The sequence below is a fragment of the Rhizobium ruizarguesonis genome (assembly GCF_012349115.1).
GTDB lineage: Bacteria > Pseudomonadota > Alphaproteobacteria > Rhizobiales > Rhizobiaceae > Rhizobium > Rhizobium ruizarguesonis.
Genome location: NZ_PQIG01000105.1, coordinates 1 through 46,833, shown reverse-complemented (window position 1 = coordinate 46,833; position 46,833 = coordinate 1). Strand labels below are relative to the sequence as shown.

At 61.0% G+C, this 46,833-nt stretch carries 43 protein-coding genes and 1 riboswitch; of the genes, 14 read left to right on the top strand and 29 right to left on the bottom strand.

What is annotated here, in order from left to right; genetic code table 11:
- A partial coding sequence (locus C3Y91_RS37680) for a hypothetical protein (RefSeq protein ID WP_210267753.1) occupies positions 1 to 198 on the top strand: 198 nt, incomplete at its 5' end.
- Between the two features lie 60 nt (positions 199 to 258).
- On the opposite strand, the gene C3Y91_RS28585 is transcribed toward C3Y91_RS37680, so the two are convergent.
- The 6 genes from C3Y91_RS28585 to metA form a co-directional block, all read right to left on the bottom strand.
- Positions 259 to 987: an SIS domain-containing protein gene (locus C3Y91_RS28585; protein WP_003543744.1), complete on the bottom strand. Its 729-nt coding sequence runs from the start codon at positions 985 to 987 to the stop codon at positions 259 to 261.
- A gap of 17 nt (positions 988 to 1,004) precedes the next feature.
- Positions 1,005 to 2,156: an N-acetylglucosamine-6-phosphate deacetylase gene (gene nagA / locus C3Y91_RS28580; protein WP_024320473.1), complete on the bottom strand. Its 1,152-nt coding sequence runs from the start codon at positions 2,154 to 2,156 to the stop codon at positions 1,005 to 1,007.
- Entirely contained in the window at positions 2,156 to 3,187 is a 1,032-nt protein-coding gene (locus C3Y91_RS28575; protein WP_017989786.1) for an SIS domain-containing protein, read from the bottom strand. The genes nagA and C3Y91_RS28575 overlap by 1 nt, the downstream gene beginning before the upstream one ends.
- Complete coding sequence (locus C3Y91_RS28570) at positions 3,184 to 3,957, bottom strand: GntR family transcriptional regulator (protein WP_024320474.1); 774 nt, start codon at positions 3,955 to 3,957, stop codon at positions 3,184 to 3,186. The genes C3Y91_RS28575 and C3Y91_RS28570 overlap by 4 nt, the downstream gene beginning before the upstream one ends.
- A 131-nt stretch (positions 3,958 to 4,088) precedes the next feature.
- On the bottom strand, positions 4,089 to 5,111 hold the full coding sequence (locus C3Y91_RS28565; protein WP_024320475.1) for an aldose epimerase family protein: 1,023 nt from the start codon (positions 5,109 to 5,111) through the stop codon (positions 4,089 to 4,091).
- Positions 5,112 to 5,337: 226 nt separating this feature from the next.
- Positions 5,338 to 6,261, bottom strand: a complete 924-nt coding sequence (gene metA / locus C3Y91_RS28560) for a homoserine O-acetyltransferase MetA (RefSeq protein WP_024320476.1) — start codon at positions 6,259 to 6,261, stop codon at positions 5,338 to 5,340.
- A gap of 47 nt (positions 6,262 to 6,308) precedes the next feature.
- Positions 6,309 to 6,386: riboswitch (SAM riboswitch) on the bottom strand.
- Positions 6,387 to 6,498: 112 nt separating this feature from the next.
- Between metA and C3Y91_RS28555 the strand changes: the two genes are divergently transcribed.
- Positions 6,499 to 8,388, top strand: a complete 1,890-nt coding sequence (locus C3Y91_RS28555; protein WP_172643700.1) for an ABC transporter ATP-binding protein/permease — start codon at positions 6,499 to 6,501, stop codon at positions 8,386 to 8,388.
- A 72-nt stretch (positions 8,389 to 8,460) separates the two neighbouring features.
- On the opposite strand, the gene C3Y91_RS28550 is transcribed toward C3Y91_RS28555, so the two are convergent.
- From C3Y91_RS28550 to C3Y91_RS28535, 4 genes are all read right to left on the bottom strand, one after another.
- On the bottom strand, positions 8,461 to 9,090 hold the full coding sequence (locus tag C3Y91_RS28550) for a hypothetical protein (RefSeq protein ID WP_029767609.1): 630 nt from the start codon (positions 9,088 to 9,090) through the stop codon (positions 8,461 to 8,463).
- Positions 9,091 to 9,210: 120 nt separating this feature from the next.
- Positions 9,211 to 11,028: an ABC-F family ATP-binding cassette domain-containing protein gene (locus C3Y91_RS28545; protein WP_168576097.1), complete on the bottom strand. Its 1,818-nt coding sequence runs from the start codon at positions 11,026 to 11,028 to the stop codon at positions 9,211 to 9,213.
- Between the two features lie 3 nt (positions 11,029 to 11,031).
- A complete protein-coding gene (locus C3Y91_RS28540) occupies positions 11,032 to 11,688 on the bottom strand; it encodes a thiamine diphosphokinase (protein WP_174827153.1) in 657 nt (218 codons plus the stop codon).
- Positions 11,689 to 11,745: 57 nt separating this feature from the next.
- Positions 11,746 to 12,273, bottom strand: coding sequence for a MarR family winged helix-turn-helix transcriptional regulator (locus C3Y91_RS28535; protein WP_027668531.1), 528 nt, complete (start codon positions 12,271 to 12,273; stop codon positions 11,746 to 11,748).
- Positions 12,274 to 12,389: 116 nt separating this feature from the next.
- On the opposite strand from C3Y91_RS28535, the gene C3Y91_RS28530 reads away from it, so the two are divergent.
- Positions 12,390 to 13,928 (top strand): MDR family MFS transporter, encoded by a 1,539-nt coding sequence (locus C3Y91_RS28530; RefSeq protein ID WP_168576096.1) that lies wholly within the window; start codon positions 12,390 to 12,392, stop codon positions 13,926 to 13,928.
- A gap of 391 nt (positions 13,929 to 14,319) precedes the next feature.
- Entirely contained in the window at positions 14,320 to 15,864 is a 1,545-nt protein-coding gene (locus C3Y91_RS28525) for a M48 family metalloprotease (protein ID WP_130656636.1), read from the top strand.
- Positions 15,865 to 15,959: 95 nt separating this feature from the next.
- Here C3Y91_RS28525 and C3Y91_RS28520 read toward each other — a convergent pair whose 3' ends face one another.
- The 5 genes from C3Y91_RS28520 to C3Y91_RS28500 all read right to left on the bottom strand — a co-directional run bounded on the left by C3Y91_RS28520 (position 15,960) and on the right by C3Y91_RS28500 (position 22,364).
- Positions 15,960 to 16,823, bottom strand: a complete 864-nt coding sequence (locus C3Y91_RS28520) for an RNA polymerase factor sigma-32 (protein ID WP_012759432.1) — start codon at positions 16,821 to 16,823, stop codon at positions 15,960 to 15,962.
- Positions 16,824 to 17,200: 377 nt separating this feature from the next.
- Positions 17,201 to 17,773 carry a CarD family transcriptional regulator gene (locus C3Y91_RS28515; protein WP_003543775.1) on the bottom strand — a complete coding sequence of 191 codons (573 nt, stop codon included), beginning with the start codon at positions 17,771 to 17,773 and terminating at the stop codon, positions 17,201 to 17,203.
- A 393-nt stretch (positions 17,774 to 18,166) separates the two neighbouring features.
- Entirely contained in the window at positions 18,167 to 18,505 is a 339-nt protein-coding gene (fdxA, locus tag C3Y91_RS28510; protein ID WP_024320484.1) for a ferredoxin FdxA, read from the bottom strand.
- Positions 18,506 to 18,699: 194 nt separating this feature from the next.
- Positions 18,700 to 19,104, bottom strand: coding sequence for an RNA-binding S4 domain-containing protein (locus C3Y91_RS28505; protein ID WP_130688556.1), 405 nt, complete (start codon positions 19,102 to 19,104; stop codon positions 18,700 to 18,702).
- 2 nt (positions 19,105 to 19,106) lie between these two features.
- Positions 19,107 to 22,364 (bottom strand): helicase-related protein, encoded by a 3,258-nt coding sequence (locus C3Y91_RS28500; RefSeq protein WP_024320485.1) that lies wholly within the window; start codon positions 22,362 to 22,364, stop codon positions 19,107 to 19,109.
- 807 nt (positions 22,365 to 23,171) lie between these two features.
- Between C3Y91_RS28500 and C3Y91_RS28495 the strand changes: the two genes are divergently transcribed.
- The 3 genes from C3Y91_RS28495 (at position 23,172) to C3Y91_RS28485 (ending at position 23,959) form a co-directional block, all read left to right on the top strand.
- A complete protein-coding gene (locus tag C3Y91_RS28495; protein ID WP_007632343.1) occupies positions 23,172 to 23,327 on the top strand; it encodes a DUF3309 family protein in 156 nt (51 codons plus the stop codon).
- A 27-nt stretch (positions 23,328 to 23,354) separates the two neighbouring features.
- Positions 23,355 to 23,609 carry a YMGG-like glycine zipper-containing protein gene (locus C3Y91_RS28490; RefSeq protein WP_018071981.1) on the top strand — a complete coding sequence of 85 codons (255 nt, stop codon included), beginning with the start codon at positions 23,355 to 23,357 and terminating at the stop codon, positions 23,607 to 23,609.
- 191 nt (positions 23,610 to 23,800) lie between these two features.
- Positions 23,801 to 23,959, top strand: coding sequence for a hypothetical protein (locus C3Y91_RS28485; RefSeq protein WP_165411152.1), 159 nt, complete (start codon positions 23,801 to 23,803; stop codon positions 23,957 to 23,959).
- Between the two features lie 143 nt (positions 23,960 to 24,102).
- Here the strand turns inward: C3Y91_RS28485 and C3Y91_RS28480 are convergent, their stop codons facing one another.
- Together C3Y91_RS28480 and C3Y91_RS28475 are read right to left on the bottom strand one after the other, a co-directional pair.
- Entirely contained in the window at positions 24,103 to 24,828 is a 726-nt protein-coding gene (locus tag C3Y91_RS28480) for a beta-ketoacyl-ACP reductase (protein WP_024320486.1), read from the bottom strand.
- Positions 24,829 to 24,899: 71 nt separating this feature from the next.
- Entirely contained in the window at positions 24,900 to 26,081 is a 1,182-nt protein-coding gene (locus C3Y91_RS28475; protein ID WP_024320487.1) for an acetyl-CoA C-acetyltransferase, read from the bottom strand.
- A gap of 222 nt (positions 26,082 to 26,303) precedes the next feature.
- Here C3Y91_RS28475 and phaR point away from each other — a divergent pair, with 222 nt between their 5' ends.
- Positions 26,304 to 26,876 carry a polyhydroxyalkanoate synthesis repressor PhaR gene (gene phaR, locus C3Y91_RS28470; protein WP_003543798.1) on the top strand — a complete coding sequence of 191 codons (573 nt, stop codon included), beginning with the start codon at positions 26,304 to 26,306 and terminating at the stop codon, positions 26,874 to 26,876.
- On the opposite strand, the gene C3Y91_RS28465 is transcribed toward phaR, so the two are convergent.
- From C3Y91_RS28465 to mtgA, 5 genes are all read right to left on the bottom strand, one after another.
- Entirely contained in the window at positions 26,871 to 27,278 is a 408-nt protein-coding gene (locus C3Y91_RS28465; RefSeq protein WP_003543801.1) for a hypothetical protein, read from the bottom strand. The two genes, phaR and C3Y91_RS28465, sit on opposite strands and share 6 nt — an antisense overlap.
- A gap of 145 nt (positions 27,279 to 27,423) precedes the next feature.
- On the bottom strand, positions 27,424 to 27,609 hold the full coding sequence (gene rpmF, locus C3Y91_RS28460; protein ID WP_003543812.1) for a 50S ribosomal protein L32: 186 nt from the start codon (positions 27,607 to 27,609) through the stop codon (positions 27,424 to 27,426).
- Between the two features lie 155 nt (positions 27,610 to 27,764).
- Positions 27,765 to 28,412 carry a glutathione S-transferase family protein gene (locus C3Y91_RS28455; protein ID WP_024320489.1) on the bottom strand — a complete coding sequence of 216 codons (648 nt, stop codon included), beginning with the start codon at positions 28,410 to 28,412 and terminating at the stop codon, positions 27,765 to 27,767.
- Positions 28,413 to 28,425: 13 nt separating this feature from the next.
- On the bottom strand, positions 28,426 to 29,148 hold the full coding sequence (locus C3Y91_RS28450) for a DUF1868 domain-containing protein (RefSeq protein WP_024320490.1): 723 nt from the start codon (positions 29,146 to 29,148) through the stop codon (positions 28,426 to 28,428).
- A 155-nt stretch (positions 29,149 to 29,303) separates the two neighbouring features.
- Positions 29,304 to 30,041 carry a monofunctional biosynthetic peptidoglycan transglycosylase gene (mtgA, locus tag C3Y91_RS28445; RefSeq protein ID WP_024320491.1) on the bottom strand — a complete coding sequence of 246 codons (738 nt, stop codon included), beginning with the start codon at positions 30,039 to 30,041 and terminating at the stop codon, positions 29,304 to 29,306.
- A gap of 135 nt (positions 30,042 to 30,176) precedes the next feature.
- On the opposite strand from mtgA, the gene C3Y91_RS28440 reads away from it, so the two are divergent.
- Positions 30,177 to 31,091, top strand: a complete 915-nt coding sequence (locus C3Y91_RS28440; RefSeq protein ID WP_168576095.1) for a polyprenyl synthetase family protein — start codon at positions 30,177 to 30,179, stop codon at positions 31,089 to 31,091.
- Between the two features lie 12 nt (positions 31,092 to 31,103).
- Here the strand turns inward: C3Y91_RS28440 and hisC are convergent, their stop codons facing one another.
- The 4 genes from hisC to C3Y91_RS28420 form a co-directional block, all read right to left on the bottom strand.
- Positions 31,104 to 32,165, bottom strand: coding sequence for a histidinol-phosphate transaminase (gene hisC / locus C3Y91_RS28435; protein WP_024320493.1), 1,062 nt, complete (start codon positions 32,163 to 32,165; stop codon positions 31,104 to 31,106).
- 16 nt (positions 32,166 to 32,181) lie between these two features.
- The gene (gene ispG, locus C3Y91_RS28430; RefSeq protein ID WP_024320494.1) at positions 32,182 to 33,432 is read right to left on the bottom strand and encodes a flavodoxin-dependent (E)-4-hydroxy-3-methylbut-2-enyl-diphosphate synthase; all 1,251 of its coding nucleotides are present in this window, start codon (positions 33,430 to 33,432) and stop codon (positions 32,182 to 32,184) included.
- 199 nt (positions 33,433 to 33,631) lie between these two features.
- Positions 33,632 to 34,822 (bottom strand): MFS transporter, encoded by a 1,191-nt coding sequence (locus tag C3Y91_RS28425; protein WP_024320495.1) that lies wholly within the window; start codon positions 34,820 to 34,822, stop codon positions 33,632 to 33,634.
- 63 nt (positions 34,823 to 34,885) lie between these two features.
- Positions 34,886 to 35,662 (bottom strand): DeoR/GlpR family DNA-binding transcription regulator, encoded by a 777-nt coding sequence (locus C3Y91_RS28420; protein ID WP_024320496.1) that lies wholly within the window; start codon positions 35,660 to 35,662, stop codon positions 34,886 to 34,888.
- Positions 35,663 to 35,793: 131 nt separating this feature from the next.
- On the opposite strand from C3Y91_RS28420, the gene C3Y91_RS28415 reads away from it, so the two are divergent.
- The 4 genes from C3Y91_RS28415 to C3Y91_RS28400 all read left to right on the top strand — a co-directional run bounded on the left by C3Y91_RS28415 (position 35,794) and on the right by C3Y91_RS28400 (position 39,302).
- Entirely contained in the window at positions 35,794 to 36,744 is a 951-nt protein-coding gene (locus tag C3Y91_RS28415; RefSeq protein ID WP_024320497.1) for a DMT family transporter, read from the top strand.
- Positions 36,745 to 36,894: 150 nt separating this feature from the next.
- Entirely contained in the window at positions 36,895 to 37,668 is a 774-nt protein-coding gene (locus C3Y91_RS28410; protein ID WP_130675928.1) for an amino acid ABC transporter substrate-binding protein, read from the top strand.
- A 195-nt stretch (positions 37,669 to 37,863) separates the two neighbouring features.
- Complete coding sequence (locus C3Y91_RS28405) at positions 37,864 to 38,544, top strand: amino acid ABC transporter permease (protein WP_018071968.1); 681 nt, start codon at positions 37,864 to 37,866, stop codon at positions 38,542 to 38,544.
- Positions 38,541 to 39,302: an amino acid ABC transporter ATP-binding protein gene (locus C3Y91_RS28400; RefSeq protein ID WP_130675929.1), complete on the top strand. Its 762-nt coding sequence runs from the start codon at positions 38,541 to 38,543 to the stop codon at positions 39,300 to 39,302. The genes C3Y91_RS28405 and C3Y91_RS28400 overlap by 4 nt, the downstream gene beginning before the upstream one ends.
- A gap of 158 nt (positions 39,303 to 39,460) precedes the next feature.
- Here C3Y91_RS28400 and C3Y91_RS28395 read toward each other — a convergent pair whose 3' ends face one another.
- The 3 genes from C3Y91_RS28395 to C3Y91_RS28385 all read right to left on the bottom strand — a co-directional run bounded on the left by C3Y91_RS28395 (position 39,461) and on the right by C3Y91_RS28385 (position 44,656).
- Entirely contained in the window at positions 39,461 to 40,033 is a 573-nt protein-coding gene (locus C3Y91_RS28395; protein ID WP_130675930.1) for an NADPH-dependent FMN reductase, read from the bottom strand.
- Positions 40,034 to 40,218: 185 nt separating this feature from the next.
- Positions 40,219 to 43,683, bottom strand: coding sequence for a pyruvate carboxylase (gene pyc, locus C3Y91_RS28390; protein ID WP_130656641.1), 3,465 nt, complete (start codon positions 43,681 to 43,683; stop codon positions 40,219 to 40,221).
- 217 nt (positions 43,684 to 43,900) lie between these two features.
- Positions 43,901 to 44,656 carry a helix-turn-helix transcriptional regulator gene (locus C3Y91_RS28385; protein ID WP_168251843.1) on the bottom strand — a complete coding sequence of 252 codons (756 nt, stop codon included), beginning with the start codon at positions 44,654 to 44,656 and terminating at the stop codon, positions 43,901 to 43,903.
- A 310-nt stretch (positions 44,657 to 44,966) separates the two neighbouring features.
- On the opposite strand from C3Y91_RS28385, the gene C3Y91_RS28380 reads away from it, so the two are divergent.
- The gene (locus tag C3Y91_RS28380; RefSeq protein WP_024320501.1) at positions 44,967 to 46,730 is read left to right on the top strand and encodes a glucan ABC transporter ATP-binding protein/ permease; all 1,764 of its coding nucleotides are present in this window, start codon (positions 44,967 to 44,969) and stop codon (positions 46,728 to 46,730) included.
- Positions 46,731 to 46,833: the final 103 nt, after the last annotated feature.

Here is a 46,833-nt window from a genome sequence, read left to right as displayed (position 1 = left end):
TGTCCCAATGAATCACAAACCCCTGGACGGTGCCAGGGGTTTGTCAGCAGTCTGAAGGCCGGCTCACGCCGGCCTTTTTTGTATCCGCCGTCTCAATTAAATAATCAGAGCATGATGTCGTCCGAAAACCGCACGCACGTTTCGGCATCAAGCTTTAAAGCGCGTCGCGATCTTTCAGATTCGCTCCTCGCGCTTTAGGTCTTTGTTTTTACGCATGTCGTTATCGCAAAACCGCGGCACACTTTTGCGCGACATGCTTTAGAGATGCGGGTTGCGCGGCCGGTATTTCTTGACGAGCTTCTGGTTGATCTCGGCAGCACCCGGCATGTTGGCGCTGAGATAAATTGGCGCATCGCCGGATTTCGAAAGCTCCGAGGCGACTTCGGCGAAGATCGCATTGATGACCGTCACCCCGACCGCCGTCGAGACTGGCCCAACCCGGAGCCCCGTGCCTTCGAGATCGACAACGGCGTCACCCGGTGGCAGCCCGTTGTCGAGCACCACATCGGCCACATCGGCAAGCCGCCGACGGCCATTGGCGATCGCTGAGGAATAGGCGATCGACGTGATGGCAATCACCTTTGCGCCGATTTCGCGCGCATAGTCGGCGGCCTCGATCGGCGCGGCGTTCACGCCCGAATTGGAAGCGATGATGATGACATCGCCCGGCTGCATGCCATAACGCTCCAGCATCGGCCGCACCAAGCCCTGCGTGCGCTCATAGACCGAACTGATGACCGCGCCCTCATGCAGCATGGCCGAGCCGACGAGCACCGGCACAGTGAAGGCGAGCCCGCCGGCACGATAGTGCACCTCTTCCGCCAGCATATGCGAATGGCCGGTGCCGAAGACATAGACACGCTTGTCGCCGCGGGCAGCATCGAGGATGACGGCTGCTGCCTGCGCCATCGGCTCGGCAAGCGTCTGCTTCAATTCTTCCAGCCGACCGATGAGGTTGGAGAAATAGGCATCGGTAATGTCGGTCATCCGGCTTATCCTTGATTTCAGGCCGCTTCGCCGCTGAGCCAGGTGGCGGTGACGGCAAGCGCATCGGTGAGATGCACGAGATCGGCACGCGTACCCGGAGAAAGATGGCCGCGATCGGCAAGCCTGAGGAACCGCGCGGGATAAAGGGTCGCCATGCGCAAGGCCTCGGCAAGCGTCAGGTCGAGATAGGTGACACCGTAACGGATCGTCGAGATCATATCGACATCGGAACCGGCCAGCGTACCGTCGGACAGCACCAGCTTCGAGCAGAAGCCGCCCCTTTCGCGCCGGACCATGCGCCCGTTCAGCGTGAACGAATCCTTCTCCGATCCGACGAGCGACATCGCATCGGTGACGAAAAACAGCTTGCCTTCGCCGCGTTTGGCGCGCAGCGCCGTGCGCAGGGCCTTGGGATCGACATGATGGCCGTCGGCGATGATGCCGCACCAAGTCGAAGGATGATCGATCGCCGCGCCGACGAGACCAGGCGCCCGGTGTCCCAACTGGCTCATGGCGTTGAAGAGATGCGTGACGCCCCGCGCGCCAGCATCGAAACGTTCTTCCGCCGCCTCACTCGAACAATCGGAATGGCCGATGCTGACGGTGACGCCGGCTTCGGCAAGCTCCCGCACCTGGGCAACCGTCACTTGCTCGGCGGCCATGGTGACGAGCAGCGTGCCGATCGCCTCGCGCGCCCGGATGAAGGCCTTGACATCGCGGTCCTCCACCGGTCGCATCAGCTCGGCCAGATGCGCGCCCTTGCGCGCAGGCGCCAGATGCGGGCCTTCGAGATGCAAGCCCGCAACGCCGCGGTGCATTTTCACTGCCTCCTTGGCCGCCTCGATGGCGGCAATGGAGGCCTCTGATGTATCGGTGATCAGCGTCGGCAGCAGCGACGTCGTGCCATAGGGTCGGTGCCCGCCGGCGATGATGTCCATCGAGGCAGCGGAAGGCTCGTCGTTCAGCATCCGCCCGGCGCCGCCATTGACCTGCGCATCGATGAAGCCGGCCGACAAAACACCGCCGGCAAGCGTCACCACCTCGCCGCCCGGCAGATCATTTCTTGCGACGATAGCTTCGACGCGGCCGCCGGCAACGATGAGGGCTTTGTCGTCATGGAAGCGCTCGCCGTCGAAGATGCGGGCGCCGAGGAAGATCTTGCGGGCCATCAGACCGTCTCCGTCACCTTGAGCAGGTTTGCCGGCTTGTCGGGATCGAAGCCCTTGCGGCGCGTCACCGACTCGATCAGCCGGTAATAGACAAGCAGCGACACCAGCGGATCGACGAGGCCGTTGCCCGTCGTCGGCACGCGCAGATGGACACCGGAAAGCGGCTGCGTCGAGAAGCCGACGGTGGTGGCGCCGAGTTTCTGCAAGCGTTCCAACGCCTGCACATTGTTGGCGAAGGCCGCATCGTCGGGCGCAAAGGCGACGATCGGGAAGCCCGGCTGCACCAGGCGCATCGGACCATGCATCAGTTCCGCCAGCGAGAAGGCCTCGGCATGCAGGCCGGAGGTCTCCTTGGCCTTCAACGCCGCTTCGAGCGCGATCGCGAAAGCCGGGCCGCGGCCGGCGGTATAGAGCGAGGTCGCGTTGAAGAGCACCTCCTCGGCTGCCGCCGTGTCGATCCCGGCGGTCGCCGACAGTGCCTCCGGCAGCTTGCCGAGCGCCGCCTGCAAATCGGACGCACCGCCGATCGCAGCCGTCACCCCGGAAAGGGCGGCGACCGAGGCGATGAAGGATTTTGTCGCCGCGACACTCTTTTCCGCGCCGGCATTGAGACCGAGAACGATGTCGGCCTGCTTCGCAAGCGGGCTGTCGGTGACGTTGACGACGGCGATCGTCGTTGCTCCGCCCTTCTTCGCCGCATCCTGCAGCGCGACGATGTCGGGGCTCGCACCGGACTGCGACACGGTGAAGTGGACGCCGCCCTTCAGATGCAGCGCCGCACCATAGACGGAAGCGATCGACGGACCGACCGATGCGACAGGAACGCCGCAGGTGATCTCGAAGAGATATTTGAAGAAGGTGGCGGCATGGTCCGAGGAGCCGCGCGCCGCCGTCGTCACCACGCTCGGGCGGGCGGACGAAAACAGCCGGGCAATCTCGGCAAAGACCGGTTTTTCCTTTTCGAGCAGCGTGGCCACCACCTCCGGCGACTGGCCGGCTTCTTGCAGCATCAGTGACTGGTTATCATTCATAGGTCATCTCCGATTCTCAATTCGGCAACGAAATCATAGGCATCGCCGCGATAATGCGAGCGCGTGTATTCGACGACGCGCTGGTCTTCCAGGCGCGAGACACGTTCGATCAGAAGCGCCGGCGCGCCTGATTTGACGTTCAGGATTGCGGCGGAGGACGGGTCGAGCGTGACCGCCGTCAGCCGCTGCAGCGCGCGCACGGGCCTGTGGCCGCTGGCCGTCAGCGCATCGTAGAGCGATCCCTCGCCGCCGGCATCGTGCCCCAGGAACTTGATCGGCACCACGGCGCGTTCGATCGCCAGCGGCAGGCCGTCGGCAAGGCGCAAGCGGTCGAGTCTCAGCACCGGCTCGTCGCCGCCGAGGCCGAGCAGGAAGGATTCCTCCGGCGACGGCGTATTGACCGCCCGCGACAATATCCGTGCGGTCGGCAGACGCCCGCGCGAGCGCATGTCGGCGGAGAAGGAGGAAAGCCGCCACAGCGACTGTTCCATGCGCTCCACCCTGCTCGACACGAAAGTACCGCTTCCGTGGCGCGATTCCAGTGCGCCGGATGCCATCAGATCGCGATAGGCGGTACGCACGGTGACCCGGCCGAGCTTCAGAGCCTCGGCAAGGTCGCGCTCGCCCGGCAGTGCGGCGCCGGGCTTCAGCAACCCTTCTTGAATGAGACCGGTCAACGTCTGCGCCAGCCGCTTGTAGAGCGGCCCGGTCAATGCCTCGTCACGCAGGCCGCGGCTGTTCAGTTCCGCTATCAGACTGGTTCTATCCATGGGCACACAATAGAACCTATATAGAACCAATCGGCAAGGCGGAATCGAGCGCAGAAAGAAAAAACCCTCGCCGGCGGACCGGCAAGGGTTTCATAGCGATCAAATTTGACAGTCGTGCGTCCGCAGGGCGCTCAGTTCTTGGTGAAGATATAATCCGTCTCCTGACGCAGCACTTCGCCGGGGCGCAGAACCGCATTCGGAAAACCTTGGTGATTGATGGCATCCGGCCAGATCTGCGTCTCCAGGCAGAAGCCGGCGAATGGGCCGTATTTGCGACCGCCGATGCCGGGCGCCCCGGCATCGAGCTTGAAGCCGGCATAGAACTGCATGCCTGGCTCCGTACTGCGCACTTCCAGCGACACACCGGAATACAGGCTGCGGGCAAGCGCGACGCTCCGCTTGGCGGTGCGCTCGCCGGATAGGCAGAAATTATGGTCGTAAAACGCTTGTTCACTGCCGACGAAACGCTTCATCGGCGCCATCTCGCGGAAATCGAATTCGGTGCCCTCGATGGAACGGATCTCGCCGGTCGGCACCTGCTTCTCATCGGTCGGCAGATAGTGATCGGCGGCAATCATGATGTCATGGCCAAGTGCATCTTCGCGACCGTCGAGATTGAAATAGGCGTGCTGGCAGACATTGGCGAGCGTCGGCTGGTCGCTGGTCGATTCGTAGGTGATCGACAGTTCACCATTGCCGTGCACCCAGAAAGTCGCCTGGATGGTGCAATTGCCCGGATAGCCGGCGCGGCCGTCGGGATCGACGATCTTCAGCACCACGCGGTCGACGTCATGCTCGACGATCGTCCAATTGCGTTTGGCGATATTGTCGCTGCCGCCATGCAGATGCGTGACGCCGTTTTCATTCGGCTCGAGCTGATAGTCCTTGCCATCAAGCATGAACCTGCCGCCACCGACGCGGTTGGCGCAGCGCCCGGGCGTCGCGCCAAAATAGGACGAATAGAGGGGGTAGCTGTCGAAATCGTCAAAGCCGAGCTGCAGCGGCGCATCATGTCCCTCGAGACGCAGATCCTGGATGACCGCGCCCCAGCTGATGATCTTGGCCGTCAGCCCGCCGCCCTTGATCACGACGCGATAGACGGTCTCGCCCGCCTGCGTCTGCCCGAAAACGTCCCGCTCCAACTTATCCGACATGATCGACCGTCCATTCTGTCCCTGCTGAAAATTCCTCAATTCGGAATCGATTTGAGGAATTTGCAGCGATTCAAAGATGCATTGCACGTCCGACGAAGACGCGCGGTGTGGTAGGCTTCAGGACAGGAACCTGCCCGCATTTGCTTCGATCCGCAACCGGCGGATCGGAAAGAAAATGCCGCAGCGGTGATGCGGCGGCACCGGCTCCAGGCGTGATCGGCAACGGTCAGAGATCGCTGCCGATCTCTTCCACATCAAAGGGCGTCGTCTGGTAGATTTCGTTGATCCAGTTGCCGAACAAGAGATGCGCATGGCTGCGCCAGCGGTTCTGCGGCGCAAGCGCCGGATCGTTATGCGGGAAGTAATTGTGCGGCATCTTGATCGGCACCCCGGCATTGACGTCGCGGAAATACTCGTCGGAAAGCGAGGTGGAATCATATTCGACATGGTTGAACATGTAGAGCCGCCGGCCCCTCTTCTCATGCACGAGGCAGACGCCCATTTCGCTCGACTCCATCAGGATCTCCAGGCTTTCGGATTTCTCGATGTCAGTGCGGCGCACTTCGGTCCAGCGCGACACCGGCACCTCGAAATTGTCGGAAAAGCCGTTGAGATAGATCGAGGAAGGCTTCAGGTTCCGGTGGCGGTAGACGCCGAAGGCCTTCTCTTTCAGCTCGTATTTCGGAACGCCGTGAAAATGATAGACCGCCGCCATCGCGCCCCAGCAGACGTTCATCGTCGAATGGACATTCGTTTCCGTCCAGTCGAGAATCTCCTGCATCTCCGGCCAATAGGTGACGTCCTCATAGGGCAAAAGCTCGATCGGCGCCCCAGTGATGATGAAGCCGTCGAACTTGCGGTGTTTTACCTCCTCCCAGGTCTGGTAGAAGGCAAGCAGATGATCCTCGGACGTGTTTTTCGCCTTATGGCCGCCGATGCGGATGAGCGACAGTTCCACCTGCAGCGGCGAGGCGCCGACGAGACGCGCCATCTGCAGTTCGGTCTTGATCTTGTTCGGCATGAGGTTGAGCAGCCCGATCTGCAACGGTCGGATATCCTGACGGATCGCCAACGTCTCGGTCATCACCCGCACACCTTCCTGAACCAGGGTTTCGAAGGCGGGCAGCGTATCGGGGATCTTGATGGGCATTGCGGTCACTCGATCAAAAACAAAAACCGGCGGCGAAAAAAATCGCTACCGGTCCGCACGCGGCCCTTTAGCGACTTTTTTAACGTGGCTGCAAGCCGGCCGGCCAAATCACCACGGAGCGCTTTAATTAGACCCAGTCGGGTCGCGAATCAACTGTCGACTGCAGTCAAGTGACCTCTGCTGCATCATCACAGTTTAATGAATGATAGAATCTGTTGATAGACCCGTAACGCCACCATGTTATTTATAGGGGCATGGGCGATTTGGAAAAGCGTAATGGCAGATAAGATCGAGGGGAGGCCGGGCATCCGGAGGCAGGATAGGGTAGGGTATGATTTCAGCCTGACATATCGCCTCGGCGTCATGTTCTCAGCATTCTGGAATTCGGAAGTACGTGGCAGGGTGCTGTTTCTGGCGACCGTGCTGATCCTCGTTATCCTGGCGACGTCCTACGGCCAGGTCATCTTGAACGAGTGGAATGCGCCCTTCTATGACTCGCTGGAGCGCCGCGACCTCGGCGAATTCTTCCACCAACTCGAAATCTTTGCGATGATCGCCGGCACACTGCTGCTGCTCAACGTGCTGCAGGCCTGGCTGAACCAGATGACGGCGCTCTATATGCGCGAAGGCCTGTCACGCGATCTCGTCGACCAGTGGCTGAAGCGCAAGCGGGCGCTGCGGCTCGCTTCCAGCGGCCTGATCGGCGTCAATCCGGACCAGCGTCTGCACGAGGATTCCCGCAACCTTGCCGAAAGCACTACAGGGCTGGTTCTCGGCCTGCTGCAGTCGACCATTCTTCTGGTGAGCTTCATCGGCGTTCTCTGGGAGCTTTCGAGCGGCTTCATCTTCCGCATCAGCGGCCATAGCTTCTCCATTCCGGGCTACATGGTCTGGGCGGCGATTTTCTATGCCGCTTCTGCCTCGGTGCTGAGCCAGGTCGTCGGTCGCAAGCTGGTCAAGCTCAATGCCGACCGCTTTTCGAAGGAGGCCGAGCTTCGCTTCACGCTGATGCATGCCAATGAGAACATGCCGGCGATCACCGTTGCCCGCGGCGAGGAGAACGAGCGCCGGCGCATCAACACCGATATCAGCTCGGTGCTGACAGTCGTCAAGCGGCTCGCCATGGCCAATACCAATCTCACCTGGGTTTCGGCCGGCTACGGCTGGCTGGTGCTCGTCATCCCGATCATCGTGGCCGCCCCCGCCTATTTCTCCGGCGGCCTCACCCTCGGCCAGTTGATGATGTCCGTCGGTGCCTTCAACCAGGTCAACACGGCGCTGCGCTGGTATGTCTCCAATTTCGGCCCGATCGCCGAATGGCGCGCCACGCTGATGCGCGTCACCGATTTCCGCCAGGCGCTGGTCGACATGGAAGAGGACGTCGACCTCAAGGACAGCATCGCCTATGAAAACGCCGCGCCCGACACGCTGACGCTGAAGGACGTGGTGATCGTCGCCAAGGTCGGCGAAGACATCGAGGAATGTGGCGGTTTCCGTCTGCGTGAAACCAATGTCGTGATCAAGGCCGGCGAAAAAATCATGATCAACGGCGATCACAGCGTCAATCGCAAGCTGCTCTTCCAGGCGATGGCCGGCCTCTGGCCGTGCGGCAGCGGCACGATAGGCCTGCCGCCAATCGACGACATGCTCTTTGTTCCCCAGCTCGCCTATGTCCCCGGCGGCTCACTGCGCGAGGCGCTGGCCTTTCCCGAACGTCCCGAAGCCTACGAGAAAGCCGCCGTCGAGGCGGCCCTCGACAAGGTTGGTCTCCATTCGCTGATCGCAAGGCTCGAAACCCGCGCCCGCTGGGACAAGCTGCTCGACAGCGACCAGCAGAAAGCGATCGGATTTGCCCGCCTCCTGCTCGTGCGCCCGCGCTGGATCATCTTCGACGAAGTGCTGGAAGGCATGGAGCCGGAATTGCAGGAAACAATGGCCAAACTGCTCACCTTGATGCCCGAAAGCGGCATGATCTATATCGGCCGCTCCGAGGCCTTTCTCGAGGCGCTGAAGCCGCGCGTGCTGCATCTCCAGGCGCTGCCGTCAGCATCCGAGGAGTCGCCTGTCGTCCAGACCGGCGCCAGCGCCAGTGCGGGCGCTGCCGCCGTGCCCGCACCGGCGCTTTAATGCATGCCGCCCAAAAAGTGTGGAGCGGTTTTGGGATGACGGCATGCATAAGACAAGGATTTGAGCCGCTGGTCACATCGGCGGCGTGATGCCGTTGAGGCCGACGGCGATCTGGCTGGCCGAGATGCTGCCGTCCGCCGCCTTCTCGCCGGTGATGACGACGCCGGCGCCGGGCTTCAGATCATCCTTGGTCGCAGGCGCCAACGTCACGATCGGCGTGCCATCGGCAATCGCGATGGTCTTTTCCTTGCCCTGATAGGTCAGCGTGATCGTGTGGCCGTCCACGGATTTGACGGCATTGCTGACGGTCGCATTGGTCATCTGGCTGTTCGGCTGTGCATCCCAGGGACGGTTGCCCTCACCGGTTCCCTTCATCGACGCCGGAAAGATCAGCACCTCGATCGCCCCGTCCGGGCCTGTGCCCTTCGGAAGTGAAGCGACGCCGACGAAATCGCCGGGCTTGATATCCTCGACCGAGGCTTTCTTGATGCCGCCGACCTTCCAGCCAGATTTCAGCGTGATCGTCGCATCGCTGCCCTCGCGCGTCTTGACGACGAGCGTATCGCCGCTGAGGCTTTCGATTGCGCCGCGAACACGAATGCGCTGGGCATCCTGCGCCTGTGCGGCTTGCGACAGGGCAAGCGTCACGAGGCTGCCGGCGACAAACGCCGTGAAAATTCCGGAATAGGGCTTGCGAGACATATGACTTTTCCTTGTCGCCATTGCGATCGGCAATATCCCCGGTTGCCGGACGGCACCATATGCCGCAGGACGACACACTGACGAATCAAGGAAAAGTGAGCCTTCAGCCTCGAGAAAATCTCAGCCTTCCAGCTCTTCCCGCAGCATTTCGAGCTCCAGCCACTCCTCTTCCATGTCAGTCAGGCTGGCGCGCAGTTTTTCCATCTCGCTGGCAAGCCGGTTGAAGGCTGCCGGATCGCGCGTGAAAAGATTGGGATCTGCCATCACCTGTTCGCGCTTGGCGATTTCGGCTTCGGCCTTCGCCATTTCCTTCGGCAGGTTTTCCAGTGCGAATTTCTGCTTGAAGGAGAGCTTGACCTTCGAGCTGCCTGACGCTGGTGCCTCCTGCGTCTTCGGCTTCTCCGCCGCCTTCTCGGCCCTCTTACGCTCCTCGAGTGCGCCCTTGCGTTGCACAAGCATGTCCGAGTAGCCGCCGGCATATTCGATCCAGCGGCCATCAGGCGCATCCGGCACGGCGGGTGCGATCGTCGAGGTCACGGTGCGGTCGAGAAAATCGCGGTCATGGCTGACGAGAATGACGGTGCCGGGAAAGCCGGCGACAATCTCCTGCAGGAGATCGAGCGTTTCGATATCGAGATCGTTGGTCGGCTCGTCGAGGATCAACAGATTCGTCGGGCGCGAAAGGATGCGCGCCAGCATCAGCCGGGCGCGTTCGCCGCCGGAGAGGTTTCTGATCGGCGTACGCGCCTGTTCCGGCTGGAACAGAAATTCCTTCATGTAGCCGGTGACGTGGCGCTGCTCGCCGTTGACGAGCAGGTTTTCGCCGCGCCCGTCCGTCAGATAATTGGCAAGCGTATCCTCGGGGTCGAGATCCTCGCGTTTCTGGTCGAGCGTCGCGATCTCCAGATTGGTGCCGAGCTTCACCGTGCCGCTATCGGGCGAAAGCTGCCCGGTCAGCATCTTCAGCAGCGTCGTCTTGCCCGCGCCGTTCGGTCCGACGAGACCAATGCAGTCGCCGCGATGCACACGGATCGAAAACGGCGTGACGATTGCCCGCTCGCCGAAGCTCTTGGTGATCTTGTCGGCCTCGATCACCAGCTTGCCGGATTCCTGCGCGTCCGAAACCGTTGCCTGCACTGTGCCCTGCGGCCCCTTGTGGCCGCGATAGTTCGAGCGCATCGTCTGCAGCTCGCCGAGACGGCGCATGTTGCGCTTGCGCCGCGCCGTGACGCCATAGCGCAGCCAGTGCTCCTCGCGCTCGATCGACTTGCCGAGCTTGTGCTGCTCCAGTTCCTCGGCCTCCAGCACCTGGTCGCGCCAGGCTTCGAAATGCCCAAAGCCTCTGTCGAGCCGGCGTGAAGTACCACGGTCGAGCCAGACGGTTGCCGTCGAGACCTTTTCGAGGAAACACCGGTCGTGCGAGATCAGCACCAAGGCGCTGCGCGTCTTTTGCAGCTCGCCTTCCAGCCATTCGATGGTCGGCAGGTCGAGATGATTGGTCGGCTCGTCGAGCAGGAGGATGTCCGGCTCGGGTGCCATAACCCGGGCAAGGGCTGCGCGCCGCGATTCGCCACCGGACAGCATTTTGGGGTCTTCATCCCCGGTCAGCCCGAGATGCGACAGCAGATAGGTGACACGATAGGGGTCATCACCTGGCCCGAGGCCGGCCTCGGCATAGGCCTGCACCGTCTTGAAGCCGGCAAAATCCGGCGCCTGTTCGAGATAACGGACCGTCGAGGACGGATGGCGGAAGACCTCGCCGGACTGCGCCTCGACCAGGCCGGCGGCAATCTTCAGCAGCGTCGATTTTCCCGAGCCGTTGCGCCCGACGAGACAGATTTTGTCACCGGGCTCGATCTGCAAGCCAGCATCCGCCAGAAGCGGTGCACCGCCAAAGCTCAGGAAGATATCGTCGAGTTTCAGAATGGGAGGGGCCAAAAATCAGACTCCGGAAAGATCATAGGGCCGGGCGAGCACGATCGCCCGGCCGCTGCGGAGCGAAAAGCGAACCTTGCCTTCCGCAACATTGGAAATGGTGCGCGACGAGCCGAAAGGCAGATGGAAATCTGCCAGCGGATAACGCGCATTCTCGATGGAAAGCCCTCTCAGCTCGCTGAATCCGGGCACGGAAAACAGGCTGCCTTTGGGAAGGTCCAGTTCGATCGTACCGGCAATCAGCGGCACGGCCTCTTCCTTGCCCGAGGTCAGCAGCAGGTCGAAACCCTCTTCCGCCAGGCTGACGGCCGACAGCAGGTGTTGAAGCGCGTGGTCGGAGCGTTCACCGCCGAGCGCACCGGCGAGGATCAGCCGCCGCGCGCCGCGCGCGATTGCTTCCGCCACTGCGATTTCGCCGTCCGTCGCCGCCTTCGCGGCCGGATAAGGCTGTTTCGGCACATCGGGAAATGCACCCGCGAGATCATCAGGTGTCGAATCGAAATCACCGACCCAGAGCTCCGGCGTAATACCGAGTGCTGCCGCATGCCGCATGCCACCATCGGCCGCAATGAAGCGGCTGTCTTCGATGGCATCGCGCAGGCGCTCCGTCAGGCTGAGTTCGCCGCCAAGGAGAATGGTGAAGGTGGATTGGCTCATGGGCATTGCCCTTAGCGCAAACGAGGGGTCGAGGGGAAGGGCCGGTGAACGACGGCGCCTGCCTCAGCCCGGCGTATCCTTGTCGCGCGACAGGAAAACCGCCTCGTAGCCGCCGATGAAGCGCTCGAAAAGCGCTGCGAAGCGCTCGACATCCTCCTGTGGCCAGTCGGAAACAATCTCGGAAATGATCGCAAGCTTCTGCGCGACGATCTCGGCAAGCAGGTCCTGGCCGACCTCGGTCATGACGACGACGATCCGCCGCGCATCGGCCTGCGAGGCCTCGCGGCGCAATACGTTGCGCCCGACCATGTCGGCCACCACCCGGCTTGCCCGTGACGGATCGATGCGCAGCATCTCCGCGATCATGCCGACCGTGACCTCGCCGGCAGGCTGCGCCCTGCGCACTGCATCGAGTACGTCGAGATGCGAAAGCTCGAGGCCCGGTGCAGCACTCTGGATCGCCAGCCGGCCGATCAGTCGCCGCCCGGTCATGAGCCGCATGCGCGCCATACTGCGGCCGATACGCGGCACGTTTTCACGATCCGGCTCGGCCGGCTCCACAGAAGGGGTCTTGGTCAGAACGTCGCTCATCACAGGACCATAACAGAGCCGATTCAAAAATTGAATATGCCGATGTCATTAATATGCCATTGACAACTATATGCTGTTAGCACATAAAAACACATCAACCCGGAACGATGCCTCCCATGGACATGCAACTCGCGCCTGCGCCGCTCGTGACGGATCCTCGTCGCCGGCTTATCCTCTTCTTCTTCCTGATGACCGCCATGTTCATGGCGACGCTTGATAATCAGATCGTCTCCACGGCGCTGCCGACGATCGTCGGCGAATTCGGCCATCTCGAGCGCTTCGGCTGGATCGGCTCGGCCTATCTCCTGTCGCTGAGCGCCGTCATGCCGGTCTACGGCAAGCTCGGCGACCTGTTCGGCCGCAAATACGTGATGATGACGGCAATCATGATCTTCACCGTCGGATCGACAGTCTGCGGCCTGGCGGTCTCGATGGACACGCTGATCGCCGCCCGCGTGCTGCAGGGCCTTGGCGGCGGCGGCATCATGGTGTCGATCTTCGCCGTCAACGCCGACCTGTTCGAGCCGCGCGAGCGGGCGCGCTACCAAAGCTATTCCAGCCTGGTGTTGATGGCATCGGGCGCGATCGGCCCGGTGCTCGGCGGTACGATGAGCGATCTCTTCGGCTGGCGCTCGATCTTCCTCGTCAACGTGCCGATCGGCTTCATCGTGCTCACCGGCCTTGCCTTCATGCTGCCGTACCGCAAACCACATCGCCGCCCCAAGATCGATTATGCCGGAGCGCTTCTGCTTGCCATGACGACGACAAGCATCGTGCTTGCCACCGACAGCAGCGAACTGTTCGGTGCATTGATTTCGCCTGAGAGTATCGGCATCGTCGTCTTCGGCGTCGTCTGCGCCGTCACCTGGGTGTTCGTCGAGCGCCGCGCGCCCGAACCGATCGTTCCCCTGCAGCTGTTTCGCAATTCGACCTTCAGTCTGCTCCTGGTGATCTCGATCATGGGCGGCGCCATCGCCATCGGCATGGTCAATTATCTCGCCCTCTTTCTGCAGACCACGACCGGCCTTTCGCCGTCTGCCGCCGGCCTGCTCTTCATCCTTCTGACCGGCGGCCTCGTCTGCGGGTCGCTTTCCGCAGGCCGTATCATCTCGAAGACGGGGCGTTACAAACCCTTCGCCATCGCAAGCCTCACCTGCAGCGCCATCGCCTTTGCGCTGATGTCGCAGATCCACGCCGGAACGCCGATCGCCTTCATCGGCGCGGTCATGATGCTGCACGGCATCGGCATCGGCCTTGCCCAGCAGGTTCCCGTCATCGGCGTACAGAATGCAGCACCCGCCCGCGACGTCGGCGCTGCCACCGGCTCGGTGACGCTGTCGCGCATGGGCGGCGCCTCGATCGCCATTTCCATCTACGGCGCCATCATCGCCTCTCAGCTCGGCAAGGTCGGCGTCTCCATTCCCGGCGTCGCCGATATCAAGCAGCTGACGCCGAAAATGATGGCCGCACTTCCCGAAGCGAGCCGCCAGGCCGTCGCCGATACCTATGCCGCCGCTTTCTCGCCGCTGTTCATGACTTCCTGCGCCATTGCGCTGACCGGCCTTGCCGCCGCCATCATGCTGAAACCCGTGCAGCTGCCCCGCGCCGGCGAGACGACGAAGCCGCAACCGGCGACGGCGGAAGCTGCCGAATAGTCGAATCGTTACCTGCGAGAGAATGCTTCATCAGGAGGCGTTCCCTCTCGATGCCTATATCAAGGGTTGCAATTTTCTCGCATGACTGTCGCTATCGAGCCGGTTGCTTCAATCGGGCCGTTCTTTTTCCGCGCCGTCGACGAATCTCGGCTTTGTGACGGAACTTTCGCCATAATTTCATCCGAGCGAAAGGAAGCCTTAATGCCTGAGGCTTGCTAAAATGCAACGGCGCCACATTTAAACAGAGTCTCGCTATGCAACCGATGCGTAAATCAGCTACAGCAACGACTTGTATCGGCCGATTGTGCAGCGCGAGATCAGGGGTGCGCACCTGTTGAGTTCCCCTTGCCATGGTCGGTCCGAATCTGCGGCAAACCGGCAAAACAGCGACATGATGCGGAGAAACAGACTGGACAGCTTGACGACGTGGAAATCGCCCGCGCTTTCCAGTGATGGCATCTCCGCGCCGCAGCGTTTCGCCCGTCGCCTGATGCTGCTTTCGGCCGTCGCAATGGCGCTGAACGGCTGCCAAACGCTGATCGATCAATCCTATCAGCCGAGTGTTTCGCCTTCTTCCAATCCGCAGATCGTCGACGAGGTGCAGAAGAACGATCCGCGCGCGGCGATGGGCGCTCGTGAGCATCCGCGCATCGTGGCAAGCTACGGCGGCGAATACAAGGACGCCAAGACCGAGCGTCTCGTCGCCCGCATCGCCGGCGCGCTGACGGCGGTGTCGGAAAATCCGAGCCAGTCCTACCGCATCACCATCCTGAATTCGCCGGCGATCAACGCCTTCGCGCTGCCGGGCGGTTATCTCTACGTCACCCGCGGCCTGCTCGCCCTTGCCAACGACGCCTCGGAAGTCGCCGCCGTGCTGTCGCACGAAATGGGCCACGTGACCGCAAACCACGGCATCGAGCGGCAGAAGCGCGAAGAGGCTGAGGTCATCGCCAGCCGCGTCGTCGCCGAAGTCCTTTCCAGCGACATCGCCGGCAAGCAGGCGCTTGCCCGCGGCAAGCTGCGGCTCGCCGCCTTCTCCCGCCAGCAGGAATTGCAGGCCGATGTCATCGGTGTGCGCATGCTCGGCGAAGCCGGCTACGACCCCTATTCCGCCGCCCGTTTCCTCGATTCGATGGCCGCTTACAGTCGCTTCATGTCGGTTGATCCCGAAGCCGACCAGAGCCTCGACTTCCTGTCGAGCCATCCGAATTCGGCGCAACGCATAGAGCTTGCCCGCACCCACGCCCGCGCCTTCGGCCAGGAAGGCTCGGTCGGCGACAAGGGCCGTGATTATTATCTCGACGGCATAGACGGACTGCTCTACGGCGACAGCCCGGAAGAAGGCTATGTGCGCGGCCAGACCTTCCTGCATGGTGGCCTCGGCATCCGCTTCGACGTGCCGCCGGATTTCCACATCGACAACAAGGTCGAGGCCGTGATGGCCACCGGCCCGAACGACATCGCCGTCCGCTTCGACGGCGTCGCCGACAATCAGAACCAGAGCCTCACCAACTATATCTCCAGCGGCTGGGTGACCGGCCTCGACCCGTCGACCATCCAGCCGATCACCATCAACGGCATGGAAGCAGCCACCGCGCGCGCCAGCGCCGACCGCTGGGATTTCGATGTCACCGTGATCCGCAACAATTCGCAGATCTTCCGTTTCCTGACCGCCGTGCCGAAAGGCAGCGACGCCCTTGAGCCAACGGCCAATGTCTTGCGCGCGAGTTTCCGCCGCATGACTCCGGCAGAGGCAGCCTCACTGAAGCCGCTGCGCATCCGCGTGGTCACCGTCCGGCCGGGTGAGAACATCTCGACGCTCGCCGCCCGCATGATGGGCACAGACCGCAAGCTCGATCTCTTCAAGCTCATCAACGCCCTGCCCACGGGTGCAGCCGTTTCCACAGGCGATCGCGTCAAGATCATCGCAGAATAAAAAAGGCCCGGCTTGCGCCGGGCCAGTCTGTGCTGCTGGAGGGGATATGTCGCGCAAAACAGTGCAGCGGTTTTGCGATAACGACGCGCTTTAGGTCAGGCGTAGGCCGCCATATGCGGATCGGCGCTGACGAGCGCGCTGCGAAGCTTCTCCATCGCCCGGCTTTCGATCTGACGCACACGTTCCTTGGAAATACCGAGATCGGCACCGAGTTCTTCAAGCGTGGCGCCGTCTTCCGCCAGACGCCGGGCGCTGATGATCTTCATCTCGCGTTCGTTGAGATGTTTCAGCGCCGAGGCGAGCCAGACGCGGCGGCGCTCGCCGTCGATCATGTTGGACACCTGCTCGTCCGGCAGGGGATCGTCGCTGACGAGGAAGTCCATCTTCTCCGCGCTCTCGGCATCGCCGGAGACCGAAGGCGCCTGCAGCGAAGCGTCGTTGCCGGAAAGCCTGGCATCCATCGTTTGCACATCGGAGAGGCTGACGCCGAGGGCCGCGGCGATTTCCTGGTGAATGGATTGCAGCGTCAGCTGCGTATCGCCCTTGGCGAGCTTGGCGCGAAGACGGCGCAGATTGAAGAACAGCGCCTTCTGCGCCGAACTCGTACCGCCGCGCACGATCGACCAGTTGCGCAAAATATAGTCCTGGATCGAAGCCCTGATCCACCAGCTTGCATAAGTCGAAAAGCGCACGTCGCGCTCCGGCTCGAAGCGAGCGGCCGCTTCCAGCAGGCCAACATAGCCCTCCTGCACCAGATCGCTCATCGGCAGGCCGAAATTGCGGAATTTGCCGGCCATGGATATGACGAGGCGCATATGGGCCATGGCGATCTGGTTGCGCGCGCCGCGGTCGTCGTGATCCTTCCAACGGGTGGCGAGATCATGCTCTTCCTGACGGGCGAGATAAGGGGCGGCCATCGCGATTTTGATCATGCGCCGATCTGCAGACATGTTCTTCATTTCGATCTCCCGAAACAGGCCTCTCGCCCTGAAATGAACAATAAAACTCATCTTCCGGAACATCGCTGTCCGGATTGAATGGTGTTCTGAATGCATAAAAGCCTCGCCCCTGGACTTTTCAGGGGGAGGCCCTATTTCTCATCATGTGCCGGTAAGACGGCTGGGCTGGACCTGTTTCTTCACCTTGCCGGATGGGCAATATAGAAAAGGCATGATCCGCTCCTCATCGAACATTGACGGAATAGCAGTTCGCTCGCTGAGGCATTGCCCGACGAGCAGTCCGCAATTACGTGTGTTAAACGCGGCAGTCGGGAAAAAGTTCCAATAAAAAAACCCGGCTCGAAGGCCGGGTTTTTTGATAGATAAACAGGGTCGCTTTATGCAGCTTCGTCCTGTGAATCGTCTTCTTCGATCGCCTTGCCGCGCTTCGGACCCTTGTTGAGATTGGTCTCGACGAGGCGGACGGCTTCGGTTTCCGACATCTTGTTGACGGCGGCGATTTCGCGCGCCATGCGGTCGAGCGCAGCCTCATAAAGCTGGCGCTCGGAATAGGACTGTTCGGGCTGGTTCTCGGCACGATAGAGATCGCGCACGACTTCAGCGATGGAAATCAGGTCGCCGGAATTGATCTTGGCATCATATTCCTGGGCGCGGCGGGACCACATAGTGCGCTTGACGCGCGCCTTGCCCTGCACAACCTTCAAAGCACGCTCGACGAAATCCGTTTCCGAAAGCTTGCGCATACCGATGCTCATGGCCTTGGCGACCGGAACCTTGAGACGCATCTTGTCCTTCTCGAAATCGATAACGAAAAGTTCGAGCTTCATGCCGGCAACTTCTTGCTCTTCGATAGCGGTGATGGTACCGACGCCATGAGCGGGGTAGACGATCGATTCACCGGTCTTGAAGCCGTGACGTGCTGTAGAAGGCTTTTTCTGCTGAGTCGTCATTCTATTCAAAAACTCCCTGTTACGCTTCCGGCGGCGGCCGGAGCCGGGTCAGTCAGGCCCGGGTGAGACGGTAGTATCCGTCGGGTGACTTCACTCTGGTCCCATCGGGCAAAAGCAAAGACTTCTTGCGCTCGATCTTGGGACCCGGCGCTCAAAGCGTTGATATGTCACGGAAACCGTGTACGGATTTGTTTTGCTTTCGTGATGGTTTTGGGCATGCGTCATGCCACAAATGGAACAGTAGCCGAAACCTATCATAAAAATATGAGGAAATCAATAATTTGCTTCGCTTGAGTCATGCGGGCAACACATGTCACCCATATGCCTCACGCAGCTTTTAAAACGTTTTGACCTACGGTCGCCCGAATCCGGAGGCCGAATGTGGGCACTGTCTCAATCGCCGGAACCGGGTTTGTCGGAGAAATATTTCTCGAATTTTCCGGTCTCGCCATCCATTTCCTTGGCCTCAGGCAATGGGTCCTTCTTGACCGTGATATTCGGCCAGATCGTGGCATATTCGGTGTTGATCTTCAGCCATTTGTCGAGGCCCGGCTCGGTATCGGGCTTGATCGCCTCGGCGGGACATTCCGGTTCGCAGACGCCGCAATCGATGCATTCGTCAGGATGGATGACGAGGAAATTCTCGCCCTCGTAGAAGCAGTCGACAGGGCAGACTTCCACGCAATCGGTGTATTTGCACTTGATGCAATTGTCGGTCACGACATAGGTCATGAAGAACTCCAGGATTTCCATGCGGATGGGGCCGGGCAACCTGGAACGTCGCGCCTATCCCCGTGCCGGAGGAAAAGCGTGAGCAGGCTTGGGAGGCAAGCACGCTTCCGGCAGGTTGTCAGTGACGTATCGGCTTTAGCGCCGGATTTCAAGGATAAACGATCTGCAAAAACCGCCGCCGCAGACAGAGTTTTCTAATCCTCGTCCGACATCAGCCTGTCGATTGCACGTCTTTCCTTTTTGGTCGGACGGCCGGCGCCGGTCGCCCGGATCGCCTGCTCATAGGGCGTGAGACGTTTTGCCTCATCGGGCGGCGGGGATTGGTCGTCGTAGAGCAGGCGCGCCTCCTCGTAAGGCCCCCGCCGCTCGCCGGCAAGGCGCACGACGAGAACGACATCGCGCCGCTCCAGCGTCAGCTCGATACGGTCGCCCGGCTTGACCATCTGGCTCGGATGGTTGCAACGCTCGCCGTTGATGCGCACATGGCCCGATTGGATATGGCTCTGCGCCAACGAGCGCGACTTCGCCATGCGCGCGAAGAACAGCCACTTGTCGATGCGCTGGCGCGAACCGCTTGTCGGCTGTGTCTCCCCGCTCATGATTACTTCTTCATCTGCTCCTTGAGAGCTGCGAGCTTGGCGAAAGGCGAATCCGGATCGATCGGCTTCTCCTTGCGCGGCGGCTTAGCCTCGAAGCGCAGCGGCTGTGAGCCGCCACGATTGTTATTGCGGTCGTTACGATCGTTACGCTCGCCGCGATCCTTGCGATCGCCACGATCCTGCCGGTCACCGCGCGGCTGGTCACCCCGTGGTTGATTATTGCGATCGCCTCTTGCCTGCTGTGGTCGGCCGCCATCGCGACCGGCGCCGTCCTTGCCCCGGTTCTGGCGATTGTTGTCGCGGCCGTCGCCACCGCGATTGCCCTCGCCGCCTTCACCGCCGCCCGGCCGGCGATTGCGGTCGCCGCGCTCCTGGTTTTGACCGCGCTCCGGGCCCTGGCCGCCACGGCGTTCGCCATGCCCGCCGCGCGCCTGGCGCTGATTGTCGTTGCGACCGCCGAGACGCCACAGAAGAACCGGCTTCGGTTCTACCGGCTCGCCGGCTTCCGCTTCCTCGGGAGCCGATACCGCTTCCGCAGGAGCGGAGGTTTCTTCGGCAGCTGAGGCTTCCGCAGGAGTGGATGTCTCGATCGGTTCGGCCGGAGCGGCGGTTTCGACAGCTTCCGTCACGGGCGCATCGGCGACTGCCGAAGCCGCCTCGGTTGCGGATGGCTCGGCAGCAGTCTCTTCCGCGGCGCCGTCGGCATCGTCGTGGTCGGCCTTTTCGGCTGTCTCTTCCACGGGCGTTTGCGCGCTGGCGGCAGGCGTTGAGGCTGCATCCTGCGTCGCAAGATGGACTGATGCTTCTTCCGCCTTCACGGCATCGGCGCGATAGCCAAGACCCTTGAGGATTTCTTCCATGTCTTCGAGTGTCGCACCGAGGATCGACAGCATCGCCGTCGTCGTCGTGAAGCGACGGCCGTCATAGGCGCCCTCCGGACGGTTGTTTTGACCAGGCTTCCACTGCAGCAACGGACGGATGATATCGGCAAGCCGTTCCAGGATGTCGATGCGCACGGCACGCTTGCCGAGGAAACGGAAGCCGGCCAGCTTGTAGAACATCCGCTCGAAGCTCGGATCGGTGACCACGGAGGTGCGGCCAGCGGCAAGCACGGGAATGAGATCGCCGTAGCCCGGCTTGTCCAAACCGTCATTCTTCAACGCCCAGAGCAGCGTGATGAGCTCGGCCGGCGCCGGCTTCAGAAGTGCGGGAACGAAGATATGATAGGCGCCGAAACGCACGCCGTAGCGGCGCATGGAAGCACGGGCCTCCTGGTCCAGCGACTTCACCTCCTCGGTCACGTCGCGGCGGAAGAGCACCCCGAGGTTCTCGACGAGCTGGAAGGCAAGCCCCTTGGCGAGACCCTGCAGGTCCTCGGCGCGCGACAGGTCGTCGAGCGGCTTCAGCACCGTGCTGATATGATGATTGACGAAGCGCTCGATGCGGGCGGCGACGTGATCGCGGGCATTGCCCGTCAGTTGCTCGTCAGCCAGCAGGATCACGCGCGGACGCATGATGTGATCGCTGCCCGAAAGCCGCGCCACCGGATCGCCCAGCCACCGGATCAAACCATCCGAGCCGATCGCCAGATCGCTGTTGCCGGCGGCATGCATCCGGGCCGCGCGGGCTTCGAACTCGAGCCCGAGCGCCTTCTGCGACGCAGCCTGAACCGCCTTGGCATCCGGTCCGTCCGTTCCCGCCACCGGCGTGAAGCGGAATCCGCTCAATTGCCCTACATGATGTCCTTCAACGAAGACATCGCCATTCACACTGATTTCAGCTTCCAGCATCGCATTCTCTCTCAGGCGCTTCATGAGCACAGATGTCCTGCGATCAACAAAGCGTTTCGTCAACCTTTCATGTAACGCGTCGGACAATCGATCTTCGATTTCCCGCGTCTTTTCCTGCCAGTGTGTCGGATCGGCAAGCCAACCGGGCCGATTCGAAACGTAGGTCCAGGTCCTTATCTGCGCGATTCGCGCCGAAAGCGTGTCAATTTCGCCATCTGTTCGATCGGAGCGATGAACCTGCTCCGCGAGAAACTGCTCGTTCACCGTGCCATAGCGGACGAGATCGGAAAAGAGGGTCGAGATAAGATCGGCATGTTGTGCTGGGGTGATACGCCGATAGTCGGGAAGCGCGCAAGCCTCCCAGAGTTTTTCGACGCGCGCCGGCCTGTCAGCAAGATCGATGACCTCGGGATAACGCGAAAGCTGTTCCAGCGCCTGCTGGTCGACTGCAGGCAGCGCCCGCGTCAGCCCCGGCACGCGCGGTGCCGCCTCAAGGCTGGCGCGCAGCGATGCGATCGAGGAGAAGTCCATCTCCGTCGTCCGCCACTGCAAAACCTTGACGTTGTCGAATTCGTGCCCCTCGATGCGCTGCACCAGCTCCTCGTCAAAAGGCGAGACCTGTCCGGTGACGCCAAAGGTCCCGTCTCGCACGTGCCGCCCGGCACGCCCGGCGACCTGGCCGAGTTCGCCCGGATTGAGATTGCGGAACTGGTAACCGTCGAATTTCCGGTCCTGGGCAAAGGCGACGTGATCGACATCGAGGTTGAGGCCCATGCCGATCGCATCGGTCGCCACCAGATATTCGACGTCGCCCGCCTGATAGAGCGCCACCTGCGCATTGCGGGTGCGCGGGCTGAGTGCACCGAGCACGACGGCCGCGCCGCCGCGCTGCCGGCGAATGAGCTCGGCGATGGCATAGACCTCGTCGGCGGAGAAGGCGACGATGGCCGAGCGCTGCGGCAGTCGGGTGATCTTCTTCTGCCCGGCATAAAAAAGATGCGAAAGTCGCGGCCGCTCGACGATATTGATACCGGGCAGGAGCTGTTGCAGGATCGGCCGCATTGTCGCCGCGCCGAGCAACAGCGTTTCCTCGCGGCCGCGAAGATGCAGGATGCGGTCGGTGAAGATATGGCCACGCTCGAGATCGCCGGCGAGTTGCACCTCGTCGATCGCGACGAAGGCGGCCTTGGTCTCGCGCGGCATCGCTTCGACGGTGCAGACGGAAAAACGCGCATTGGGCGGCGAAATCTTTTCCTCGCCGGTGACCAGCGCCACATTTTGCGCGCCGACCTTCTCCACCACCCGCGTATAGACCTCGCGCGCCAGCAGCCTGAGCGGCAGGCCGATCACGCCCGTACCGTGCGCGACCATGCGCTCGATGGCATAATGGGTCTTGCCGGTATTGGTCGGCCCGAGCACCGCGGTCACACCGCGCCCGCTCAGAATCATCGGCTGCGAAGTCAGAGTCATGAGTCCATGCAAATGAGGCGGGTGGCCTCAGGAAAATCTTGCTTCCTGGATGGAAGCAGAGAACACATGGACAGCTGCCGCCGCAAACGCAAGGGCAGATTTCAAAATGCCTCGGGGATTACGACCTTTGCGAGTCGTGCGGAATGCCCGAATTTCCGATTCGGAACAGCGTGAGAACGAATCAGCGACGAATCGCTGACTCCCGCTGATTCAGCTTTTGTTCACGGCTAAGTATTGATTTTGAATCACTTTTTCCCACTAGATGCTGAATCGCGAGACTCTCTCCCGTTTGCATTTTCGAGGTCGCGGGTGACGATTCCCGCCCCCATGTTGAACGGGCGAAAATCCGCCCGAAATTAACCTCTCGACCAAAGCCGGAACGAATCGGAGACGAATCGCTGACTCCACCATTTTCACCTTTCGTTCACGGCCACATCTGGTAGCGGCTTCAGGTCCGGGTGCTAGATGCGGATCGATGGCAGATCCCTTTACCCTGCCTCGTCGCATCGGCATTAATCTTTCGAGAGCTGGATTCAGACGGCGTTAAGTCAATGCGGCCCATATTGGGGCTCCGATCAAACACGGAACGAATCGCTGACGAATCGGCGACATCTCGATTTTCCCTCTTTGTTCACCGCAACATATTGTATTTACATGTCTTTTTAACCATAGCGGAAATTTTCCGAAATGACGGAAATTAAACCCTGAATCAGGGCTCCTCACAATTCGGAGCTCAACCGGGAACAAAAATCGCCAATGCGTGTTTCTCGTCCATCCAAATTGCCGATGAAATGAAGGAAACACACCATGCTTGGCACAATACTACTTGTTATCCTCATTCTGCTCTTGATCGGAGCCTTGCCGAATTGGGGTTATAGCCGTGGCTGGGGCTATGGACCTTCTGGCGGTTTGGGGCTAGTTCTCGTGATTATCATTATCCTTGTACTGATGGGCCGCGTCTAAAGGCCAACTAACCTGGGGAGTTACGACATGATGAAGAAGATTGTTCTTATTGGTGCGCTCGTCGGCGCACTCGCATCTTGCACAGCGACCGAACAAGGCACGGCGATCGGCGCCGGCACCGGGGCGGTCATCGGCGGTGTCGTCACCAACAGCTGGGGCGGCGCAGCCGTCGGCGCTGTTGCCGGTGGCCTGACCGGCGCTCTGATCGGTCACTCGGTCGAACGCCGCGGCTACTGCGTCTATCGCGACCGCTACGGCCGCCGCTACGAGGCCCGCTGCTGATCGGCAAAAGCATCTCGGACTCCCAACGGGCGCTTCGGCGCCCGTTTTCTTTGCTGGCCCATTCGTCAACGTGACGTTGACAATCGGTTGCGAAAGTCAAATCTACCACCGCCCAACGGGCAGGCACATATTTCTTTCACGAGTGCAGCGGCAGGCACAGCCGCCGAGCGCAGTTGAAAGGAACGCCCCCAGTGACCCAGATTTTCTTGAACTCTCTCATCGTCGTTCTCATCGCGTCGGCTTTCCTGACGACCGCGATATCAGCCCTCAGCAGCGAAGACCGTTCGCTGCGCAAAGTGCCGGCCAGAGTTCGGACACATCGACATCCGAACACCGACCGCCGCTCTTGATCTTCCCGAAAACGCACCACCACTTCGGCCACAAGATCGCCGCCGGCATCACCGGGAGACGTCGATAAACAGCAATGGCGCGTCCTGCCGGACGCGCCATTGCCTTGAATCTAATCCGTACTGTTCACTCGAAGAAGCAATGTCTAGGCGAAGAACTGTCCGCCATTGGCCGTCAGCGTCGAACCGGTGATGAAGCCGGCATCGTCGGAGACGAGGAAGGTAACGCAGCGCGCGATCTCTTCCGGTTCGCCGAGACGACCGACGGGGATCTGCGGAATGATGCGTTCGTTCAGCACCTTCTCCGGCACGGCAAGCACCATTTCCGTTCCGATGTAACCGGGGCAAATGGCGTTGACGGTGATGTTCTTGTTCGCGCCTTCCTGAGCCAGCGCCTTGGTGAAGCCGAGATCGCCTGCCTTGGCCGCCGAATAGTTCACCTGGCCCATCTGGCCCTTCTGCCCGTTGATCGATGAGATATTGACGATACGGCCGAAGCTGCGGTCACGCATGCCGGTCCAGACCTGATGCGTCATGTTGAACAGGCCGGTGAGGTTGGTATTGATCACCTCGTGCCACTGCTGCTGCGTCATCTTGTGGAACATCGCGTCGCGGGTGATGCCGGCATTGTTGACGAGGATTTCGACCGGCCCGATCTCGCTTTCGACCCTGGCAATTCCCTCGCCGCAGGCGAGGTAATCCGAAACATCCCATTTGAATACCGGAACGCCGGTAACGTCGTGGAAGGCATTGGCCTTCTCGTCGTTGCCCGCATAGCTGGCCGCGACCCTGTATCCGGCATTTTTCAGTGCCATGGATATTGCCGCGCCGATGCCCCGTGTGCCCCCAGTGACCAAAGCCACTCTGCTCATGTTCCGCTCCCCTTTTGTTTTTCGCCCCGCCATATGGCGGGATTTTCAATCAATTATGGATCGTATGCTATTTAAAGCGATTCAAAGCACATGGCCACACCCATGCCGCCGCCGATGCAAAGCGTTGCGAGACCCTTCTTCGCGCCGCGGCGCTTCATTTCAAACAGCAGCGTGTTGAGAACGCGCGCGCCGGAGGCGCCGATCGGATGGCCGATCGCAATCGCCCCGCCGTTGACGTTGACGATCGACGGATCCCACCCGAGATCCTTGGTGACGGCGCAGGCTTGCGCCGCGAAGGCCTCGTTGGCTTCGACGAGATCGAGATCGTTCACCGACCAGCCGGCCTTCTCGAGCGCCTTGCGCGAAGCCGGGATTGGTCCAGTGCCCATGATCTGCGGATCGACACCCGCCGTTGCCCAGGAAACGATGCGGGCGAGCGGCTGGATGCCGCGCCGGACCGCCTCCGCTTCGCTCATCAGCACCGCCACAGCGGCGCCATCGTTGAGGCCGGACGCGTTCGCGGCCGTGACCGTGCCGTCCTTGTCGAAGGCCGGGCGCAATTTCCCCATCGCCTCCAGCGTAGCGCCGTGACGGATATATTCGTCGGCATCGACCGTAACGTCGCCCTTACGTGTCTTGATGACGTAGGGGATGATCTCGTCGACGAAGCGACCGGCCTTCTGCGCTGCCTCCGCCTTGTTCTGCGAGCTGACGGCGAATTTATCCTGGTCATCGCGCGAAAGCTGCCACTGGCGCGCAACATTCTCGGCGGTGATGCCCATGTGGTAGCCGTGGAAAGCGTCGGTCAAGCCGTCCTTGATCATCGTGTCGATCATCTTCATGTCGCCCATCTTGACGCCGCCGCGTAAGTGCGCGGCATGCGGGGCCATCGACATGGATTCCTGGCCGCCGGCAACGATGATCTTGGCGTCGCCGGTGGCGATCTGCTGCATGCCGAGCGCAACCGCGCGCAGGCCCGAGCCGCAGAGCTGATTGACGCCCCAGGCCGTCGCTTCCTTCGGAATGCCGGCCTTCATCGCCGCCTGGCGGGCCGGGTTCTGGCCCTCGCCGGCGGAAAGCACCTGGCCGAGGATCACCTCGTCCACCTCGCCGGGATCGACGCCGGCGCGCTCGAGCGCACCCTTGACGACGGCCGCCCCGAGCTCATGCGCGAGAACCGTCGCGAAAGCGCCATTGAAGGCGCCGACTGCTGTTCGCCCGGCGCTGGCGATGACGATGGATGGATTGCTCATGGGGACGCTCCTCGTTTTCGTCTCACTTACATAAGTGGAAACTGGCAAAGCTTGGAGCACAAGTCAAACGCGAAGACCGGCAGCCTTCCGCGAAAGCCCGATTCATCTGCTCTGTGAAAGGTTTGCCGCATCGCACAAAGAGATTGTCACCGGCCTTCTTTTGCGTTTACAGTCTCAAGTGGAGGAATATCCATAAATCAGACGGGGGTTCAGGAGACTGATATGGCGAAGCATGAGGGTCAGATCGTTATCAAGAAATACGCCAATCGCCGCCTATACAACACGGGCACCAGCACCTACGTGACGCTGGAAGACCTGGCGGAGATGGTGAAGAAGGGCGAAGAATTTACCGTACAAGATGCAAAAAGCGGAGATGACATCACCCATTCGGTGCTGACCCAGATCATCTTCGAACAGGAATCGAAGACCGGCAACACGTTGCTCCCGATCTCCTTCCTGCGCCAGCTCATCACCTATTACGGCGACCAGATGCAGATGGTCGTGCCGAGCTTTCTCGAACATTCGATGCGCTCCTTCACCGAACAGCAGGCCCAGATGCGCGAGCAGGTGACCCGGGCTTTCGGCGAAACGCCGCTCGGCAAGAACCTGCAATTACCGATGCAGATGGTCGAGGACCATGTTCGCCGCAACACAGAGCTGTTTCAGCAGGCGATGCAGATGTTCTCGCCCTTCATGACGCCGCCTGCCAAGGAAAGCCGCAAGGCCGAGGCCAAGGATATCGACGAGCTGAAGGAACAGCTCCGCGCTCTTCAGAACAAGCTCGACAACCTATAATCCGATCGAGACATCCCGCCCGGCGCTCCGGATCGACACGGCAAAACCGCCGATGACATCGATCAGAGCGATCGTCATCAAAATGAAGAACACCTGCGTCGCAGCATCCCGGACGAGCAAAAACTCAACCAGGAAGGCGATGAACACCAGCATCGACAGCATGTGGTTGACGAGATTGCCGGGACCGGTTCTGGTCGCTTTGAGGATTTCGAAAAACAGCACGACAAGTGCGATGACGATGAAAAGATCGCCGAGCGCCATGCTCCAGATGGCGCCCGAGATCATCGACAGTACGATGATATCATGTTGCAGTGCCGGAATGCCGCCATCGCCCATCAGGCCCAGCATCGCAAGATTGTAAAGAATAAACGGGATAATCATTAGGGGCATGGCGGCTATCATCTGCAATCTCCCAGCGCATCATGGAAGAATACTGCCGCAAACCGTTGCCTGACTGCAAGTCATTGCAAATATTATATCGTCGAAATGCAAAAGGCCGGCGTGACGCCGGCCTTAAAACTTTGATCGGACAAGCCGGATCGGGAAATTATGCGCTTTCCTTCGGCGTCAGAACCTGGCGGCCGCGATACATACCGGTCTTCAGGTCGATATGATGCGGGCGACGCAGTTCGCCGGAGTTCTTGTCTTCGACGTAGGTCGGAGCCTTCAGGGCGTCTGCCGAACGGCGCATACCGCGCTTGGACGGGCTTGTTTTTCTCTTCGGTACAGCCATTTCTCTTACTCCACTTGCGGGCAAAACATTCCCACGGCCACACTGGCGGCCGAAACGGACATGTCGCGATTTCGGAATTTGGCGCGCTTATACATGCAAGGGGTGGCCTTGACCAGTCCCCATGCGTATTTTTTGCGAAGCCGATGATTCCAGGCTCAGACTTCGTCCTCCGGTACGATCCAAGGCTCGGCGCGGGCCGCCTCTTCCCATTTCCGCCAGGCCGGATGCGCCTTCATGGTCTCCATATAGGCCAGGATGTCGTTTCGGCTGACGAGATCATAGATGTCGAACCGGTTGACGACAGGCGCAAACATCGCATCCGCCCCGCTGAACGCGCCAAAGAGAAACGGTCCGCCGGATTGCTGCAGGAGGTCGCGCCAGATCGTCTCGATGCGGCTGATATCGGCGTCGACACCATCCGGCAACGCGATCTTGCCCTTCGGCCGGCGGATATTCATCGGGCAGGCGCTGCGCAGCGCCCGAAAGCTCGAGAGCATTTCCATCGAAACCGAGCGGGCGAGCGCCCGCTCGGCCCGATCCCTCGGCAGAAGGCCGGCGTCCGGATAAAGTTCGACGACATATTCGATGATCGCCAGCGATTCCCAGATCTTCAATGCGCCGTGCTTGAGAAGCGGCACCCGCCCGGTCGGCGATACCGCCTTGATATTGGGATTGCCACCCGCATCGTCGAAGGGGATCAAGACTTCCTCGAAATCGATTCCGGCAGCCGTCAGCGCCATCCACGGCCGGAACGACCAGGAGGAATAGTTCTTGTTAGCGATGTAAAGCGTCGGTTTGTCCATGAGGCTCTCCCGTTCAGGCTTCGAAATCGAAGATCAGCAATTCGTGGAAATGGTTCATATCCTCGAACATGCAGAATGCCGGCGGTGTCAGCTCGAAAACAGCGGCCTTGCGGCGGATATCGTCGGCCACGTCATCGAGCATCGCCTGCCAGCGCGGCAAGGCTTCGTCCTCCAGCCGTTCGATCGCATAGGCGAAGGTTATGTGGAACTTATAGTCCTCATGGTTCGGCTGGCGATAGCCGAGAAGATCGGCCAGTGCGCTGCGCCAGGCGCGCATAACCTTGCGGTCGTTCGCCGTGGCCCCGTCGACGAGCAGGCCTGACGGACGCGCTTCGGCGATGGCGACCTTGAAGGGGTCGAACATCGAGAAACCTTCCAGCCTGGCCGCCATCAGCGCGGTCATGTCGTCGATCGGCGTATCGAGCGGGAGATCGCCCGGCCAGCAATCCTGCCGGCGCCTGGTCTCGATGACACCTTCGAAAAGCGTCATGTGAATGCTTGATATCGGCGTGAAGAGGAACTGCGGGGCCTCGGTCATCGCCAGATATTTCTCACGCGCCTCAATCAGTACTGCCTGCGTCTGCGAGCCCTTTTCGAGATGGCAAACGATCGTGTTGCCGGCTTCCGGCAGAAAGCCGCCGACCTTGCCATAGCGGCTGCCGAGATGGGCGGGCGGGGTTGGATTGTGCCTCTTCGAATAAAAGAGAAGCTCGGGCGAAAACGTCGTGATGGTCATGGGTGAATCGCGGCTCTGGTTGGACTGCACTCGCCCATATGGCAGAACCAAGAATGTCTGATGACGCTTGCCGCCTCTAGAACATGATGCCGAAAAGTGTGAGCGGTTTTCGGACGACGTCATGCTCTAACCATATAATTTAGAACAGGATGATCTCAATCATAGATGCATTTGATGTAGTCGCCCGAACCCTGGGCGCGCCTCTCGATGACACCGGCGAGCCGGCGAAGGCCTCGTCCGGGCTTGCCGGCATTGCGGTCGATCGGGTTTGGCAGCGAGACGGCAAGCAGCGATGCCTGGCGCCGCGTCAGCTTCGAGGCTGGCACCTTGAAATGATGCTGGGCCGCCGCCTCGATACCGTAGATGCCGGGACCCCATTCGGCGATGTTGAGATAGATTTCCATCAGCCGCCGTTTCGACAGGACGAAATCCGTGGTCACCGCGAGCGGAAGTTCCAGCGCCTTGCGCACGAACGAGCGGCTGTTCCAGAGGAAGAGGTTCTTCGCCGTCTGCATCGGGATCGTGCTGCCGCCGCGCGTCGCCTGGCCTTTCAGCGTATCCTCGACCAGCATGCGCATTTCCGCCCAGTCGACGCCGCCGTGAAAGCAATACTGTCCGTCCTCTGACATCATCACCGACTGCACCACAACCGGGGCGATTTTATCCAGCGACACCCACTGCCGGTCGTAACCACGCAGCAGCACGAGATCGCGCAGCATCAGCGTCGAGACGGGGTGAATGAAGGGCAGCAGATAGAAAAGGATCAGCGCATAGGGAAGGATCAGCACGATCAGCACGGCAAGAACAATGCGTTTCAACACACGCCGGTCTTCGAACCATCGCCGACGAGCCGGCATGTCGACGCTGTCCTCTCTCTCTGGCGCTATATCCAATGTCCCCAGTCCGATTTCGCTCCTGTCGTTCTCATAACGCCTGTGCAGAGCTTATGCCAGAGTGCGTGGCGAATCTTGCTGCCGCCATCGACAATTCCGTTGCAAGCCCGGGGGCGCTCATGCCAAACAGCGCCCATGGACGCGAACCGGGACACTTTCGAGACGAGGCTGAAGAACAACGCCCGCGAGATCGAGGCGCTGCTCGACGCATTGCTTTCAGCAAATGTTCTTTCCGATGAAATCGCCAGGCCCGAGACGCTGCGCGATGCCATGCATTATGCCGTGTTGAACGGCGGCAAGCGGCTGCGCCCGTTTCTCGTCGTCGAAAGTGCAGCCCTTCTCGGCGGCGACGCTGAGGCGGCACTTCGCGTCGGCGCCGCACTCGAATGTGTCCACTGCTATTCTCTCGTGCATGACGACTTGCCGGCCATGGACGATGACGACCTGCGCCGCGGTAAACCGACGGTGCACATAAAGTTCGACGAAGCGACGGCAATCCTCGCGGGCGACAGCCTGCTGACCTATGCCTTCGACATCATCGCCGCGCCGGAAACGACCCTTCCCGATTCGAGCAAGGCATCGCTTGTGCTGGCCCTTGCCCGCGCAGCCGGTCTCGGCGGCATGGCCGGCGGCCAGGCGCTCGATCTCGCGGCGGAAAGGCAGGTCCCTGACGAGGCCGGCATCATCCGCCTGCAGGCGATGAAAACAGGCGCGCTGATCCGCTTCGCCTGCGAAGCCGGCGCCGTCATCTCGGCAAGCCTGCCGGAAGATCGCCGCCGCCTGCGCGCCTTCGGCGAAAAGATCGGCCTTGCCTTTCAGCTTGCCGACGACATTCTCGACCTGACCTCGGACGCGGCGACCATGGGCAAGGCAACCGGCAAGGATGCGGCCCGCGGCAAGGGAACGCTTGTGGCCCTGCGCGGCATGGAATGGGCCGAGGCCCAGCTCCGTGAGCATGTCCGCGATGCCGAGGCGCTGCTGGCCCCCTATGGCGCCCGCGCCTCGACCCTTACCGCCGCGGCGCATTTCATCGCCGACCGGAAGAACTAGAGCCTTTCCTGGTCAGGCGGCCAATATCTCCTCAAGGGCGGAAACCAGACGGGCACACTCCTCGTCCGTGCCGATGCTGATACGCAGGAAGTCCGAAATACGCGGCTTGGCAAAATGCCGGACGAGAATGCCGCGCTCCCGTAGGGCGGCTTGAAGCGCTGCTCCCGAACGGCTTTCGTGCCTCGCGAAAACGAAATTCGCCTGCGACGGCAAGACCTCGAAACCCAAAGCTTCAAGTTCAGAACCGAGGCTTTCCCGGCTGGCGATGATTTTCCTCCGGCATGTCTCGAACCACGCCTCGTCCTTGATCGCCGCCGTCGCGGCAAGCTGCGCCAGACGATCGAGCGGATAGGAATTGAAACTGTCCTTGACCCGCTCCAGCGCCTCGATCAGCGGCCGCTGTCCCAGCGCGAAGCCGATGCGCAGACCTGCAAGCGAACGGGATTTCGACAGGGTCTGGATTACCAGTAGATTGGGATGCGTGGATATCAGCGGGATGGCGCTTTCACCGCCGAAATCGACATAAGCCTCGTCTATGACGACGACCGCATCCGGATGGGCGGCAAGAAGTGCTTCGATACCGGCAAGCGGCAGGCCGATACCGGTCGGTGCATTCGGATTGGGGATGATGATCGCGCCGCATGGTCTGTCGTAATCTTCCAACCGGATGCGGAACCCATCATCAACAGGCACCTCGATCGCTTCGACGCCGTATAGCAGGCTATAGGTCGAATAGAAGGCATAGGTCACATCGGGGTAGAGAAGCGGCCGCTCATGTTTCAGCAGCGCCTGAAACACATGCGCAAGAACCTCGTCGGAGCCATTGCCGACGAATACTTCTTCCGCCGTCAGGCCGAAATGGGCCGCGATCGTCTCGCGCAATTCCATGGCGGAGGGATCGGGATAGAGCCGCAGACGATCGTCCGCCGCTTCCCTGATCGCCTCGAGCGCCTTCGGAGACGGCCCGTAAGGGCTCTCGTTCGTATTGAGCTTGACCATGTTCGGGATGCGGGGCTGCTCGCCCGCGACATAGGGCCGAAGCTTGCTGACGATTGGCGACCAGTACCGGCTCATGCGAACTTGCGGGCGCTCATTCCGCCGCCGTCCGCTGGCCGAAACGCTTCTCGATATAGTCGACGACAAGCGCTTCGAAGTCGGCGGCGATATTGGGACCGCGCAGCGTCAACGCCTTCCGGCCGTCGATGAAGACGGGGGCCGCTGGCGTCTCGCCGGTACCCGGAAGCGAAATGCCGATATCGGCATGTTTGCTTTCGCCCGGCCCATTGACGATGCAGCCCATGACGGCGACGTTCAGTGCCTCGACGCCGGGATATTTCTCGCGCCAGACCGGCATGTTCTTGCGGATATCGTTCTGGATGTTCTGGGCGAGCTCCTGGAACACCGTCGACGTCGTGCGTCCGCAGCCCGGACAGGCCGCAACGACGGGTATGAACTGGCGGAAGCCCATGACCTGCAGGATTTCCTGCGCCACCTGGACTTCGCGCGTGCGGTCGCCGTTCGGCTCCGGCGTCAGCGACACGCGAATCGTATCGCCGATGCCGTGCTGCAGCACGAAGCCCATCGCCGCCGACGAGGCGACGATACCCTTGGTGCCCATGCCGGCTTCAGTCAGGCCGAGATGCAGCGCATGATTGGAGCGTTCGGCAAGCATGGAATTGACGGCGATCAGGTCCTGCACCTGGCTGACCTTGGCCGACAGGATGATGCGGTTGCGCGGCAAGCCGATCTCTTCGGCAAGGGCTGCCGAAAGCAGCGCCGACTGCACGATCGCCTCGCGCGTCACCTGCCGGGCCGAAAGCGGCGACCCGGCTTCGGCATTCTGGTCCATCAGCGCCGTCAGCAGATCCTGATCAAGCGAGCCCCAGTTGACGCCGATACGCACCGGCTTGTCATAACGGATCGCCATCTCGATGATCTCGGCGAACTGCTTGTCCTTCTTGTCCTTGAAGCCGACATTGCCGGGGTTGATGCGGTATTTCGCCAGCGCCGCGGCACAATCAGGATGATCGGCGAGCAGCTTGTGGCCAATATAGTGGAAGTCGCCGATCAAAGGCACGTCCATGCCGAGGCGCAGCAGCCGCTCGCGGATCTTCGGCACGGCGGCCGCACTCTCGTCGCGATCGACGGTGATGCGCACCAGCTCCGAGCCTGCCCGGTGGAGAGCGGCGACCTGCGCGACGGTGGAATCGATATCGGCCGTATCGGTGTTCGTCATGGATTGCACGACGACCGGCGCCCCGCCGCCGACGATGACGCCGCCGACATCGACGGCAACGGAAGCACGGCGTGGTTTCGGATCAAAATCGGCGGCTGACAACATGAAGAGTTCTTGCACCCCTAAAGCATGTCGCGCAAAAGTGTGCAGCGGTTTTGCGATAACGACATGCGAAAAATAAAGACCTAAAGCGCGAGGAGCGAATCTGAAAGATTGCGACGCGCTTTAGAAACAGTGCCTTTCAGGTGGATCATGACCGCTTTCTTGTCAACCGCCCCTGATATCACTTTTGTTGGGAGGCGGCTCAGTGACCGCCTCCGGTCGTGCCGTCGGCATAATGGGCCAGCTTGGAGAGCAGGAGAACGACGATGAGCAGCACCGGCAGCGCCATGAAGACGACGGCAAAGCCGATATGCTCGGCGACGAAGCCGATCAACGATGGCGCAACCAGCATGCCGGAATAGCCCATGGTCGTGACCACCGAGATGGCGATGCCGGGCTTGAGGCCGGGAATGTTGCCCGCCGCCGAGAAGGCGATCGGCACCATGTTGGAAATGCCGATACCGCAAAAGGCAAAGCCCAGGATGGCAATCTCGGCGTTGGGTGCCAGGCCTGCAAGCAGCATGCCGACGATGGCAAACAGCGTGCAGATGCGCAGCGTCTTGACACCACCCAGACGGTCGCGCACCAGGTCGCCGCCAAAGCGCATGATTGCCATGGTCGCCGAAAAGGCTGCGAAGCCAAGACCGGATAGTGCCACGGATGCATCCATTTCCTGCCGGAGATAGAGCGCGCCCCAGTCGAGAACCGCACCTTCGGGCACCATGCTGAACAGCGCCATCAGTCCGAGCAGCCACGGCAGCGGCACCATCGGCAGCTTCGTCTTTTCCTTCTTGGTGTCTGGATGCGGCGGATCCGCAAGGATGATCGGCCAGGCGACGGCAAGGAAGATTGCCGCCAGCGCCGTCGCCAGTTGCGCATGGCCGAGAATGCCGAGCTTGGAAATCACGATGCCGCCGAGACCGGAGCCGATCAGTCCGCCAAGGCTCCAGAAAGCGTGACAGGACGACATGATGGCGCGGCGCATGGATTTCTCGACCGACACCGCATTGGCATTCATCGCCACATCCATTGCGCCGATGAAGCCGCCGAACAGGAAGAGCGAGATTGCCCCGGTCGGCACATTTGGCGCGAGCGTCAATGCCAGCAGCAACGGCAGCAAGCAGACAGCCAGTACCTGAACGACGACACGCGAGCCGTGTTTGGCGATCTGCGCACCGGCGATCGGCATCATGACCAGCGACCCGACGCCGAAGACGAGGATCATCAGCCCAAGCTCGAACTTGGTCAGCGCCAGACGCTCGGCAAAATCCGGGATCTTCGGCGCCCAGCAGCCGACGACAAAACCGTTCATGAGAAAGAGCAGGGAAACCGCCGCCCTGCTTCTGGTAATGAAGCCGCTCCGGGCTCCCGGCGTACTCACATGACTATCCATTTCCGGTCTTTCCTCATTGCCGGGCTTGCTTGGCCCGGGCTCCCTAAACTCTATGACGTCGCCTCAGTTCGTTTTCTCGGCGAGAACAGTCCTGCATCCGCGCTCGCGGTAACCGGCGAGAATGGCCGGATCGGCATCGTGCTCGACGACCAGGCATTCGCAATGCGCGACCGGCAGGATGCTATGGGGGGCCGCAGTGCCGAATTTCTCCGAGGTTGCAGCCACCAACACCCTTTTGCTCCTGGATGTCGCAAACCGCTTGAACTCCGCATCCTCGAAGCCGAACACCGTGATGCCGGCCTCGAGATCGACGCCGCAGGCGCCGAGAATGCAGAGATCGGGCGAGATCTGCTCCATATCCCGCAAGGCCTTGGCGCCGAGCGAACCGCCCGTCTGCCGGTCCACCATTCCGCCGATCAGGATGACGGCGACGGCAGGCTTGTCGATCAGCGCCGCGGCAATCGCCGGCGCATTCGTCGCAGCCGTCAGTGCTAGTTCGGCCGGCAACGCATTGGCAATCGCCAGATTGGTGCTGCCGGCATCGAAGAACACGGTCGAGCCGGCGGCAATCTGCTTTGCCGCAGCGCGCCCCAGCGCCTGTTTCCGGTCAGCGGCAAAGCCGATACGCTGCGTCAGGCTTCCATGCGCCGGCGAGACCGGCAATGCGCCGCCATAGACCCGCTCGCAGAGCCCTGCCGCCGCCATCTCGCGCAGATCCCGCCGCACCGTATCCTCGGAGACACCGAATTCGAGCGCAAGCTCCGTCGCCAGCACGCGGCCATTCAGCCGCAGCCTCTCGGAAATCACGCCTTGGCGCTCTCGCAACAAAAAATCCTGCATGTTCCTACCGGATCGAGATCTCATAAACCGAAAACGTGCATAAACGCTTATGATCATGCAGGCAATATGCACGGTTACACGTTTTCTGACGTTCGGAAACAAAGCTGCACTACCAGAGCGAATATGCCCTATTGACCGGTCTTGAAGGCGGGAATATCGATTGCTCAATCCCGATTCCCGCTGGCATATCCGCCACCTGGTGCTTTCTCCCCGTGAAAAACTCCGTCAGCCTGGGCATCCTGCTCACGACCGTCGCCTATATGGCGTTCACCTTCCATGACGCGATCATCAAGATCCTGGTTTCAAGCATTCCCGTCTGGCAGATCCTGTTTTTCCGCAGTCTCACCATCCTCGTCGGTTCTCTCGCCTATGGTCGCGGCAAGCTCGTCCGCCAGACGATGACATCGCCGATCATCAAGCCGATGGTCGCCCGCAGTATCCTTCTGCTCTGCGCCTGGCTTTCCTATTATTCCGCCGCAAGCCGCCTGCAGCTTGCCGAAGTGACCACGCTTTATTACGCCGCACCTGTCGTCGGCACCTTGCTGGCTTGGGTCATCCTGAAGGAGAAAGTCACGCCGGCGCGCTGGCTGGCCGTCGGCGTCGGCTTCGTCGGCGTTCTCATTGCCTGCAATCCGATCGGCCTCACCATCTCCTGGCCGGTCTATCTAGCGCTGCAGGCAGCCGTGCTCTGGGCCTCCGCCATGGTGCTGCTGCGCAAGACCTCGCTGCACGAGAAGACCATTATCCAGCTCACCGTTTCCAACGCCTTTTTTCTTGCCATGACCGGCATTGCCGTGATCTGGACATGGCAGACCCCCGATATGACGCAGCTCGCGCTCCTCATTGCCACCGGCGTCGTTGCTGGCTGCGCGCAGTTCGCTCTTTTCGAAGGCATGCGCCAGGCGCCCGTCTCCGTGCTTGCGCCATTCGAATATAGCTCTCTCGTCTGGGCCTTCCTCCTGGGTTATCTGATCTGGGCCGACATCCCGACACAGAATGTGGTCGTCGGCGCGGCGATGATCCTCGGCGCCGGATTGATCATCATCGTCAGCGAAAGGCTACGCCGCCGCATCACCGCTTGATGCCTGTTTCTGCCGGATTCATGGTTCGAGCGGCCGTTTGAGAAAAATATTTGCAGTTGCTGCTTTTATTCGCAGTTTTCTACGCTTCCGGCGCCATAATTTTCTGCCAACTATCCTCATCCGAAGCACCTCCCAAGGATGGATGAAACAATGAACTGGTTGAAAACCGTCGCCGCCGCCGCCCTCATTCAGGCTGCGGCCCTCCTGCCTGCCCATGCCGGTGAAAACCTCGCCGCCATCAAATCGGCTGGCGTCTTCAAGATCGGCACCGAAGGCACCTATGCGCCCTTCACCTATCATGACGAAAGCGGCAAGCTCGTCGGCTTCGATGTCGAGATCGGCGAAGCGATCGCCGCCAAGCTCGGCGTCAAGGCCGAGTTCGTCGAAGGCAAGTGGGACGGCCTGATCGCCGGCCTCGACGCAAAGCGCTACGACACCGTCATCAACCAGGTCGGCATCACCGAAACCCGCAAGCAGAAATATGATTTCTCCGAGCCCTATATCGCTTCCAAGGCCGTACTAATCGCCCGCGACGGCGACGGCAGCATCAAGTCCTTCGCCGATCTGAAGGGCAAGAAGGCCGCACAGTCGCTGACCAGCAACTTCGGCAAGCTCGCAACCGAAGCCGGTGCCGAGCTCGTCGGCACCGACGGTTTTGATCAGTCGATCCAGCTCGTACTGACCAAACGCGCCGACGCCACGATCAACGACAGCCTCTCCTTCCTCGATTTCAAGAAGCACAAGCCGGACGCGCCGGTGAGGATCGTCGCCGAGCAGGAAAATGCCGACTACTCCGGCGTCATCATCCGCAAGAACGAGCCGGAGCTTCTCGCCGAAATCAACAAGGCGCTTGCCGACATCAAGGCCGACGGCACCTACAAGAAGATCGCCGACAAGTATTTCGGCCAGGACGTTTCCAAGTAATTTAAATTCCTCCCCATCCCCTCCCCACAAAGGGAGGGGTTTCGATGCTGCTGCTCTCATCTCAAAACAGCCTCTCAGCCAACAGTAGGGTCGCTATTTGGTGCGTCCGGGCCTCCGATAAACCCTCCCCCTTGTGAGGAGGGGTTGGGGAGGGGTATTCCATTTCAACGTAGCAACCGACGAGAGGGAACTCCCTTGGCGCACTGGCTCCAACTGATGGCGGAATCGCTGCCCTCGCTCCTGTGGGCGGGGCTGATCTTCACCATTCCGCTGACCCTGCTATCCTTCGTCTTCGGCCTGGCCCTCGGGCTCGCCACCGCGATCGCCCGGCTCTTCGGGCCGACGCCACTTTCCGCCATCGCGCGCTTCTATGTCTGGGTCATCCGCGGCACGCCGTTGCTCGTTCAGCTCTTTGTCATCTTCTACGGCCTGCCGAGCCTCGGCATCCTGCTCGATGCCTTCCCGGCCGCCCTCATCGGCTTCACGCTGAATATCGGCGCCTACAGCTCCGAGATCATCCGCGCCGTCATTTCCTCGGTGCCGAAGGGCCAATGGGAAGCCGCCTATTCGATCGGCATGAGCTGGCGCCAGGCGATGAGCCGCACCATCCTGCCGCAGGCCGCTCGCGTCGCCGTGCCGCCTTTGTCGAACACCTTCATCTCGCTCGTCAAAGATACCTCGCTTGCCGCGGCCATCACCGTGCCGGAGCTCTTCCAGGCGGCGCAGCGCATCGTCGCCACCACCTATGAGCCGCTGATCCTCTATATCGAGGCGGCGTTGATCTATCTCGTCCTGAGCTCCGTCCTCTCGCAGCTGCAGGTGCGGCTGGAACGCCGCTTCGCGCGTTATGGCGGCATGCTGGAGGCAAATGCATGATCGAGCTTTCCAACATCGAAAAGCGCTTCGGCGACGCCATCATCCTCAAGGATATAAGCATCCGCATCCCCGAAGGCAGCGTCACCGCGCTGGTCGGGCCTTCCGGCGGCGGCAAGAGCACGCTGCTGCGCTGCATCAACCTGCTCGAAATTCCGACCGCCGGCTCTATCCGCCTCGGAGAGGAGAAGCTGGCCTTTGCGCCGGGCAAACGAACGAGCTGGCAGGCGATCCAGAAGATCCGCCGCCAGACCGGCATGGTCTTCCAGAACTTCCAGCTATTCCCGCATCAGACCGCGATCGAGAATGTCATGGAAGGCCTGGTGACGGTGTTGAGATGGCCGAAGGAAAAAGCGCGCGAGCGTGCGATGGAATTGCTGACCAAGGTCGGCATGACGCACAAGGCCGATGCCTGGCCTTCGACGCTGTCGGGCGGCCAGCAGCAGCGCGTCGCGATCGCCCGCGCACTGGCGCCGTCGCCGCGCGTGCTTCTCTGTGACGAGCCGACATCCGCCCTCGATCCCGAGCTTTCGGCCGAAGTGGTCGATGTGCTGGGCCAACTTGCCAGCGAAGGCACGACGATGGTGATGGCGACCCACGATCTCCGGCTCGCCTCGAAGATCGCCAATGACGTGGTTTTCCTGGAAGCCGGCAGCGTGGTGGAAACGGGCAGCGCCAAGGCGATCTTCAGTGCGCCGGAGCGCGAGCGCACCAAACGCTTCATCTCGACGATCAACGCCGCCCATACTTACGATATCTGAGCTAGAGCATGATGCCGAAAAGTGTGAGCGGTTTTCGGACGACATCATGCTCTATTTCTTTGATTTAGATCCGGATTCAGATTTTAGGCCGACCTGGTTCTAAAATCATCCGGATCTAATGCCGGGATGCGAACATCCCGGCATTGCTGGAACTCCAATCAGGAGGCCGTGACGACCGAGCGCGCCGCCTTCAGCGCATTGCCCCACCAGGTGAGCTGGTCGAGCTGGTTCTTCGCTGCTTCGTTGAGATGCGCGTAATCGCTGAGACTCTTGCCTTCCTTGAGGACGCCAAGATATTCGCCAAGCGCGATATGCACGCCCGTTTTCACCGAAGCCGCCCCCATTTCCACGAAGATCAGGCGAAGATGCTCGACCGCACGTGCGCCGCCGACGCCGCCGTAACCGACGAAACCGACCGGCTTCTGGATAAACTCGCCGAGGTCGATGGCGTTCTTCAGAACGGCCGTCGGAGCGTGATTGTACTCGGCGACGGTGAAAATGAAGCCATCGAATTCACGCAGCTTCTTTTTCCAGCGCTCTGCCGTCTCGCTTTCAGCGGTGGTGGCACGCTGCTCACCGAAAAAATGCATAGGGTAGTCGAGCAGGTCGAGAACCTCGACCTCGATGTCCTGGCGCTCGGCGGCGATAGCGGCAATCCACTTGGCCGGATGCTCGGCAAAACGGCCAATACGCGTGCTGCCGACGATGACGGCAATCTTCAACTTGCTCATGGATATTGTTTCCTGGATTGGTCTTGGGGGCGGATGGCCAAGTTTATGAGAAAGCCTCCACGCCGGGCAAGGCGCGGAGGCTGCTAACTCTCAGCTTTTTGACAGGCCGATCGTACACGATCGGGTGAATGGAGCCGGTTCGCAAAGGCGCTCAAGGGCGCTGTTCAACGACGGCCACTTGTTGTTCAACCTGCGTAGACGACGAGCAGGTCCTTGGCATCGATCTGATCGCCGGCCCGCACCAGCACTTCGGAAATCGTGCCATCCTTTTCCGCATGCAGCGCCGTTTCCATCTTCATCGCTTCGATGGAGACCAGCACGTCGCCGGCATTGACGGCCTGGCCGGGCGAGACGAAGACGCGGCTGATGACACCCGGCATCGGCGCACCGACGTGAACGGCATTGCCCGGTTCGGCCTTGCGGCGGACGGCGGCCCCTGTCGCCCCATGGGCCCGGTCCGGCACCTTGATGCGGCGCGGTTGGCCGTTGAGCTCGAAGAAGATGGTCACCATGCCCTGGCTGTCGGTTGCGCTCATCGCCTGATTGACGATGACGAGCGTCTTGCCGCGCTCGATATCGGCAAACAGTTCCTCGCCGTCCTTGAGACCGTAGAAATAGGCGGGCGTCGGCAGCACCGAGACCGGGCCGTAGGTGTCGGAGGCGAGCGCGAAGTCGGTGAAGACCTTCGGATACATCAGGTAGGAAGCGAATTCGAAGTCGCTGATCTCGCGCTCGAGCTTCGTCTCGATGACTTTACGCTCCGCATCGAGATCGGCCTCCTTGAGCAGCGAGCCGGGACGCACGGTATAGGGCTTGTCGCCCTTCAGCGCCTTCTTCTGCAGCGCTTCGGGCCATCCTGACGGCGGCTGGCCGAGATCGCCCTTCAGCATCGAGACCACCGATTCCGGGAAGGAGACTTCCTTGTCGGGGCTGACGACATCGGCAACCGTCAGGTCCTGGGACACCATCATCAGCGCCATGTCGCCGACCACTTTGGAAGACGGCGTCACCTTGACGATATCGCCGAACATCTGGTTGGCGTCGGCATAGGCCTGCGCCACCTGATGCCAGCGGGTCTCGAGGCCGAGCGAGCGGGCCTGTTCCTTGAGGTTGGTGAACTGGCCACCCGGCATCTCATGCAGATAGACTTCGGATGCCGGACCCTTCAGATCGCTTTCGAAGGCGGCATACTGATTGCGCGCCGCTTCCCAATAGAAGGAAACGCGGCGGATCCATTCCGGATCGAGGCCGGGATCGCGCTCCGTACCGCGCAACGCCTCGACGATCGAGCCGAGACAGGGCTGCGAGGTATTGCCGGAAAGCGCATCCATGGCGGCATCGACGGCATCGACGCCGGCGTCGACAGCGGCAAGAACGGTCGCGGCCGCAATCCCTGAGGTATCATGCGTGTGGAAATGGATCGGCAGGCTGGTCGCCTCGCGCAGCGCCTTGAACAGAACCTTCGCAGCCGCAGGCTTGAGGAGGCCTGCCATATCCTTGAGCGCGATGATATGCGCGCCCGCCTTCTCGAGCTCGACCGCAAGGTCGGTATAGTATTTCAGATCGTATTTCGGACGGGCCGAGTTCAGGATGTCGCCGGTATAGCAGATCGCCGCCTCGCAGAGCTTGTTCTCCTCGGCAATGGCATCCATCGAGACGCGCATGTTCTCGACCCAGTTCAGACAATCGAACACCCGGAAGAGATCGATGCCGCCCCTGGCCGCCTGGCGGACGAAATATTTGACGACATTGTCGGGATAATTGGTGTAGCCGACGCCATTGGCGCCGCGCAGCAGCATCTGCAGCAGAAGGTTCGCCGCGCCCTCGCGGATCAGTGCCAGGCGCTCCCACGGGTCCTCGGTCAGAAAGCGCATGGAGACGTCGAAGGTCGCTCCGCCCCAGCATTCGAGCGACAAAAGGCCTGGCAGCGCATGCGCATAGGTGCCGGCGATGCGGGCGATGTCATAGGTGCGCATGCGGGTGGCGAGCAGCGACTGATGGCCATCGCGCATCGTCGTGTCGGTCAAAAGCACGCGCTTCTCGTTGCGCATCCATTCGCCGAATTTCTTCGGGCCGAGCGTGTCGAGGAGCTGCTTCGTGCCGTCCTTGACTGTGTTGCCATTGGCGTAGGGAACCACCGGCTCGGCCGCGTTATCAAGCGGCCTCGGCCTGTCCTTGGCCTCGGGGTGACCATTGACGGTGACGTCGGCGAGATAGGTCAGGAGCTTCGTGGCACGATCCTGGCGCTTGACCTGCTGGAAGAGTTCCGGCGTCGTGTCGATGAAGCGTGTCGTGTAGCTGTTGTCCCTGAACTTGGGATGGCCGATGATCGCTTCGAGGAAGGTCAGGTTGGTTGCCACGCCGCGAATACGGAATTCGCGCAGCGCCCGGTCCATGCGGGCGATCGCTTCGGAAGGATTGGGCGCCCATGCCGTGACCTTGACGAGAAGCGGATCATAAAAGCGGGTGATGATGGCGCCCGAATAGGAAGTGCCGCCATCGAGGCGGATGCCGAAACCGGACGCTGAGCGATAGGCGGTGATACGGCCGTAATCCGGAATGAAGTTATGCTCCGGATCTTCCGTGGTGATGCGGCATTGCAGCGCATGGCCGTTGAGACGGATATCTTCCTGGCGCGGCACGCCCGATTCCGCCGTACCGATCGCAAAGCCATCGAGGATGTGGATCTGCGCCTTGACGATATCGATGCCGGTGACGACTTCGGTCACCGTATGCTCGACCTGGATGCGAGGATTGACCTCGATGAAGTAGAATTTGCCGGTATCGGCATCCATCAGATATTCGACGGTACCCGCGCCGATATAATTGGTCGCGGCCGCGATCTTCAGCGAATAGGCGGCGAGTTCCTGGCGCTGCGCCTCCGAGAGATAGGGCGCCGGCGCGCGCTCGACGACTTTCTGGTTGCGGCGCTGGATCGAGCAGTCACGCTCGAAGAGATGCACGACATTGCCATGCGTATCGCCGAGAACCTGGCTTTCGACATGGCGGGCGCGCTCGACGAGCTTTTCCAGATAGACCTCATCCTTGCCGAAGGCGGCCATCGCCTCGCGTTTGGCCTCCGTCACCTCGCGGGCAAGATCCTTCGGATCGCGGATCGCGCGCATGCCGCGCCCGCCGCCGCCCCAGGAGGCCTTCAGCATGACGGGATAACCGATCCCTTCCGCCATCTTAGCCACTTCGGCCATGTCTTCCGGCAGAGGCCCGGTGGCCGGCACCACAGGAACGCCGACCGAGATCGCCAGGTTGCGCGCGGCGACCTTGTTGCCGAGCTGGCGCATTGTATCGCCCTTCGGGCCGATGAAGATGATGCCGGCCTCGTTGCAGGCATCGACGAATTCGGGGCTTTCCGAAAGCAGGCCGTAGCCCGGATGAATGGCATCGGCGCCGGAGAGCTTCGCGACCCTGATCACTTCCGCGATCGACAGATAGCTTTCGATCGGACCCATGTCCTTGGAAAGATGCGGGCCGCGGCCGACCTGGTAGCTCTCGTCCGCCTTGAAGCGGTGCAGCGCCAGCTTGTCCTCTTCCGCCCAGATCGCCACCGTTTTTATTCCAAGTTCGTTGGCCGCACGGAACACGCGAATGGCAATTTCAGAGCGATTGGCAACGAGAATCTTGGAAATGGGCAAAACGGTCTCCTCAGACGTTCAGACGCGGGCATGCTGCACCCGCGAAGGAAATTCTTAACTTCTTGTCACAGAAAGTTCAATTTATCTTGCGACTGCGAAATGCAATTTTTCGACATTCTGGAGCAACACTAGGAAAAGTGCGAAGCGGTTTTCCGTCCGGAGTTGCGTCAAAATAAAAAACCGGAGCAATTCCGCTTCGATGAGAAGCGGAATTGCTCTAACTTATCAGTCCATGACGGAAGGCAAGCGCCACCGCCTGCTGCCTGTTTTTCGCCTTCAGCTTGTCCTGTAGGCCGTTCATATACCAGTCGACCGTGTGGTTTGAGATCTTCAGCATCTTGCTGATCTCCATCGACGTCATGCCTTCGGCGAGATAATGCAGGATTTCCATCTCGCGCCGCGTCAGCGGCGTATCGGCCGGCAACACGGTTTCCAGCGCCGGCGCCTCGCCTTTCAGATCGAGCAGCCGCCAGAAGGCCTTGCGCGCCGCCGCCTCCAACAGTGCGATCTCCACCGGCGACAGCTCGATCGGCTTGCCGGCGAGACTGAGGCTGGCGAGAATGCCGTTGCGTCCGTGGATCGGAAAGATGTAGCCATCCTCCATCCCATGCCCGAAGGCATCGACCATCATCTGCTCCATGCGGCGCTGATGCGCATCCTTGTGGAAGGCCGCCATCGCCTCCCGCCAGCGGAAAGGCCGCTGCGCGTGGGCGAGATAGCGCAGCATCGGATCGATCAGAGCATATTTTTTCGCGGCATATATCTGCGGCCATTGTTCCGGCCAGCGGCCGGCAAGCGCCGCAGCCCAGGGCTCTGGATTCTGCTGTACCGGATTCTGCTGCAGATGGCGTAGCAGGCCGTAATATTCGAAGCCGCAAGCATGGAGGAGCTGCTCCAACTCGGTAATGACGCCTGCAGGATTTGAACATTCTTCCAGAATTACAAGTAATTGAATTAACGAATTAATATTCACAAAAATGCCCCTTGCCCGGACCTGATGCCGTCGGCGGCTTGTCAAACTGGTCGCGAAACGGTCTTCCTCAATAAATGCAGTCTGTAATTTAATGCTGTGCTAAACATTTAATAAAATGCAAGCGCAAATTGTTGCGAGATATGTCCGGACGGCAATTTCAGCGCCATGACCATCTCGTCGCATCCTGCAATAGTGCGATCGTGTCAATCATCACATCGACTGAACCCTGAATGCTCCGTTAATCGCCCGTTCAGGTAGCCTTTTGTAGCATCGCATCATCCCGTTTTCGCAGATGCACGAGAGGTTCGACGTGACGCTATTCAAGGTCTATGCAAGGGCTCTGCGCTATCTTGGCGCCTACAAGCTGCGCGTATCCCTGGTCGTTGTCGCAAACATTGTTCTTGCGACGATTACCATCGCGGAGCCGATCCTGTTCGGTCGCATTATCGATGCGATTTCGGGCAAGGGTGAGGTCAAGCCCATCCTCTTCATGTGGGCGACTTTCGCCGTCTTCAACACCATTGCTTTCGTCCTGGTGGCCCGCGAGGCCGACCGGCTGGCCCATGGCCGGCGGGCGACGCTGTTGACGGAAGCCTTCGGCCGCATCATTTCCATGCCGCTTGGCTGGCACCATCAGCGCGGCACCTCCAACGCGCTGCATACATTGCTGCGCGCCTGCGAAACGCTGTTCGGCCTCTGGCTGGAATTCATGCGCAACCACCTGTCCACGGTCATCGCGCTTACGCTTCTGGTGCCGACCGCAATGTCGATGGACCTGCGCCTTTCCGCCGTGCTCATGGTGCTCGCCATCGCCTATTGGCTGATCGGCCGCGTCGTCATGAGCCGCACCAAGGACGGCCAGGCTTCGGTCGAGAACCACTATCACACCGTCTTCTCGCATGTCAGCGACTCGATCAGCAACGTTTCGGTCCTGCACAGCTACAATCGCATCGAGGCCGAAACCCGAGCGCTGAAATCCTTCGCCGACCGACTGCTCGAAGCCCAATATCCGGTGCTCGACTGGTGGGCGATCGCCAGCGCACTGAACCGCATGGCGTCGACCATCGCGATGATGGTGGTCCTGATCATCGGCACCATGCTCGTCCAGGCCGGCCAGTTGCGCGTTGGCGACGTCATCGCCTTCATCGGCTTTGCCAACCTGTTGATCGGCCGTCTCGACTTGATGCGCCAGTTCGCGACGCAGATTTTCGAGGCCCGTTCCAAGCTCGAGGACTTCTATACGCTTGAAGACTCGGTGCGTGAACGTGAAGAGCCAGCCGGCAACGGCGAGATCAAGGACGTCAAGGGTGCGATCGAATTCCGCGACGTCTCCTTCGGCTTCGGCAACAGCTCACAGGGCCTGCACAATGTCTCCTTCTCGGTGAAGGCAGGCCAGACGGTCGCGATCGTCGGCCCGACCGGCGCCGGCAAGACGACGCTCGTCAACCTGCTGCAGCGTGTCTACGATGCCCAGGGCGGCAAGATCCTCGTCGACGGCACCGATATCACCAAGGTGACCCGCAAGTCGCTGCGTCGCCACATCGCCACCGTCTTCCAGGATGCGGGCCTGCTGAACCGTTCGATCAGCGACAATATCCGCCTTGGTCGCGAAGGCGCCAGTGAAGAGGAAATGCGCCGTGCGGCCGAAGCCGCCGCTGCCGCCGACTTCATCGAGACCCGTGAGGATCGCTACGATACGCATGTCGGTGAACGCGGCAACAAGCTCTCCGGCGGCGAGCGCCAGCGCATCGCGATCGCCCGCGCCATCCTCAAGGACGCGCCGATCCTGGTGCTCGACGAGGCGACCTCGGCGCTCGACGTCGAGACCGAAGCCCGCGTCAAGGCCGCGATCGACAATCTGCGTCAGAACCGCACCACCTTCATCATCGCCCACCGCCTGTCGACGGTCCGCGAAGCCGATATGGTGCTCTTCCTGGATGACGGCCGTGTCGTCGAACAGGGCAGCTTCGACGAGCTTAGCCACAGCAACGGCCGCTTCGCCGCCCTGCTGCGCGCCAGCGGCATCCTGACGGACGAAGAGGTCCGCAAGGCCCACGCCACCGAAGCCGCCTGATCGGTTCGGGTTTCAAGATAAAGGCCGGAAGGTAACTCCTTCCGGCCTTCAGACCGCTGACAAACCCGTCGATTTTTCGGCGGGTTTTGTTTTTGCGGATTGG

Bases quoted from the DNA above. Each gene is read 5' to 3' on its own strand.
- C3Y91_RS28530 (WP_168576096.1), top strand. From the start codon at position 12,390: ATGGACATGCAACTCGCGCCTGCGCCGCTCGTGACGGATCCTCGTCGC.
- C3Y91_RS28570 (WP_024320474.1), bottom strand. From the start codon at position 3,957: ATGGATAGAACCAGTCTGATAGCGGAACTGAACAGCCGCGGCCTGCGT.
- C3Y91_RS28535 (WP_027668531.1), bottom strand. From the start codon at position 12,273: ATGAGCGACGTTCTGACCAAGACCCCTTCTGTGGAGCCGGCCGAGCCG.
- C3Y91_RS28550 (WP_029767609.1), bottom strand. From the start codon at position 9,090: ATGTCTCGCAAGCCCTATTCCGGAATTTTCACGGCGTTTGTCGCCGGC.
- C3Y91_RS28420 (WP_024320496.1), bottom strand. From the start codon at position 35,662: ATGCAGGATTTTTTGTTGCGAGAGCGCCAAGGCGTGATTTCCGAGAGG.
- rpmF (WP_003543812.1), bottom strand. From the start codon at position 27,609: ATGGCTGTACCGAAGAGAAAAACAAGCCCGTCCAAGCGCGGTATGCGC.
- C3Y91_RS28525 (WP_130656636.1), top strand. From the start codon at position 14,320: ATGATGCGGAGAAACAGACTGGACAGCTTGACGACGTGGAAATCGCCC.
- C3Y91_RS28520 (WP_012759432.1), bottom strand. From the start codon at position 16,823: ATGAAGAACATGTCTGCAGATCGGCGCATGATCAAAATCGCGATGGCC.
- C3Y91_RS28455 (WP_024320489.1), bottom strand. From the start codon at position 28,412: ATGGACAAACCGACGCTTTACATCGCTAACAAGAACTATTCCTCCTGG.
- C3Y91_RS28410 (WP_130675928.1), top strand. From the start codon at position 36,895: ATGAACTGGTTGAAAACCGTCGCCGCCGCCGCCCTCATTCAGGCTGCG.
- C3Y91_RS28555 (WP_172643700.1), top strand. From the start codon at position 6,499: ATGTTATTTATAGGGGCATGGGCGATTTGGAAAAGCGTAATGGCAGAT.
- C3Y91_RS28400 (WP_130675929.1), top strand. From the start codon at position 38,541: ATGATCGAGCTTTCCAACATCGAAAAGCGCTTCGGCGACGCCATCATC.
- C3Y91_RS28395 (WP_130675930.1), bottom strand. From the start codon at position 40,033: ATGAGCAAGTTGAAGATTGCCGTCATCGTCGGCAGCACGCGTATTGGC.
- C3Y91_RS28540 (WP_174827153.1), bottom strand. From the start codon at position 11,688: ATGCCCATGAGCCAATCCACCTTCACCATTCTCCTTGGCGGCGAACTC.
- phaR (WP_003543798.1), top strand. From the start codon at position 26,304: ATGGCGAAGCATGAGGGTCAGATCGTTATCAAGAAATACGCCAATCGC.
- fdxA (WP_024320484.1), bottom strand. From the start codon at position 18,505: ATGACCTATGTCGTGACCGACAATTGCATCAAGTGCAAATACACCGAT.
- hisC (WP_024320493.1), bottom strand. From the start codon at position 32,165: ATGAGCCGGTACTGGTCGCCAATCGTCAGCAAGCTTCGGCCCTATGTC.
- C3Y91_RS28475 (WP_024320487.1), bottom strand. From the start codon at position 26,081: ATGAGCAATCCATCCATCGTCATCGCCAGCGCCGGGCGAACAGCAGTC.
- C3Y91_RS28565 (WP_024320475.1), bottom strand. From the start codon at position 5,111: ATGTCGGATAAGTTGGAGCGGGACGTTTTCGGGCAGACGCAGGCGGGC.
- C3Y91_RS28500 (WP_024320485.1), bottom strand. From the start codon at position 22,364: ATGACTCTGACTTCGCAGCCGATGATTCTGAGCGGGCGCGGTGTGACC.
- metA (WP_024320476.1), bottom strand. From the start codon at position 6,261: ATGCCCATCAAGATCCCCGATACGCTGCCCGCCTTCGAAACCCTGGTT.
- C3Y91_RS28495 (WP_007632343.1), top strand. From the start codon at position 23,172: ATGCTTGGCACAATACTACTTGTTATCCTCATTCTGCTCTTGATCGGA.
- C3Y91_RS28480 (WP_024320486.1), bottom strand. From the start codon at position 24,828: ATGAGCAGAGTGGCTTTGGTCACTGGGGGCACACGGGGCATCGGCGCG.
- C3Y91_RS28585 (WP_003543744.1), bottom strand. From the start codon at position 987: ATGACCGACATTACCGATGCCTATTTCTCCAACCTCATCGGTCGGCTG.
- C3Y91_RS28450 (WP_024320490.1), bottom strand. From the start codon at position 29,148: ATGACCATCACGACGTTTTCGCCCGAGCTTCTCTTTTATTCGAAGAGG.
- C3Y91_RS28575 (WP_017989786.1), bottom strand. From the start codon at position 3,187: ATGAATGATAACCAGTCACTGATGCTGCAAGAAGCCGGCCAGTCGCCG.
- C3Y91_RS28465 (WP_003543801.1), bottom strand. From the start codon at position 27,278: ATGATAGCCGCCATGCCCCTAATGATTATCCCGTTTATTCTTTACAAT.
- ispG (WP_024320494.1), bottom strand. From the start codon at position 33,432: ATGTTGTCAGCCGCCGATTTTGATCCGAAACCACGCCGTGCTTCCGTT.
- C3Y91_RS28440 (WP_168576095.1), top strand. From the start codon at position 30,177: ATGGACGCGAACCGGGACACTTTCGAGACGAGGCTGAAGAACAACGCC.
- nagA (WP_024320473.1), bottom strand. From the start codon at position 2,156: ATGGCCCGCAAGATCTTCCTCGGCGCCCGCATCTTCGACGGCGAGCGC.
- C3Y91_RS28505 (WP_130688556.1), bottom strand. From the start codon at position 19,104: ATGAGCGGGGAGACACAGCCGACAAGCGGTTCGCGCCAGCGCATCGAC.
- C3Y91_RS28425 (WP_024320495.1), bottom strand. From the start codon at position 34,822: ATGGATAGTCATGTGAGTACGCCGGGAGCCCGGAGCGGCTTCATTACC.
- C3Y91_RS28515 (WP_003543775.1), bottom strand. From the start codon at position 17,773: ATGACGACTCAGCAGAAAAAGCCTTCTACAGCACGTCACGGCTTCAAG.
- C3Y91_RS28490 (WP_018071981.1), top strand. From the start codon at position 23,355: ATGATGAAGAAGATTGTTCTTATTGGTGCGCTCGTCGGCGCACTCGCA.